This is a genomic window from Longimicrobium sp. (assembly GCF_036399255.1).
GTDB lineage: Bacteria > Gemmatimonadota > Gemmatimonadetes > Longimicrobiales > Longimicrobiaceae > Longimicrobium.
Genome location: NZ_DASWNM010000161.1, coordinates 1 through 56,928 on the forward strand (window position 1 = coordinate 1; position 56,928 = coordinate 56,928).

Annotated in this window: 49 protein-coding genes and 1 tRNA gene (1 of these 50 only partly in view); 26 read left to right on the forward strand and 24 right to left on the reverse strand. The window is 70.6% G+C overall.

Going from position 1 to position 56,928, the window contains the following annotated elements; genetic code table 11:
- From VGC13_RS30135 to VGC13_RS30145, 3 genes are all read left to right on the forward strand, one after another.
- On the forward strand, positions 1-568 hold a 568-nt coding region (locus VGC13_RS30135), incomplete at its 5' end, for a tail fiber domain-containing protein (RefSeq protein ID WP_331129053.1).
- A 29-nt stretch (positions 569-597) separates the two neighbouring features.
- On the forward strand, positions 598-1,737 hold the full coding sequence (locus VGC13_RS30140; protein WP_331129054.1) for a tail fiber domain-containing protein: 1,140 nt from the start codon (positions 598-600) through the stop codon (positions 1,735-1,737).
- Positions 1,738-1,858: 121 nt separating this feature from the next.
- Entirely contained in the window at positions 1,859-2,239 is a 381-nt protein-coding gene (locus VGC13_RS30145) for a hypothetical protein (RefSeq protein ID WP_331129055.1), read from the forward strand.
- Between the two features lie 297 nt (positions 2,240-2,536).
- Here the strand turns inward: VGC13_RS30145 and VGC13_RS30150 are convergent, their stop codons facing one another.
- The 12 genes from VGC13_RS30150 to VGC13_RS30205 all read right to left on the reverse strand — a co-directional run bounded on the left by VGC13_RS30150 (position 2,537) and on the right by VGC13_RS30205 (position 22,673).
- A complete protein-coding gene (locus VGC13_RS30150) occupies positions 2,537-7,489 on the reverse strand; it encodes a hypothetical protein (protein ID WP_331129056.1) in 4,953 nt (1,650 codons plus the stop codon).
- 400 nt (positions 7,490-7,889) lie between these two features.
- Positions 7,890-8,921 carry a sigma-54 dependent transcriptional regulator gene (locus VGC13_RS30155; protein WP_331129057.1) on the reverse strand — a complete coding sequence of 344 codons (1,032 nt, stop codon included), beginning with the start codon at positions 8,919-8,921 and terminating at the stop codon, positions 7,890-7,892.
- Between the two features lie 23 nt (positions 8,922-8,944).
- Positions 8,945-9,871, reverse strand: coding sequence for a general secretion pathway protein GspK (locus VGC13_RS30160; protein ID WP_331129058.1), 927 nt, complete (start codon positions 9,869-9,871; stop codon positions 8,945-8,947).
- Complete coding sequence (locus tag VGC13_RS30165; protein ID WP_331129059.1) at positions 9,858-10,559, reverse strand: prepilin-type N-terminal cleavage/methylation domain-containing protein; 702 nt, start codon at positions 10,557-10,559, stop codon at positions 9,858-9,860. The genes VGC13_RS30160 and VGC13_RS30165 overlap by 14 nt, the downstream gene beginning before the upstream one ends.
- Before the next feature lie 227 nt (positions 10,560-10,786).
- Entirely contained in the window at positions 10,787-11,188 is a 402-nt protein-coding gene (locus VGC13_RS30170; RefSeq protein WP_331129060.1) for a prepilin-type N-terminal cleavage/methylation domain-containing protein, read from the reverse strand.
- Entirely contained in the window at positions 11,172-13,796 is a 2,625-nt protein-coding gene (locus VGC13_RS30175) for a secretin N-terminal domain-containing protein (RefSeq protein ID WP_331129061.1), read from the reverse strand. Before VGC13_RS30175 ends, VGC13_RS30170 begins: the two co-directional genes overlap by 17 nt.
- Positions 13,793-14,326, reverse strand: a complete 534-nt coding sequence (locus VGC13_RS30180; RefSeq protein WP_331129062.1) for a hypothetical protein — start codon at positions 14,324-14,326, stop codon at positions 13,793-13,795. Before VGC13_RS30180 ends, VGC13_RS30175 begins: the two co-directional genes overlap by 4 nt.
- Positions 14,327-14,456: 130 nt before the next feature.
- The gene (locus VGC13_RS30185) at positions 14,457-15,191 is read right to left on the reverse strand and encodes a GspMb/PilO family protein (RefSeq protein WP_331129063.1); all 735 of its coding nucleotides are present in this window, start codon (positions 15,189-15,191) and stop codon (positions 14,457-14,459) included.
- 472 nt (positions 15,192-15,663) lie between these two features.
- Positions 15,664-17,109: a PilN domain-containing protein gene (locus VGC13_RS30190; RefSeq protein WP_331129064.1), complete on the reverse strand. Its 1,446-nt coding sequence runs from the start codon at positions 17,107-17,109 to the stop codon at positions 15,664-15,666.
- 64 nt (positions 17,110-17,173) lie between these two features.
- The gene (locus VGC13_RS30195) at positions 17,174-18,379 is read right to left on the reverse strand and encodes a type II secretion system F family protein (protein WP_331129065.1); all 1,206 of its coding nucleotides are present in this window, start codon (positions 18,377-18,379) and stop codon (positions 17,174-17,176) included.
- A gap of 786 nt (positions 18,380-19,165) precedes the next feature.
- The gene (locus VGC13_RS30200; protein WP_331129066.1) at positions 19,166-20,662 is read right to left on the reverse strand and encodes a GspE/PulE family protein; all 1,497 of its coding nucleotides are present in this window, start codon (positions 20,660-20,662) and stop codon (positions 19,166-19,168) included.
- A complete protein-coding gene (locus VGC13_RS30205; RefSeq protein WP_331129067.1) occupies positions 20,640-22,673 on the reverse strand; it encodes a YncE family protein in 2,034 nt (677 codons plus the stop codon). The genes VGC13_RS30200 and VGC13_RS30205 overlap by 23 nt, the downstream gene beginning before the upstream one ends.
- A 796-nt stretch (positions 22,674-23,469) precedes the next feature.
- Here VGC13_RS30205 and VGC13_RS30210 point away from each other — a divergent pair.
- The 5 genes from VGC13_RS30210 to VGC13_RS30230 all read left to right on the forward strand — a co-directional run bounded on the left by VGC13_RS30210 (position 23,470) and on the right by VGC13_RS30230 (position 27,992).
- Positions 23,470-24,606, forward strand: a complete 1,137-nt coding sequence (locus VGC13_RS30210; RefSeq protein WP_331129068.1) for a hypothetical protein — start codon at positions 23,470-23,472, stop codon at positions 24,604-24,606.
- Positions 24,607-24,623: 17 nt separating this feature from the next.
- The gene (locus tag VGC13_RS30215) at positions 24,624-24,914 is read left to right on the forward strand and encodes a PqqD family protein (RefSeq protein ID WP_331129069.1); all 291 of its coding nucleotides are present in this window, start codon (positions 24,624-24,626) and stop codon (positions 24,912-24,914) included.
- Positions 24,911-25,306: a lasso peptide biosynthesis B2 protein gene (locus tag VGC13_RS30220; RefSeq protein WP_331129070.1), complete on the forward strand. Its 396-nt coding sequence runs from the start codon at positions 24,911-24,913 to the stop codon at positions 25,304-25,306. Before VGC13_RS30215 ends, VGC13_RS30220 begins: the two co-directional genes overlap by 4 nt.
- An 18-nt stretch (positions 25,307-25,324) precedes the next feature.
- Complete coding sequence (locus VGC13_RS30225) at positions 25,325-26,263, forward strand: hypothetical protein (protein WP_331129071.1); 939 nt, start codon at positions 25,325-25,327, stop codon at positions 26,261-26,263.
- Between the two features lie 382 nt (positions 26,264-26,645).
- Entirely contained in the window at positions 26,646-27,992 is a 1,347-nt protein-coding gene (locus tag VGC13_RS30230; RefSeq protein WP_331129072.1) for a radical SAM protein, read from the forward strand.
- 229 nt (positions 27,993-28,221) lie between these two features.
- Here the strand turns inward: VGC13_RS30230 and VGC13_RS30235 are convergent, their stop codons facing one another.
- On the reverse strand, positions 28,222-28,524 hold the full coding sequence (locus VGC13_RS30235; RefSeq protein WP_331129073.1) for a hypothetical protein: 303 nt from the start codon (positions 28,522-28,524) through the stop codon (positions 28,222-28,224).
- 445 nt (positions 28,525-28,969) lie between these two features.
- Between VGC13_RS30235 and VGC13_RS30240 the strand changes: the two genes are divergently transcribed.
- The 3 genes from VGC13_RS30240 (at position 28,970) to VGC13_RS30250 (ending at position 33,850) form a co-directional block, all read left to right on the forward strand.
- The gene (locus VGC13_RS30240) at positions 28,970-29,824 is read left to right on the forward strand and encodes a hypothetical protein (protein WP_331129074.1); all 855 of its coding nucleotides are present in this window, start codon (positions 28,970-28,972) and stop codon (positions 29,822-29,824) included.
- A complete protein-coding gene (locus VGC13_RS30245) occupies positions 29,809-30,306 on the forward strand; it encodes a hypothetical protein (protein WP_331129075.1) in 498 nt (165 codons plus the stop codon). The genes VGC13_RS30240 and VGC13_RS30245 overlap by 16 nt, the downstream gene beginning before the upstream one ends.
- Positions 30,307-30,562: 256 nt before the next feature.
- Positions 30,563-33,850, forward strand: coding sequence for a PAS domain-containing protein (locus VGC13_RS30250; protein WP_331129076.1), 3,288 nt, complete (start codon positions 30,563-30,565; stop codon positions 33,848-33,850).
- 127 nt (positions 33,851-33,977) lie between these two features.
- On the opposite strand, the gene VGC13_RS30255 is transcribed toward VGC13_RS30250, so the two are convergent.
- From VGC13_RS30255 to VGC13_RS30270, 4 genes are all read right to left on the reverse strand, one after another.
- Positions 33,978-34,271, reverse strand: coding sequence for a hypothetical protein (locus tag VGC13_RS30255; RefSeq protein WP_331129077.1), 294 nt, complete (start codon positions 34,269-34,271; stop codon positions 33,978-33,980).
- 289 nt (positions 34,272-34,560) lie between these two features.
- Positions 34,561-34,633 (reverse strand) — tRNA-Ala (locus VGC13_RS30260).
- A gap of 504 nt (positions 34,634-35,137) precedes the next feature.
- Positions 35,138-35,533 carry a hypothetical protein gene (locus VGC13_RS30265; protein ID WP_331129078.1) on the reverse strand — a complete coding sequence of 132 codons (396 nt, stop codon included), beginning with the start codon at positions 35,531-35,533 and terminating at the stop codon, positions 35,138-35,140.
- Between the two features lie 249 nt (positions 35,534-35,782).
- Positions 35,783-36,178 carry a hypothetical protein gene (locus tag VGC13_RS30270; protein ID WP_331129079.1) on the reverse strand — a complete coding sequence of 132 codons (396 nt, stop codon included), beginning with the start codon at positions 36,176-36,178 and terminating at the stop codon, positions 35,783-35,785.
- Between the two features lie 309 nt (positions 36,179-36,487).
- Between VGC13_RS30270 and VGC13_RS30275 the strand changes: the two genes are divergently transcribed.
- From VGC13_RS30275 to VGC13_RS30335, 14 genes are all read left to right on the forward strand, one after another.
- Positions 36,488-36,715, forward strand: coding sequence for a hypothetical protein (locus VGC13_RS30275; RefSeq protein ID WP_331129080.1), 228 nt, complete (start codon positions 36,488-36,490; stop codon positions 36,713-36,715).
- 55 nt (positions 36,716-36,770) lie between these two features.
- Positions 36,771-37,001: a hypothetical protein gene (locus tag VGC13_RS30280; protein ID WP_331129081.1), complete on the forward strand. Its 231-nt coding sequence runs from the start codon at positions 36,771-36,773 to the stop codon at positions 36,999-37,001.
- Between the two features lie 1,053 nt (positions 37,002-38,054).
- The gene (locus tag VGC13_RS30285; protein WP_331129082.1) at positions 38,055-38,381 is read left to right on the forward strand and encodes a pinensin family lanthipeptide; all 327 of its coding nucleotides are present in this window, start codon (positions 38,055-38,057) and stop codon (positions 38,379-38,381) included.
- A gap of 120 nt (positions 38,382-38,501) precedes the next feature.
- Positions 38,502-38,783: a hypothetical protein gene (locus tag VGC13_RS30290; RefSeq protein WP_331129083.1), complete on the forward strand. Its 282-nt coding sequence runs from the start codon at positions 38,502-38,504 to the stop codon at positions 38,781-38,783.
- Between the two features lie 329 nt (positions 38,784-39,112).
- Positions 39,113-41,335: an aconitase family protein gene (locus VGC13_RS30295; RefSeq protein ID WP_331129084.1), complete on the forward strand. Its 2,223-nt coding sequence runs from the start codon at positions 39,113-39,115 to the stop codon at positions 41,333-41,335.
- Positions 41,336-41,505: 170 nt separating this feature from the next.
- Positions 41,506-41,700 carry a type II toxin-antitoxin system HicB family antitoxin gene (locus VGC13_RS33750; protein WP_414683023.1) on the forward strand — a complete coding sequence of 65 codons (195 nt, stop codon included), beginning with the start codon at positions 41,506-41,508 and terminating at the stop codon, positions 41,698-41,700.
- Positions 41,701-41,797: 97 nt separating this feature from the next.
- Entirely contained in the window at positions 41,798-42,268 is a 471-nt protein-coding gene (locus tag VGC13_RS30300) for a hypothetical protein (RefSeq protein WP_331129085.1), read from the forward strand.
- Between the two features lie 607 nt (positions 42,269-42,875).
- Positions 42,876-43,079, forward strand: a complete 204-nt coding sequence (locus VGC13_RS30305) for a type II toxin-antitoxin system HicB family antitoxin (RefSeq protein ID WP_331129086.1) — start codon at positions 42,876-42,878, stop codon at positions 43,077-43,079.
- Positions 43,076-43,471, forward strand: a complete 396-nt coding sequence (locus VGC13_RS30310) for a hypothetical protein (protein ID WP_331129087.1) — start codon at positions 43,076-43,078, stop codon at positions 43,469-43,471. The genes VGC13_RS30305 and VGC13_RS30310 overlap by 4 nt, the downstream gene beginning before the upstream one ends.
- Positions 43,468-43,692 carry a hypothetical protein gene (locus VGC13_RS30315; protein WP_331129088.1) on the forward strand — a complete coding sequence of 75 codons (225 nt, stop codon included), beginning with the start codon at positions 43,468-43,470 and terminating at the stop codon, positions 43,690-43,692. Before VGC13_RS30310 ends, VGC13_RS30315 begins: the two co-directional genes overlap by 4 nt.
- 473 nt (positions 43,693-44,165) lie before the next feature.
- Positions 44,166-44,567, forward strand: a complete 402-nt coding sequence (locus VGC13_RS30320) for a hypothetical protein (RefSeq protein ID WP_331129089.1) — start codon at positions 44,166-44,168, stop codon at positions 44,565-44,567.
- A 2-nt stretch (positions 44,568-44,569) separates the two neighbouring features.
- Positions 44,570-44,791 (forward strand): hypothetical protein, encoded by a 222-nt coding sequence (locus tag VGC13_RS30325; RefSeq protein ID WP_331129090.1) that lies wholly within the window; start codon positions 44,570-44,572, stop codon positions 44,789-44,791.
- Between the two features lie 284 nt (positions 44,792-45,075).
- Entirely contained in the window at positions 45,076-45,306 is a 231-nt protein-coding gene (locus VGC13_RS30330) for a hypothetical protein (protein ID WP_331129091.1), read from the forward strand.
- A gap of 155 nt (positions 45,307-45,461) precedes the next feature.
- Entirely contained in the window at positions 45,462-46,157 is a 696-nt protein-coding gene (locus tag VGC13_RS30335; RefSeq protein ID WP_331129092.1) for an AIM24 family protein, read from the forward strand.
- A gap of 179 nt (positions 46,158-46,336) precedes the next feature.
- Here the strand turns inward: VGC13_RS30335 and VGC13_RS30340 are convergent, their stop codons facing one another.
- Both VGC13_RS30340 and VGC13_RS30345 read right to left on the reverse strand, forming a co-directional pair.
- Positions 46,337-46,831, reverse strand: a complete 495-nt coding sequence (locus VGC13_RS30340) for a DinB family protein (protein WP_331129093.1) — start codon at positions 46,829-46,831, stop codon at positions 46,337-46,339.
- Positions 46,832-46,845: 14 nt separating this feature from the next.
- Positions 46,846-47,196 carry a histidine triad nucleotide-binding protein gene (locus tag VGC13_RS30345; RefSeq protein ID WP_331129094.1) on the reverse strand — a complete coding sequence of 117 codons (351 nt, stop codon included), beginning with the start codon at positions 47,194-47,196 and terminating at the stop codon, positions 46,846-46,848.
- A gap of 386 nt (positions 47,197-47,582) precedes the next feature.
- Here VGC13_RS30345 and VGC13_RS30350 point away from each other — a divergent pair, with 386 nt between their 5' ends.
- Positions 47,583-49,265 (forward strand): caspase family protein, encoded by a 1,683-nt coding sequence (locus VGC13_RS30350; protein WP_331129095.1) that lies wholly within the window; start codon positions 47,583-47,585, stop codon positions 49,263-49,265.
- A 922-nt stretch (positions 49,266-50,187) separates the two neighbouring features.
- Here the strand turns inward: VGC13_RS30350 and VGC13_RS30355 are convergent.
- The 5 genes from VGC13_RS30355 to dprA all read right to left on the reverse strand — a co-directional run.
- Positions 50,188-51,069, reverse strand: coding sequence for a 50S ribosomal protein L11 methyltransferase (locus VGC13_RS30355; RefSeq protein ID WP_331129096.1), 882 nt, complete (start codon positions 51,067-51,069; stop codon positions 50,188-50,190).
- On the reverse strand, positions 51,066-52,232 hold the full coding sequence (dnaJ, locus tag VGC13_RS30360; protein WP_331129097.1) for a molecular chaperone DnaJ: 1,167 nt from the start codon (positions 52,230-52,232) through the stop codon (positions 51,066-51,068). The genes VGC13_RS30355 and dnaJ overlap by 4 nt, the downstream gene beginning before the upstream one ends.
- Before the next feature lie 485 nt (positions 52,233-52,717).
- The gene (gene hrcA, locus VGC13_RS30365; protein ID WP_331129098.1) at positions 52,718-53,770 is read right to left on the reverse strand and encodes a heat-inducible transcriptional repressor HrcA; all 1,053 of its coding nucleotides are present in this window, start codon (positions 53,768-53,770) and stop codon (positions 52,718-52,720) included.
- Between the two features lie 216 nt (positions 53,771-53,986).
- Entirely contained in the window at positions 53,987-55,177 is a 1,191-nt protein-coding gene (hemW, locus tag VGC13_RS30370) for a radical SAM family heme chaperone HemW (RefSeq protein ID WP_331129099.1), read from the reverse strand.
- A 612-nt stretch (positions 55,178-55,789) separates the two neighbouring features.
- A protein-coding gene (gene dprA / locus VGC13_RS30375; protein WP_331129100.1) for a DNA-processing protein DprA crosses the window boundary here: on the reverse strand, positions 55,790-56,928 show its 3' portion. 7 nt of this gene lie beyond the right edge of the window; 1,139 of the gene's 1,146 nt are visible here — the last part of the coding sequence; the start codon falls outside the window, past its right edge; its stop codon occupies positions 55,790-55,792.

A 56,928-nucleotide genomic window follows, 5' to 3' on the forward strand; every position in this document is an offset into this window, starting at 1 on the left:
CAAGGTGTTCGGCGACGCGTCCACCACGGACAGCATCGAGGCGGTGGCCAACAACGAGTTCGCGGTGCGCGCGGCGGGCGGATTCCGCTTCCGCAGCAACGCCACGCTCACCAACGGCTGCAACATCGCGGCGGGCGGCGCGGCCATCACCTGCGCCAGCAGCAGGACGCTCAAGGAGAACTTCCTGGACGTGGACGGCGACGACGTGCTCTCGCGGATGCGCCGCATCCCCGTGAACACCTGGAACTACACGGACGAGGGGCGCCAGTCGCGCCACATGGGGCCGTTCGCCGAGGACTTCTGGCGCGAGTTCGGGCTGGGGACGGAGCCGCTGGCCATCGGCCACCTGGACATCGACGGGGTGAACTTCGCCGGCGTAAAGGCGCTGGACGAACGCACGCTGGAGATGCGGTCCACCATCGTCCAGCAGGCGTCGGCGCTGGCGCGGCAGGGAGCGCAGATCGAGGCGCTGCGCTCCGACAACGAGACCCTGCGGGCGGCCAACGCCGAGATGGAGGCCCGGATCGCCCGGCTGGAGGCACTGGTGGCGCCCACGCCGGCGCCCTGATCCAACACTGGAACCCTTGGAGGGTGCACATGCATCGCTACGCAACGAAGGCCTTTGCCGTGCTGGCGCTGGCGCTGGCCGCCGCCCCGGCGGCCGCGCAGTCCGACATCCTGCTGCAGCTTCGCTCCGGCTCGCCCGCGGGTGACCGCTTTCGCGTGGACTCCGCGGGCGGGGTCGTGGCGCTGGGGCAGATCGGCATCGGCATCATCCCCGCGAGCGGCGCGGGGTGGCGCATGATGTGGCACCCGCAGAAGGTGGCGTTCCGCGCCGGCTACGTGGACGCGGGCAACCAGTGGGACGAGAGCAACATCGGCTACTACTCGTGGGCCGGCGGCGCGCTGACGAAGGCGGCGGGGATCTACTCGTTCGCCATGGGCAACAGCAACACGGTGGAACAGGACGCCCAGGCCGGGATCGCCATGGGGAGCGGCAACAAGGTGTGGGGCTCGGGGACCGAGCTGGGCTACTTTGGCGTGGCGATGGGGCTGAACAACGACGTCAAGGACCACTCGGGCGTGGCCATCGGCAACAACAACACCAGCGACGGCGACGCGGCGGTGGCCCTGGGCTACAACAGCACGGCCGACGCGGACTACTCCATGGCCTTCGGCTACCGCGCCAGCACCAACGGCCACACCGGCGCCAAGGTGTTCGCCGACGCCTCCATCGCCGACAGCATCGAGGCGGTGGCCAACAACGAGTTCGCGGTGCGCGCGGCGGGCGGATTCCGCTTCCGCAGCAACGCCACGCTCACCAACGGCTGCAACATCGCGGCGGGCGGCGCCTCCATCACCTGCGCCAGCAGCAGGACGCTCAAGGAAAACTTCCTGGACGTGGACGGCGACGACGTGCTGGCCCGGATGCGCCGCATTCCGGTCAACACCTGGAACTACACGGACGAAGGGCGCCAGTCGCGGCACATGGGCCCGTTCGCGGAGGACTTCTGGCGCGAGTTCGGGCTGGGGACGGAGCCGCTGGCCATTGGCCACCTGGACATCGACGGGGTGAACTTCGCCGGCGTAAAGGCGCTGGACGCCCGCACCCTGGAACTGCAGTCCACGGTGGCGCGGCAGGCGGAGCAGATCGAGCAGCTGCGGAGCGACCGGGCGGCCCTGGAGGCGCGCATCCAGCGCCTGGAGGCCCTGCTTTCGGCCCCGGCCGCGCCCTGACGTTTCCGGCCGGGCGGGTCTTCCCGTCCGCCCCGCGCATTCGCAGATTCAGCAGGCCGGCGGCCGCGGTGCGGCCGTCCGGCCTGTTCGCCATCCCCCGACCGTTGCCCAGCGCAGACCCATGCCTTGCCTGAAGCTGCTGTTCCCTTCCCTGGCCCTGGCGGCCCTCGCGCTTTCCGCCTGCGACCGCGGCAGGGCCGGCGCGGACGAGGCCGCCGCCGCGGACTCCGCGGAGGCCGGGGAGGAAGCGTACGTGCCGCCGCAGCTTACCCCCGCCGAGTCGGCCGCCGCGGTGGCCGCGCAAAAGGCGCACGCCGACTCCATGACGCGCGTGATCATGGGGCCGGAGTACGAGCCGCCCAGGGAGGCGTACGTGGACACGCCGGAAAAGCAGCTGGCCAGCTGCCTGGCCCAGGCGAACTCCGTGGACGAGCCGGTGCGGAGCACCATCCTCAAGGCGTGCGAGCGCTTTCGCAATCCTCCGCCGCAGTCTCAGCCGTAGGCACAGAAAAACGAAAAGATGGGCCTCTGCGTGCCCGTTCTTTTTTCTTTTCTTTCCGCGTCTCCGCGTTCTCTGCGTGATACCGAATCAGGGAAAACAACACCTTCATGGGTACAGAGGAACAGAGTCAGACAGAGGAACCATGATGATGTTTCAGCTCGCTTTCTCTGTCTGACTCTGTTCCTCTGTACGATCATTCTTTTTCAGGATCTGCCATGAGGCAGAAAGAGCCGGCCCGCGGCAGGGTGCCACGGGCCGGCGGTGAAAGGGTTCAGGCGGACGCGTCCGCCGCGAAGGCTACTGCTGCGGGCAGCTGACGGCGCCCGTCTGCGGATCCACCACGCACCCAGCGGACGCCGGCTCCAGGACGGGACCGCCCACCGAGTACGTCGCCGACGGGAAGAGCGGGTCCGGCGCCCCCACCCGGAAGATCCCCCACATCCCGCCGTCGAAGTGGTGCGACGTCTGGTCGCGGTACAGGTAGTCGCCCTGGATCTTCGAGCGGCCGCCCGCGCTGGACAGCAGCACGTCGAAGTGGTTGGTGGGCCCGTGGCCGATCATGGTGCCCTTGTACTCCGAAAGCGGGTTGTTGCCCAGCACCCGCGACTGGTTGAGGTACGGCAGCTCCTGCCACACGTGCCCGTGCAGGTTGAACACCGAGTTGCGCGCGTGCCCGCCCGGCCCCACCACCCGGAAGCGCACCTGCGCGCCCGCCGGCGCCGTAAAGATGGGCGTCTGCGGCGCCCCGCCCACCTGGCCGTTGAGCAGCGAGTTGGTGAACACGAAGTCGCGCGTGGTCTCGAGCGACGTCACCGGCGCGTACCCCATCCGGAACCACAGCGGCTCCGTCCGGTAGTTGAACGCCTTGTTTCCCGAATCCTCCGGGTCCTCGAACCCCGCCATCCGCGGCAGCGCCTGCCCGGCGCTGTACGTGTGCGAGCTGGAGTCGCCCGGGAGCGTGGTGTTGCTGCCGAAGCGCAGGTTCACGTCCGTCTGAAAGAACAGCACGTGCTCGCGGAAGCGCCCCGCGGCATTGGCGGTGGTGATGTCGGTGGACGCACCCGCGTTGGCGGGCCAGCTGCTCCCCGCCGGCTCCACCACCAGCGCCCCGATGGCGCCCTTGGCGGCCTGCTTGATGGGGTCCGCCGGCATCAGGTTCACCACCCCGAACTCCACCGGCGTGGCCACGATGCTGTCGGCCACCAGGGTGAGCGTTCCCGCGTACCACTGGTACGTCTTGAAGCCGCCCGGCGCCGCCGTCTGCACCGGGTTGGTGCCCACGTTGGTGCCGTCGGACCGCGTCACGTCGTACGCCAGCAGCTGCGCGTGCAGCCCCACCTGGCTGCTGACCGTGATGTGGTTGTTGTTGAACTGGTCGATGATCATCGGCAGCGTGTTGAAGCCCGCCGAGTCGGGCATGCTGGACGGCAGCGCGTTGCGCAGGGTGACGTTGATGCAGTCGCCCGGCAGCGCCCGCAGCACCAGCGGCTCCACCGGCACGCCGGCGTTCAGCCGGCCCGTGGTGGTGTTGATGTCGGCCGTGCGCACGTACAGGATGGCCGTGGGGTCGTGCAGCGGCCCGCCGTTCACCGTGCGCGCGTTGTACACCAGCGTGCCGCCGGCGAACAGGTCGCGCGCCAGCTTGGCCGTGATGTCGAAGTTGCGCACCGGCGCCGTCTTCAGGCACACGCCGTCGAAGCGGCTGGCGTTGGTGACCGTGAAGTTGCCCCCCCGGTTGTTGGGCAGCTGCTTGAGATCCGCGTACCCCGCCCCGCGCTGCGACACCCGCAGCAGCCCCCAGACGCCGTTCCACAGGTCGTCCGTGGCGCTTCCGGCGCGGTACAGGTAGTCCATCTCGGGGCCGATGTTGTTCTTGGCCAGCGGCGGCAGCAGGAACTCGTAGTGCTCCGAGATCCCCATCATCTGGCTGTTGCGCCAGCCGGAGTTGGCGTCCGCGGGCTCCATGTTCCAGTGCTGCCCGTGGATGCTGAAGTTGTGCCCCTCCTCGTGGGCCCCCACCAGCACCCGCACCTGCACCCTGTCACCCTCGTACCCCCACATCAGCGGGGTGAAGGGGTCCTGGAACTTTACGCCGGGGCGCGCGCCGTACGGCCCCCACTGCATGGTGAACGAGTTGTTCAGGTTCGACATGAACGACCGCGCCAGGTCGAAGTTGCCGAAGGTGTTCCCCGCCTGCGCCCGCAGCGCGATGGGCTCGTTGCGGTAGTTCACCGTCATCGTCCCCACGTCGTCGGCCGAGAGCAGCTCGGGGCACGGGGCCGGGGTGCCGTTGGGGCAGGCGCCCGCGACCGGCGGCCGCAGCAGGTTGGGGAGCCCCACTTCGAACTTGCCCGCCGGGTTCACCGCCGCGGACGGGTTGGGGCCCAGCTGAAAGCGCGGCTGCGCGTTGGTGTACGCCAGGGTGAAGTCGGCCAGCTGCAGGTTGAACTCGCGGTAGCTCTGGCTGCTGTCGGCGGTGATGATGTCCGCCTTCCAGCTGGTGGGCCCGCCGTCCGACACCCGCGTGCCGAAGTAGGTGCCCGTGTGCATGTCCCTCCACTTCGACCCCTGCGGCTCCGTCACCAGGCCGGCGTAGAGCCCCGCCTGCTGGTGGGTGGACGGGCCGAAGTGGTCGTGCGTGAACACGGTCCGCAGTGTTCGGTCGCGCCCGGTGCCGTCCAGCACGTTGTCGACGTACCATCGCTGGATGGTTTCCTGCGCACCCACCCAGTCGCCCACCCCGTTGCCGTCCTCGTCGGGCCCGGCGCCAAAGAAGGGGTGCGCCTCGGCCACGGGGCACTGCTGGCTCACCGGCGAGCTGTTGGTGCAGCCGTTGTAGACGCGGATGGCCCTGATGCGCTCCTGCACCTCGCCCGGCGACAGCGATCCGTCCTCGTAGTTGAACCCGTTGGCCGCGCCGTCGGACGAGGTGACGTCGAACTTTACCAGGTGGATGTGCTGCCCCACGATGTCGGTGGGGGTGCGCACCTGGAAGTCGTCCATCTTGTACTCGTGCGGAATCAGGTTCACCAGGTGGTAGTTGATGCAGTCGTTGGTGTTGGCCCGGAAGAACAGCGGCTCCGGCGCCCGCGTTCCGTTGCGGAAGCTGGCCACGTCCTCCCACAGGGCGAACATGCGGTGCTGGGGAAAGTGCCACCCCGCCTTGTTGTACTGCACGTCCGTCTGGAACGCCGCGCCCCGGTAGCGCCGCGGGTTGCCCACCGAGTCGCCCATGTCGCTTACGCAGGGGTCGGCGAAGGGCGCGCCCGGCTTCCGCGGCCGGCCGTTGGTGATGAAGGTGCCGCTGGTGACGGCGTACGTCACCGGGTTCACCACGTACGTGGCGTGCGTGCGCTGCTCGTGGAACGCCATGGCGTTCACCTCGGCCGGCGTCCCCGTCTCCGGCAGCGACACCACCCCCAGCGACGTGCTCACCTTGCTGAAGTCGGTGGTGTTGAGCGCCGGGAAGGTGGCCGTCCCCGCCACCACCACGTGCCGGTGCAGCCCGCCGTCCTCCACCGCGTCCAGCGGCGGCGCGGGGGGCCGGCGGCCGGCCACGCCGGGGATGTAGAACGGAAAGCCCGGCATGGTGTTGCTGGGCACCGGCGCCAGCGCGTAGGTGGGAATGGGGACGATGGCGGGGATCGGCGTCCCCGCCAGGATCTCGCCGTCCGGCAGCGCGCGCGATCCCGACGCCGGCCTCCCGTTGGCGTCGAGCACCGTGCCCGCCTCGAAGGTGTCGTGCACGCGCCACAGCCCCCACATCCCCTGCGCGAAGTGGGGGTAGAAGTGGCAGTGGAAGATGGCGTCGCCCGGCGTCTTGTTGCGGTTGCTGCCGCCGTCGTAGGTGATCTCGTAGGTGAATCCCCCGCCCGGCCCGATCGCCTGTGAGTCCAGGTACGTCGACGAGTCGGAGTCGGGCGAGTGCAGCCACTGGTGGGCGTGCAGGTGGAAGATGTGGTGCTCCTTGGGGCCCGCGTGAAGGTTGCGGATCTTCACGTGGTCGTTCATGTAGCTGTGGTACACGTTGCTGGGATCGTCCGGATAGAACGCCCTGGTCGCCTTGCGTCCGGGATCCGGCTGCCCGTCGTTGTTCAGGTCCGCGTCGGCGGGAACGTCCACGATCATCGCCGGGTCGCCCACGGCCCACGAGCTCAGGAAGAAGTCCTCGTACTTGCACTCGTCGCAGTCGAACATGGGCCCCACGCCCAGGCGGTTGCCGATCACCTCGGACCCGATGCCGCCGGTGCCGTAGTTGATGGCGAACGCGTCGCGGCCGCTGTGCAGGGTGTGCTCGAACTGGTTGCTGCGGTACAGGCTGTCGAACGCCTGCACCAGCCCCGTCTCGTCGTGAAAGATGACGGTGTACTCACGAAACGGCCGCGTGCGGTCGCGGTTCACCACCACGTGCGGAAACAGGCTGTCGGGGAACGGCCCCCGGTTGGGCCCGGTGATGATGGCGTTCAGGTCGCCGTGGACGATCTGGTTGTTCACCGTCATCCGCAGGATGGGCCGCCCGGCCATGGGGTGGCCGGTGGGGTACACCGCGTCGTAGTCAATCACGGGGTGCCCGCCGGGGGTGTAGATGGGGTTCCCCAGGTTGTTCTTGCGGGTGGCCAGGGCCATGTCGGCGGCCGTCAGCTGGCTGCGGTACCACTCGCTTCCCCGCGGCTCCACGTTCACGGCGCCGAACAGCCCCTTGCTGATGGTGCCGCCGTCGCCGTCGCCGCCCGTGGTCTGGGCGGTGCTGTACATCAGGTAGGTGCCTTCCTTTTCGGCGTACACGTAGTAGACGGACTGTCCCACGCCGCTGCTGACGCCGACGTTGGTGCCGTCGTTCTGGATGTTGTCCTTTACCTGCATCCCCGTGATGTGGATGCTGGCGTCGCGGGTGCCCGGCTGGTTGCTCCCCGGCGTGGGCGACAGCCGGTTGGTGAAAAAGATGATCAGGCAGTCGCCCTCGCGCACGCGCAGCGTCAGGGGGCGGGGACGCTTGCCGGGCCGCAGCCGCCAGTTGCCGTTGTTGTCCTGGACGATGTCGTTGTCCAGGGCGTAGATCATTCCGCCGGGGTCGTGCGCGCCCAGGCGGTTGTACCAGATGGGCTGGTCGATGGCCGACACGTGGGCCACCCACCCCAGGCACGTCTGTGCCGCGGCCTGGGCGGCGGGGACGGTCGCCCCCAGCAGCGCCAGGGCCAGGGCCCACGTTCCGCGCCCGGTGCGCGTCCTCCACCTTCGTTTCTGCAGCATGGCGGGTCTCCTGAAAAGGGGGGGAGACTGCGTTGGATTCAGAGACCGCGGGGGCAATGCACGTTCCCCATCCGCCCCGCTTTTGCAACCGTTTGCGGCCTCCGTTCTTGCGCCTGAAACAGATGAACCGCGCACGCCGGGGGCATGCACACATGCTGTGCAGAACGGCGCGGGCACTGCACAGGATGTGTGGATGGAAACATCCGATTCTCTTCCGCGCCGCACGCAGACTGCTACACGCCTGCAACGGAACCGGCGCCTCACGCAGGGACGCGGAGGCGCAGAGGAAGAAAGGGGAAAAACTGAAAAAGATATTCTCACCCAGACGTCATAGAGGCCACAGAGGGAAACGAACTCTGTGGCCTCTGCGGCCTCTGGGTCAGACCAATCTTTTTTGTATCTACCGCCCGTCCAGCCGCAGCTTGCGCAGCTTCTGGCGCAGGGTGTTGCGGTGGATGCCCAGGATCTCGGCGGTGTGGCCCAGGTTGCCGTTGGTAAGGGCCAGCGCGCGGCGGATGTGGCGCTCCTCCACCTCGCGCAGCGACAGGAAGGGGCCGTCCGCGGGGTGCGAGGCGCTGCGGGGCGCCGGCGCCTCGCCGCGCACCTCGGGGGGCAGGTGCTCGGGAAGCAGTCCGTCGCCGTCCAGCACCAGCAGCGCGCGCTCCATCACGTTGCGCAGCTGGCGCACGTTCCCCGGCCAGGCGTACGCCCGCAGCAGTCCCAGCACCTCGTCGTCCAGCAGCGGCACCGGGCGCCCCAGGCCGCCCGCGAACTCGGCGGCAAAGTGGCGGGCCAGCAGCTCCACGTCGTTCCCCCGCTCGCGCAGGGCGGGCAGGTACACGACGACCACGGAGAGGCGGTAGAACAGGTCCTCGCGAAAGCGCCCGGCCGCCACCTCTTCCGCCAGGTCGCGGTTGGTGGCGGCCACCACACGCACGTCCACGTGCACCGGGGTGTCGCCGCCCACGCGCTCGATCTCGTGCTCCTGCAGGGCGCGCAGGATCTTGGCCTGCATGGCGGGGCTCATGTCGCCCACCTCGTCCAGGAACAGCGTGCCGCCGCTGGCCCGCTCGAAGCGCCCCACCCGGCGCGAGGTGGCGCCGGTGAACGCGCCGCGCTCGTGGCCAAACAGCTCGGTCTCCAGCAGCGTCTCGGTGATGGCGGCGCAGTTGACGGCCACGAAGGGGCCGCCGGCGCGGGCGGAGTGGTCGTGGATCATCCGCGCCAGCAGCTCCTTGCCGGTGCCGCTTTCGCCCTGCACCAGCACGCCCGCCAGGCTGGGCGCCACGCGCCGCGCCACCGAGAGCGCCGCCATCATGCCCACGCTGCTCCCCACCACGGGGGCGCGCGGAGGCACGTGGGCGCCCCGCGGCGACCGCACCAGGGTGGGGGCGCGTGAAAACGACTGGGTGCCGCCGAGCGGATTGAGCATAGGACCTGTCGGGTGTCTGCCGGCTACCGTTCCACCACGTTCACGATCACGTACTTCCCCGCCCCGCCCATCGCCGCCACGGCGCGGATGCGCGCCCGCACCGGCGAGCCCCGCGGCGCGGCGTCCGCCACCAGCTCCGCCTGCGCCGGGGCGAACGCCACCGCGGCAAGGAAGCCGGCCATCTCATCCCGCAGCCGCCCCCGCGCGTGGCGGGGGAGCGCATCGGCCACCTCGTACGGGCCCAGGAAGGGCGCCGCGCGCCGCCGCCGCACCACGGCCTCCGCGGCGGCGGGGCTCATTCCCGGCAGGGTGCGGAGCACGGGGACGGGCGCGGTGTTCAGGTTGATGCGCCCGTCGCTGGCGACCGTAAGGTACGGCGCCACCCGCAGGTACTCGCCGCCGCCGATCCCGGGCACCCGCCGCAGCCCCTCCACCGCCCCGAACGCCCCCCGCGGCGGCAGCGCCAGCACCTCGTCCGCCGCGTCCGTCCGCACCGCGGGGACGAAGGGCGGCGCGTTCGTCAGCCGCCAGCGGACGATCGCCGCCGCCATCCCCCGCGCCCGTTCCGCCGGAATTCCAGCGGCGGTGAACACCTCCCGCAGCGCCTCCGGACCCGCCAGGTTCAGCTGCACCCGGGAGCGCGCGTCCAGCACCCGCGCGCGGATCTCCACCTCGTCCAGCACGTAGTGGAGCGCCGGCACCAGCAGCGTGTCCGTCCCCGGCGGCGCGCCGGCGGCGGACTGCGCCGCCAGCTTTGCGCGGAGCGCGTCTTCGGCGCGGGCCAGGGCGCCGCGTGCCGCCCAGCGCGCCCGTGCCTCCGCCCGCGCGTTTGCCGCCGCGCGCTGGTCCGCCCGCACGCCGGCGTGGACCTCCAGCGCCAGCGCCGATCCCAGCACCAGGATCCACAGCACCGCCACCAGGGCGAACCCGCGGCGGTCAGGGCTCCGCACGGCCGCCCTCCGGCTGGGGCGGCGCGGGGCGCAGCGCCACCGTCAACGGCAGCCGCAGCACGTCCGGCAGTCCATCCCCCGCGGCATCGTCCGCCCTCCGCGGCGCGGGAAGCACCGTCACCTCCACCGCCTCCGGGAGCAGGCCGTCGGAATCCCACCCATCCAGCCACGCGTCCCGCATCCGCACCACCGTCCGGTAGCGGACGTTCAGCCCCGCGGCCGCCGGCGCGATGGAGAGCGTGTCCGTCCGCACCGCGCCGCCGCGATCCGCCGGGGCCACCTCCGCCAGCAGGCCGTGGCGCGGGCGGGTGGGGTCGCGCTCGATCCACAGCGTGATGCGCCGCCGGCCCGGATACAGCGCTCCGCCATCCTCTACCGTGAAGCTCAGCTCGTCCAGCGCCAGCGGACCCATCCGCCTGTCGCGCCCGCGAAAGGCGCCGGACCCATCCCACAGCGCCGCGCCGCGCAGCCACCCGTCCAGCGCCCCGCGCGCCGCCGGCCCCGGCAGCTTCGCCTCCCGCTCCCGCGCGATCGCCGCGCGCCCGTCCGCCGCCCCCGCCAGAACCCCGTATCCCGCCGCCGCGACGACGCTGCTGACGACCAGCGCCACCAGCACCTCGATCAGCGTGAACCCCGCGCGCCGTCGGATGCCCCCGTTGCGGACGCTCCGGTGCGTGAGACGCCGCACACCCCCCGGCCGCCGAGGCCGCGCAGGCGGACTTTGCGCCTTTCCAGCGGCGAATTCATTCGCTCTTGGAGGCGGACGTCGCGCATCGTCCATCTGCCCCTCCGCGCATAAACCCGAGAGGCCTGCGCGAGATGGTGGGCCGCCCCCCTCCCCGGCCCTCCCCCGCAAACTACGCGGGGGAGGGAGAATTCCATCCGTCGGGACGGGCTTGGGCGTGGCGTCTCGTCTCATCGCTTCACCGGCGCGTCGGGGAGCAGCTCCGGGCGGTGGAAGTACGTCTCCAGCGTGTACTCGCGTCCATCCCACTCCACAACCACCGCCGCCTGCACCACGGCGGGGGCGTCCATCCGGGGGCGGAGCAGCGCGCGCCAGCGGTAGTGCGCGAACGGCGCGGGAAAGGCGCCGGTGCGCGGCCGCAGGTAGGCGGCGATGGAGTCGGTCGGCAGCAGCTGCAGCTGGCCCATGCGCGCCTCCGCCAGCGCCACCGCCTCCACCGCGGCGCCCACATCGGCCTGCGCGCGGACGCCGCGGGACACGGAGCCCAGCAGGGGCACCAGCGCGGCGCCCACGATCACCAGCGCCACCAGCGCCTCGGCCAGCGTAAAGCCGGCGTCAGCGCGAGCGGACACGCGCGGCCCCGGTCCATGCATCGACGCCGATCTCCTGCGCGCCATCCCGGCCGCTCACCGCGATCCGGTCAGCGCGCGCGCGGCCGAGTGCATCGAACATCACCGCCGCGAACGCCCCGTCGCCGCCCGCCAGCCGCGTGTCGGGGAGGACAGGGAGCACGCCCGCATCCACGGTGTCGCTCTGCAGGTCGGCGGGATGGGCGACGGTCGTCCAGCGCGCGTTCGCCACGTCCACCTCCACCGTCACGGGGACCGCGCGGGTGACGGCGGCCAGGCGCGCCCTGCCGATCGCGGCGGCCAGCGCATCGGCGGATGCGGCGGCGCCTCGGTCCTCCGGGCGGCGCAGCGCGGGCACCACCACCATGGCGCCCACACCCATCATCGCCAGCACCACCAGCATCTCGATGAGGGTAAAGCCGACGGGTCCGCGCGAGCGGCGGGCGCCCCCACCGGGCGAGCACCACTCGCCCACCTCCCCCGAAACTGCCGGGGGAGGTTGATGTGGGGCCGGCGGCGGAGCGCTTCTACTACCTCCGAACTGCGCCCGCCGGCGCCCCCTCCCCCCGGCCCCCTCCCCCGCTGCGCGGGAGAGGGGGAGAATTCGATCACGCTCCGGACAGCCTGTCGGGCGCGTCACCCTCGCCCGCGCAGTTTGCGGGGGAGGGCCGGGGTGGGGGGCCGCCCACCATCCCGCGCCGAACCTGCCGGAGCACCGTGCATTCAGTCCCTCGCACCACCCCTCCCCCGCAGTTTGGGGGAGGGGTCGCCAGCCGTCGCGAGGAACGAGCGAAAGGCCTGGCGGGGGAGAGGGCCTGTCCGTAGCAGAGGGAGAGTCCGGCTCCACACCTCTGCCCGCTCTCCGCCCCGTCCTGCGTCGCCCGCGCTTGTCCCTGCCGCGCCGCGACAGACGCCTCGGCTCCACCCGAAGCGCGACGTCCGGCGACGGCGGGGGCGGCGGGTCCAGCGACGACGGTGCGGGCTGCACGCTCGGCCGCGGGGAGGTGGGCGCGGCCGGCGAGGCGGCGGGCGCGGAGAGGGTGTCTGGCAGCAGGTAGATGGTGTCGCCGGCGGGGCGCCAGAACAGCGGGATGCTGTCCGGCAGCACGCGGTCCAGCCGCCGGGCGCGCTCGCGCACCAGCTCCGTGGCCTGGTCCACCTCGTCGTCCGTCCGCAGCACGTGCGGAATCAAGAAGAGAAAGAGCTCGGTGACGTCCGTGCGCTCCGTGGTCGTTCCGAACAGCCGGCCGATCAGCGGGATCTCGCGCAGGTATGGGATGCCGCTGCTGCCGCGGCTGCGCTGCTGGTCCACCAGCCCCCCGATCACCACCGTGTGGCCGTCCTTTACCAGCAGCCGCGTCTCCGCCTCGCGAGTGCTGATGATGGGCGCGCCGAACTGCGTCTCGGGGGTGGCGCTGCTCACCTCCTGCAGCACCGCGAGCGTCACGTATCCATCGGGGTTGATGGTGGGGCGGATGGTGAGCTGCGTTCCCACCTCGCGGTACTGCACTACCTGGTCGCGGCTGGCGCCGTCCGTGGGCAGCGAGCGCGAGATCTGGATGAACGGCCGCTCCGTGCCCACCAGCAGCCGCGCCTCCTCGTTGTTCTGCGCCATCACCACCGGCCGCGAGAGCACCGTCACCGTGCCGGACGACGACAGCGCGCTCAGCACCACGTCCGCGCGCACGGCGCCCAGCTGCAGCACGCGGAGGACGATGTCGCCGGTGGACGGCCCGCCCAGCTCGCCACCGATGATGGCGCCGCTCTGGTTGTCGACCTGGTTGGGGACCCGCAGGCTTACGCCGGTGGACAGGTTGCGGTCGCGCCGCACCTCGGCCACCAGCACCTCGATGAGCACCTGCAGCGGCCGCGTGTCCAGCTGCATGATGGCGTCGCGCAGCGTGGAGTAGTCGCCCGGCGTGGCGCGGATGAGCAGCGAGTTGGTGCGCATGTCGGGGACGATCTGCACCGGCCCCTGCAGCGACGCGTTCAACCCCGTGCGGCGCGGATCGGCCACCGGGCTCTCCGCCGCCGGCGCGTCGTTGTAGCGCTGGCCGCGCAGCTCTTCGGTAAGCGAGGTGGGCCGCTCCATCCCGCCGCCCCCGCCCCCGTCGCCAATGCCGTACAGCGCGCCCAGCGAGCGGGCCAGGTCGTCCGCCGGCGCGTGGCGCAGGGGATGGACGAAGACGCGCACCGCGCCGCCGGGCAGCACCGGCCCCAGCGCCGCCACCTGCTGCACGTTCGCCGCGCCGCCCCCCGCCGCGCCGCTGCCGACCACGCGCAGCAGCCCGCCCTCTTCCTCCTCCAGCCGCAGGTCGTGCGCGCGCAGCAGGCTTTCCAGGTAGATGCGCAGCCGCTCCACGGGCACCGGCGCGCCGGTCCGCAGCGTCACGGGGCGGTTGGGCAGGTCCGCGTAGACCAGGTTGAGCCCCGCGGCCTCGGCCAGCGCGGCCACCACCACGCGCATGTCGGCGCCCTGGAAGTCGATCTGCACGCCGCCCGCGGTGCGCGCGATGCCGGCCGCGTCCTGCCCCTGTGCGGCACGGGGCGCGGCGGCGAGCGCCAGGGCGATGGTCATCCCCCCCAAACCGAGCTGCCGGATGAGCTTCACTGCGTGCCTCCCTCGGGGGTGCGCAAAACCAGCGTGGTGTCGGCGCCGCGCAGCGTAACCACGCCGGGGGCGATGCGGGTCACCCGGAACCCGTCGATGCTCTGCCCCACGCGCAGCACGCGGCCTTCGCCGCCGCCCTGCCCTGCGACGGCGGCCAGCCCGGTGCCGTCCGGCAGCACCACCGTCCCCAGGTTGCGGAACGTGTAGGTGGGCGGCGGCGGGGTGTACACGGGCGCGGCGACCGGCGCGACGGGCACGTCCTCGCCCGGGAGCCGGTAGCGGCCGGGCGGGCGGCGGCGGTCCGGGCGAAACGGGTCGCGCGCCACGGTCGAGAGCACCAGCACGCCGGACGGGTCGCCCGGTTTGGCGCGGACCTGGGGCATGGGCTCCATCGTTTCGGGCTCGGCGCGGGCGGGGAGCGGGTCCAGCCGCCGCGCCTCGGCCACCGCGCCGCCGCAGAGCGCCGCCGACAGCGCCGCCGCGCCCAGCGCCACGCGATTCGCCATCGTCCAGCCGGTGAGCAGGCTCATCCCGTTCTCCCCAACAGATTGGCCTCACACAGAGTCAGCAGAGTTAGCAGAGTGGATGAGAAAACAGACTCTGTTGACTCTGCTGACTCTGTGTGAGCCCAGGCAGTTTCTGACTCTGCCGGATGCGATATCATCCTTCGCCTCCGATCGATTCTTCCTCGGTGACGGTGGAATCAGGGGATGCGGATGCTTCCTCATCGACCGCTGGCTCCTCGGCCACGGTAGGGAGGTCGGTGCCTTCCGCGAGCGTGAAGCCGGTGATGCGCAGGCGGAAGCCGATGGTTTCGGGCACCGCGGCGTGCGCGGGCATCGCGCCGGAGAGAAAGCTGGCCTGCGCGGGATCGACGGGGGGGGCGGTGGACGGCTCGCCTGCGTCCAGCGTCATCCCGGTGACGTGCACCAGCTTGGGGCCCGTCTCCAGCAGGTGGAGCAGGGTCATGATGCCTTCGATGTCGCCCTCGCCGCTCACCTCCAGCGGCAGCGAGGTCACGCCGCCGCCCGCATCGGCGCTGGAGGAGGGCTCCACGCGCGAGAGCTGCACGCGCGCCGCCTGCGCCACGCCGCGGACGTAGCCCGCCAGCGCCGCGCTGGCCGCGCCGTCGTCCCCGCCGCCCACCAGCCGCGGCACCTCCGCCAGCAGCCAGTCCGCCCCCGCGCCGAACTCGGCGGGATAGCGCGACGAGCCCGCCAGCACCTGCAGCTCGCGCGTCAGCAGCCCGCGCTCCTGCCGCAGGTCCGCCTGCGCATCCCGCACGGCGCGCAGGTAGGGCAGAACGCCCTGGCTCCACGCCGTCGCCGGCAGCACCAGCAGCGCCCCCATCACCACCGCCCGCCGGTCGCGCGCGGAAAGGTTCGGCATCCTCATCCGCGCCTCCCGATCCGGCGGATACTGGAGATCAACGCCCCGCGCGAACCGGCTTCGGGTCGCAGTCCGCGAAGGCGGACTTCGCGTTTTCCCAGCGGCGAATTCATTCGCTCCTGGTAGCCCCCGCCGCGATTCCTCTGATGCGGACTCCGAATCCCGATGGTCCCGCGCGAGGGGCGGGCGCCCCCACCGGGCTCGCACCACTCGCCCACCTCCCCCGAAACTGCCGGGGGAGGTTGATGTGGGGCGGAGATCGGGACGCTTCGGCTGGATTTGATCTGCGTCCGCGGGGTGCCCCTCCCCCGGCCCCTCCCCGTTCGTTCCTCACGGAGAGGGGAGAATTCGATCCCGCTCCGGAGGCTCCCCGAGACACCCCTCCCCCGCAGTTTGGGGGAGGGGTCGCCAGCCGTCGCGAGGAACGAGCGAAAGGCCTGGCGGGGGAGAGGGCCCGCGGCGGCACGAATCCGAGTCGTCACGGCTTCACCTCCGGCGCGCGGGCGGGGGCCGCCTTCGGTGCGGCGGAGCGGGCGGACTGGAGCGACGCGGACACTTCGAAGCGTTCACCGGTGTCGCCCGCCTCCCAGCGGATGGGGGCGGCGAGGCCCACGTGGTCAAAGCGGGGCGACGCCTCCAGCGCGGGGATCACGGTGGATACGGAGCGCGCCACGCCGCTCATCCGCACCCCCGCCGAGTCCGCCGTCAGCGTGCGCAGCCAGGCGGAGTCCGGGAGCGCGCGGGCCAGCGCGGCCATCTGCGCCGTCCACGCGGGCGCCTGGGCCTCCAGCGCGGACAGGACGCGCAGCCGCTCGCGCAGCTCCGTCACCCCGGTACGCGAGTCCAGCGCCTTGCGCACCTGCGGCGCGATCTGCGCCCGCCGCGCGCGCACCGACTCCACCTCCGCCCGCACGCCCGAGAGGTGCGCCGCCGCCGCGATCAGCAGCAGCACCGAGGCAGCGGCGGCGAGGAAGACCGTCCGGCGCCGCGCCGCCCGCGCCCGCTCGCGCACCAGCGGCTCGGGAAGAAGCGAGGGGGCGGACTCGCGCGCCACCGCGGCGCCCAAGGCCAGCACCGCCTCCGCGGGGAGCCCGTCCAAGCCGCGGTCCATCAGCTGCGGCGGCGCGTCGCCCTCCGCGTCCAGGGCAAAGCGCACGGCGTCCGCGCCGTCGCCGGCGTCGCCCAGCACCAGCAGCGCATCCACCACCACGCCGCTCTCCGCCCCCTCGCGCACCGCCGCGGCAATGCTGCGCGCCAGCAGGACGGGATCGGCGCTGGCGGGAAGGGGCTGCACCAGCCGCACGGCGCCGTTCTCCAGCAGCACCAGCTCCGGCGCGCCGGGCACGCACGCCACCGCCGCGATGCGCCCCCGCCGCGCGCGCGGCACCCGGGCGCGCACCGCTTCCGCCAGCGCCACCGCCGCCGGCACCATCCGCCCGATGCCGAACCCCGCGCCCTCCGCCGCATCCGCGATCGCCTGGACCATGGCGGCCGGCGCGCACGCCGCCAGCGCGGGCGCCAGCGGGCCGTGGCGCGGGCCGGGCATCCGCAGCGCGTCGGCCACCAGCGGCTCGTCGCGCACGGCAAAGTGGCGGCGCGCGTTGCGGCGCAGCAGCGCGCCCAGCTCCGCGCGGCGCACCGGCGGCAGCGGCACCACCTTGGCGTGCGCCATCCGCCGCAGCAGCGCCACGTCCAGCACCCCGCCCCCCGCGCCCAGCTCCGCCGCCAGCCCGCGCAGCCCCTCCTCCAAGGCCGCCCCGTCCGCGGCGGCGAGCGGATAGCGCAGCACCTCCTCCACCCGCGTCCGGCCCAGCACGCCGCCACCCAGCCGCACCACCGTCAGCCGGTCCGGCCCCGCCGCCATCGCCAGCCGCGCGCGCCGGCCGCCGGAGGGCGTGGGGCGGCGCTCCTCGATGGGGATCACCAGCCGCGGGTCCGCACGCCGATCGGTTGTCGGCGGTTCGTGCAGGGCAGGGTGATGATGAGCGTCAGAATGCATCGGCGCGGATCCCGTAGATGGCCTGCAGCAGCGAGAGCGCGACGAATCCCACGATCCCTCCAAAGACCACGATCAGCAGCGGCTCCAGCAGGCGGAGCATGCGGTCCAGGCGGCGCTCCAGCTCGCCCTCCATGGCCGCCGCGCCGCGGTCCAGCATCTCCGGCAGGCGGCCGCTCTCCTCGCCCACGTCCACCATCTGCACGAAGACGAAGGGAAAGATCCCCGTGCGCCGCAGCGAGGGCGCCAGCCGGTCGCCCGCGCGCACCTCTTCGCGGACGCGCAGCACCTCCGCCGCCACCGCCGCGTCCGCCTGGCTCTCCGCCGCCACCTCCAGCGCGGGAAGGATCGGCAAGCCGCTGGAGAGCAGGGTGGAGAGCGAGCGCCCCAGCCGCGCCGCCGCCGCGCGCCGCTTCAATCCCCCGATCACCGGCACGCCCAGAAGGATGCGGTCCGTGGCCGCGCGCCCCTCGTCCGTCCCGCGCCACGCCGCCAATCCGCCGACCAGCGCCGCCAGGACGAGGACGATCGCCATCCACCAGTCCGAGACGAACCGGCCCGCCGCCAGCAGCGTCGCCGTCGACCTGGGCAGCGTGGAGCCGGTGTCTTCCAGCAGCGCCACGAAGCGCGGCAGCACGTAGACGAAGAGCACCGCCAGCGCCCCCGCCCCCACCGTCAGCATCACCGCGGGATAGACCATCGCCGAGGCCAGGCGCGAGCGCAGCGCCTGCTCGCGCTCCATCTGCCCCGCCAGCCGGTCCAGCGCCTGCGCCAGGTGTCCGCCGCGCTCGCCCGCGCGCACCATCCCCACCGCAAAGCGGGGAAAGACGCGAGGATGCGCCGCCATGGCCTGCTCCAGCCACGCGCCTCCGCGCACCCGCTCCCGCGCGTCCGCCACCGCCTGCGCCACGTCCTGCCGCGCCACCACGCGCGCCACGGCGCCCAGCGCGCGGTCCAGCGGAAAGCCGGCGTCAAGCAGCGTGGCCAGGTAGCGCACCGCCTCCACCACGTCCGCGCGGCGCCCGCGGAACCCCGCGCGCCGCGGCTCCGCGTCCGCGGCGCTGGCGGGGGCCACGTGCAGCGGATACAGCCCGCGCGCACCCAGCTGGCGCTCCAGCGCCGGGGCGGACTCGGCCTCTTCCACGCCGCGGACGGTGCGTCCGGACGCGCTGGCCGCGCGGTAGGCAAAGGCGGGCATGGCGGCTACTTCCAGCGGGTCATGCGGGTGTCCTTTGTTTTGGCTGATCGGCATTCATCGGGCGACTGCGTGCTTCGGACGGCCCGGCGCGCCCCCTCCGCTCGCTTAGGCTCGCACCTCCCCCAAAACTGCTGGGGGAGGTTGGGTAGCCGATGGATCGGGGCTCGACGAAACAGATCGAGCTGCGTCCGCCGGGGTGCCCCTCCCCCGGCCCCTCCCCGTTCGTTCCTCACGGAGAGGGGAGAATTCGATCCCGCTCCGGACGGATCCGAGTTGCAGCCGCTGGCGCCCCCTCCAGCTCGCTCAGGCTCGCCACCTCCCCCAAAACTGCTGGGGGAGGTTGGAGTCGCCGAGAGCCCGGGGGCACGGTGAAGCAGATCGAGCTGCGTCCGCTGGGGCCCCTCCCCGTTCGTTCCTCACGGAGAGGGGAGAATTCGATCGCGCTCCGGACGGATCCGAGTTGCATCCGCTGGCGCCCCCTCCGGCTCGCTTAGGCTCGCCACCTCCCCCAAAACTGCTGGGGGAGGTTGGAACTTCGATCCCGCTCCGGACACCTGTCGGCCGCGTCACCCTCCCCCGCGCAGTTGCGGGAGAGGGCCGGGGTGTCGGGCCACCCACCATCCCGCGCCCAAGCCTCCCGATCACCTCGGATCCTGCCCATCACCCAACCTCCCCCAGACTTGGGGGAGGTGCGAGCCTAAGCGAGCGGAGGGGCGCTCGCGGACGCAGCTCGAACCCCTCCACGAGGCCGCATTCACCCGTTCACCCGTTCACCCGTTCACCCCCTCATGCCACCCGCAGCACCTCACCCGGCGTCGTCACACCCGCGGCCACCTGCCGCCATCCGTCGGCGCGAAGCGTCCGCATCCCCCGCTGCACCGCCAGCGCGCGGAGCACGTCGCTCCCCGTCTGCTTCGGCACCTCCGCGCGCATCGCCTCGTCCACCTGCAGCAGCTCGAACAGGCCGGTGCGCCCGCGAAAGCCCGTTCCGCGGCACGCCGGGCACCCCACCGCGCGGGGGACGGACTCCGCCGCGTAGCCCGCGTCCGCCATCTCCCGCGCCACGACGAGGGGCGGCGCCTCGCGCCCCACGCACTGGCGGCAGACGCGGCGCACCAGCCGCTGCGCCAGTACCGCCTCCACCGTGCTCGCCACCAGGTATCCCGCGACGCCCAGGTCCAGCAGCCGCGTCAGTGCGCCCGGCGCGTCGTTGGTGTGCAGGGTGGAAAGCACCAGGTGGCCGGTGAGCGCCGCCTGGATGCAGATTTCCGCCGTCTCGGGGTCGCGCATCTCGCCGACGAGAAGGACGTCGGGATCCTGGCGCAGGATGGAGCGCAGCGCGCGGGCGAAGGTGAGCCCGGCACGCGCGTGCACCGGCACCTGCGCGACGCCGGGAAGCTCGTACTCCACCGGGTCCTCCACCGAGACGATCTTCTCGCGCCCGGTGCGGATGCGGTCCAGCAGCGCATACAGCGTCGTCGTCTTGCCACTCCCCGTCGGGCCGGTGGCGAGGAGGACGCCGTGGGGCTTCGATGCGAAGCGGAGGAGCGCCTGCAGCGTGTCGTCCGCCATCCCCATGGCGTCCAGGGCGATGCGCTGGCCCTCCATCTCCAGCAGCCGCAGGACGACGGACTCGCCGTGCAGCGTGGGAAGCGTGCTCACCCGCACGTCCAGCTCGCGCTCGCCCGTGCGCAACCGCACGCGGCCGTCCTGCGGCAGCCGGCGCTCGGCGATGTCCATCTCGGCCATGATCTTGAGCCGGCTCACCACGGCGTGGCGCAGGTGCGGCGGCGGCGAGGGCGCGGGCTGCAGCACGCCGTCCACCCGGTAGCGAACGCTGATGCCGCGGCTTTCCGCCTCCAGGTGCACGTCGCTGGCGCCCGCGTCCACCGCTTCGGCCAGCAGCAGGTTCACCAGGCGGACGACGGGCGCCTGGTTGGCCATCTGCTCCAGGTCGTGCGCCCCGCCCTCGCCGTCCGCGCCCCCGTCCGCCCCGGCGCCCAGGTCGGCGATGAGGCCGGCGGCCGTGGGCTCGGCGCGGCCGCTGGCGCGCTCGATGGCGTCGCGCAGCTCCGCCTCGTCCAGCGGGCGCAGCTCGGCCGGCGCGCCGAACAGCGCCTCCAGCTCCGCCACCGCCTGCGGGTCCGGCCGCCCGGCGTGCCCCAGCACCAGCCGCCCGGCGTCCCACGAAAGGGGCGCCAGGCGGTGCTCCTCCAGGTACTCCGGCGCGACGGCGCCGGAGAGCCCGGAGGCGGCGGCGTCAGCGCCCGCCGTCTGCCGCATGAAAGATCACCGCGCTGCGGTCGCCCAGGTGAATGCCGAACGAGGGCACCTCGAAGCTGGCGTAGTAGACGCCGGACGCCGGCAGCTCCACCGTGGCCTCGTACATCCCCCCGCCCGCCGGCTGCGCCTGCACCTTGCGCGCGAACCCGTCGGTGCTGGAGAACTGCACCGACACGTCGCGCACGGTCTCCAGGGGCGCGCCCGTCTGCAGGTCCGCCAAGCGAAAGCGGACGGTGTTGGCGCCGGGGCGCAGCCTGCGGTCGCCGGGGGTGATCTGCAGCCGGTCGGCCGAGCGCGCCGGGTCGGGGCGGATGGTGAACGAGTGGCACCCCAGCGCGTAGGGATCGGGGATGCGGACGATGAGGTCGTAGTCGCCGGCGCGCTCCAGCCGCACGGTGGCCGCGTACACGCCCGGCTCCGTCTCGCGCATCCGCCGGCTGACGGTGCGGATGGACCGGGGCTCGAAGCCGTACGTCGTCAGCCCGCCGTGGGGAACGGGCATTCCCTCCATGTAGTGGTAGCTGTAGACCATCCGCTCCGCCGGGTTCAGCACGTACACGGCGTCGTGCTGCCCGGGCTGGGGGATGACGATGTCGCCCAGCCCCTGCGCCGCGATGGAGCCCGGCTCCTTGCCGCCCGCGGGAAAGTAGTCGTGCGGCCCCACCGCGCCGGCCGTGGGATCGCCCAGCGGGATCATGGCCACCGCCGCCGTCCCCGCCGTCCGCACGTAGGCAAAGTTGGCCGAGAAGCCGATCTGGTCCGGCTCGGGCGCGCCGCTCAGCGTGCGTATGACCTGCCGCGACTGGGCGTCGTAGATCTGCAGCGTTCCCGCGCCCGGGTTCACCACGAAGGCCAGCCGCGCGGAATTGGCGGCGGAGGGCCCGCCGTGTCCCATGTGCCCGGGCTCCGCCGCCACCGGGTCCGGCGCAAAGCGGATGGCGCGGATGCCGGGGGCAAAGGGAATGCGCTCCGCCACCGTCCGCGTGGCGGGATCGATCACCGCCACCGTGCCGTCGCCCTCGTTGGCCACGAACAGGGCGCCGCGCACGCTGCTCCAGGCCACGTCCGCCGGCCCCTCCCCCGTGGCCACGGTGCCCAGGACGGCCAGCGACCGCGCGTCCACCACCGTCACCGCGCCCGCCGCCTTGCCGCTGACGAAGGCGAACCGCCCGTCGCTGGAGAATGCGAGCGCGTGCGGACCGGCGCCGACGGGGAGCACGGCGAGCTCCCGCAGCGTCTCCGCGTCGATCACCCGCACCGCGCTCGCCGCGCCGGCGTCGTCCGTCACCCACACGCGGCCGGCGCGGTCCATGGCCGTGCGCGTGGGCTTCGCTCCCGCCGCCAACGTCGTATCCACCCGCCAGCTGTGCGTGTTGACCACCGCCACCTTCCCGTTCGAGGGGATGGTGATGAAGATGCGGCGGTCGTCAGGCGTGGCGGCCCAGTCGGCGCCCACGCCGGGAAGCAGCACGGTGGTGTACAGCCGCGTGCGGCCAAAGCCCTTTACCGGGTCCAGCACCACCACCTGGGGCGAGCGGGCCAGCGCCAGCAGGTAGTGCCCGTTCAGGTCTTCCACGGGCTGGGCGATGTTCATCTGCCCGTGCTTCACGTGCATGGTGCCTTCCAGAAAGGCGCCCACCTTCTGGCGGCAGCTCTCGATGGCGGTGGAGGGCGCGCCGGCCCGGTAGTCCACCCACCCCATCGGCAGCAGGCCGCGCACGGGCTGGCCGGTCGCGGGGTCCGTCACGCGGATCCGAAGCTCCGCCTCGCCGCCGGCCTGCACCGCCGAGGCGCCGGCGAGCACCGGCCGCAGCGCAAAGCTGACGGCGGCGCGCGCCGGCTCTTCCGGCACCGCGGGCTGCGCGGCGGGGGACGCCGGTGCGGGCCGCGTAGCGGGCTGCGCCGGGGCGTGGTGCTCGTGCTGCGCGGCGAGTGGCGCGGCCAGGACGGCCGGGCCCGCGGCCAGGACCACGGCCGCACAGAACCGCCGTGCACAATGCGCTGAACGCATGGAACGACCTTCGGTGGAAGGGACGGAACGCCCGGCCGCGGGACACCGGGGACAGTGGACCAGAGCAAAAACAGGACGTTATATATTTGGCCCTATACAATCTCCTGCTTATCTGCGACACGGTTGAGGCGCAGATTCTTTCTGATACATGCGCGTGCATCAGAAAACAGATAAATCGTAAATCATGTAGATGTTGATCGGCACTGTTTCCAACCATAACCGCATTACTCCCGGCACGCCAGAGTTTTGTAGAGAATCGAGTTCTGCACGTATAAACGTAGATAAATCAACAGGAAAAACGCCTTCCCCGTGAACGGTGCGATACTTCTCATGTCATTGGACGGTGTTTGCAATCGTCACTTCCCACGCCCGGCCATCCGATCAAAATTACAATTTTTCCCCACCCTTTCCCGCACTCGCACCCGCGACAAACCAGTTTCGCCGCACTATCACTTTGTTTCCGGAAATGTTTAGATCGAGTTGATCATCGATTCAAAACGATGAAGATGATGAACTTCCTGCCGCTTCGGTGGAGCGCGGGATCGTCGGAGCTTCGGCACGCGGGACGGGGGGCGGAGGGGAGGGAGTGCGCATCGCGCGGGATCCTCAACCGAGGGCTGAAACGTCCGGGGAATCCGGAGGGCGGGTCCGCGAGGACCCGGTGCGGGGTCCGGCCACATCGTGGAAGCGCGGAGGTGTGCGGCGCGTCCGAAATCTCACGGTCCCACTGGTGCTCCTCGCCCGGAATGGCCATCTTTCCATCTCGGCTTTCCGGTCACCCATCCTCCGTGCTTTCATGCCCTTCCCCCATATCGCTCCCGTCCGCACCGCCTCGACCCTGCTTGCGGCCGTCCTGCTGGCCGCCTGCGGCGGCGGAGACGGCCCCACGGATCCGCCGCCGCCCCCGCCCACGCTGAGCGCGTCGGCCGCGGGACGGATGGAGCGCGGCAGCGAGCTGGTGCTCACCGCCACGGAGGACGGGCAGGCGCTGGCGGCGGGCCAGGTGGCGTGGAGCGTGATCCCGGCGGACGCGGGGTCGGTGACGGGCGACCGCCTGCGGCTGCTGCGCGCGGGCCAGGTGCAGGTGCGCGCCACGCACGGCGAGCGGACGAGCACGTTGACGCTGCAGGTGGCCGTACCTCCCAGCGTGGCGTTCGAGATGGCCGTGGGCGGCAACCGCGACGTCTACCGCGTGGCGCTGGACGGCGGCGACTTCGTCCGGCTCACCTCGCACGCCTCGTCCGACGCGGACGTGACGGCGGCGGCGGGGAGCATCGTGTTCGTAAGCTACCGCGCCGGGAACGCGGAGCTGTTCTCCATGCCCGCCGGCGGCGGCACCGAGACGCGCATCACCACCTCGGCGCAGAGCGAGACGGCCCCGTCGCTCTCGCCCGACGGGCAGCGGCTGGCCTACGCCACCGGCAGCGGCGCCACCAAGGTGTGGACCGCCCAGGCCAGCGGCGCGGGCGCCGCGCAGGCCGCCCCCGGCTTTGGCTTCGCGGGAAGCCCCGAGACCTCGCCGGCGTGGGCGCCCACCGGCAACCGGCTGGCCTTCGTGGGCGCGGCCCGCGGCGGGGCGGACCTCTACACCCTCACCCCCGGCGGGGCGCCGGTGCTGCTGGCCCCCCACGCGCGGCCCGACATCGACCCCGCGTGGAGCCCGGACGGCGCGCGGATCGCCTTCGCCAGCACGCGCGACGGCGACCTGGGGCTGTACCTGGTGAACGTGGCGGACGGCGCGGTCACCCGGCTGAGCACCCGCGCCGGCGACGAGGCCGAGCCCACCTGGACGGCGGACGGACGGCTGGTGTACGTGGAGTTCGAATCCACCGGCGCCACGCGCCTGGTGTGGATCGACCCCGCCTTTCCGAACAGCGTGTACCCCATTCCCGTGACGGGCGGCGCTCCGCGCGGCCCGGCGGCCCTGCAGTGAACCCCGACGAACGGACGATGAGCCCCGACGCACCCACCCACCGCGTACCCGACGACGTGCTGGCCGCCCACCTGGAAGGCGAGGCGGTGCTGCTGCACATGGACACCAAGAACTACTACCGGCTCAACGCCACCGCCGCCGCCGTCTACAAGGGGCTGGAGCGCGGGCTGGGGCGCGAGGCGCTGGTGGACGACCTGTGCGCGCACTTCGTGGTGGAGCGCGACGTGGCCGCCGCCGAGGTGGACCGGCTGATGGCGGAGCTGGCCGAGCGCGGGCTGGTGGCGCCCGCCGAGGGCGGCGCGGCGTGAAGGGGCTGGCGGACGCCGCGGTGACCGGCGCCTGGTCGGCGCTGCGCACGCCGCTGTGGCTGCGCGGCGACCGCTGGCGCGAGCTGCTGGTGCCGCCCGCGCAGGCGGGGCCGGCCGCGCAGCCGCCGCGCCGGGTGGTGGGCGCGGCGCTCACGCTGGTGCGCGTGCTTTCCGCCGTTCCCGGCTCGCCGTGGAAGAACACCTGCCTGTACCAGAGCGTGGCGCACTGCCTGGCGCTGCGCCGCTACGGCATTCCCGCCGTCATCCGCATCGGCGTGCGGGGCGGCGAGGGAAGCGAGACGCCGATCGTGGCGCACGCCTGGGTGGTGGCCGACCCCGCCGCCGAGCCGCCCCCGCCGGACCGCATGAATCCCTTCCCCCTGCGCGCCTGAGCCATCCCTGACGCGCACGTGATCGTCCGCTCCCTGCTGCACGACGGCCGGCTGCGCGTGGAGGTGCAGCCGCGGCTGCTGCCGTCCGTCGCCCGCTGGCTTCCCCTGGTCCCCCTCGACACCCCGGCGGACCCGTCCGGCGCCGTCATCCGCATCGCCGTGGATGACGCGGGGCCGGCATTCGCGCGTCCGGAAGGGGAGCGCACGCTGGCCATGGGAGAGGTGGACGCGTGGATGGAGCCCGACCGCGCGCTCCTGATCGGCGCCTCCGGCGTGCACGGCCTCATCGACCTGGCGAGTGGCGTGGCGGAGCTCCGCGCACCGGCGGAGGGCGATCGATCCGCGGTGGCGACGGACCTGTACTCCGCCTGCACGCTGAGTTGCGCACTGCTGCTGGGGCGGATGGGGCGCGCCCTGGCGCACGCGGCCGCCGTGGCGCCCGCGGGGGGCGCCGCGTGGCTGCTGGTGGGCGACAGCCGCGCGGGAAAGACCACCACGTGCGCCAACCTGGTGAGCGCCGGGTGGAGCTACCTGTCGGACGACCACGTGGTGCTGCACCGCGACGCGGAGGGGCGTGTGGCGGTGGAGGGGCTTCCCCGCCCTTTTCACCTGGACGAGGGGTGGGAGGCGGGCGGCATCGTGCAGCGCCGCGGCAACACCGACCCGCACCAGCGCTTTCCCGGCGCGTGGACGCGGACGGCGCCGCTGGCCGGCCTGCTCTTTCCCCGCGTACAGGCCGACGCGCCCACGGGGCTTGCCCCGCTGAACGCGGCGGACGCGCTGGCGGGGCTCCTTCGCCAGTCGCCCTGGCTGCTGGCGGACCGCGGCGCCGCGCCGCGCGTGCTCGCCCTGCTGCGCGAGGCCGCCCTGCTCCCGACGCACGCGCTGCGGCTGGGCCTGGACACCTACGCCGACCCGCCGCTGCTGGCGGAGCGCGTGGGGGCCGCCACGGGTTGAAGACACCGCGGGCTAAAGACACCGCGGGCTAAAGCCCGCGGCTGGAAAGGCCATAAGCCCCGTCTCGGCTCGCTGCGCTCGCCGAACGGGGCTTCAACCGCTCGCGTGGGCGGGCCACGCGTGTTGTGGCGATCGTCCGGCGTGAATTCGAGGAGCAAGCGGTGAAGCCCCACCTGGCGAGCATTGCGAGCCCTGGTGGGCTTCCGGCCGTTTCAGGCGCGTGCCTCGGCCACGGCGGCCACCGCACCTCACCCCGCGGACGCCGTCTTCCCGCTATTCCCTATTCCCTATTCCCTGTTCCCTGTTCCCTATTCCCTCCCGTTCCCCTAAATTCAACCGCTGCATTCACCTCTGGCGCGCCACGAAGGACGCTGAAGCATACATGGAGAACCGCACCGCGCTGGTCGAGGGCCTGATGGCCCGCTTTCCCCACATCCCCCGCGAAGCCGTCTTCAAGGAAGACCTGCTGCGCACGGGGATGTCGTTCGACGACTCCGCGCTTTCCGACAACCTCGAGGGCGAGGTCAAGCCCAAGTCGTACTTCATCTTCTCGTTCGACCAGAAGCCGCTTACGCAGCTGGGGAACGCGGCGAAGCGCAGGCCGCCCGAGGAGGTGGCCCTCACCGGCGGGCCGTACGGGCTGCGCCGCACCATCGTCTCGGTGCGCGTGAACCCCGACTCGCCGTACCGCGTAAGCCGCACGGCCGACGGCACGCTCACGCTGTCGATGGACGGCACGCCCATCGCCGACGTGGCGCTGCCGCCGATGCCCGAGTACTACCGGCACGCCCTCGGCAACGGCAAGCAGGTGATGGAGATCGCGCCCACCATCCAGTGGGGCTACCTCATCTACCTGACGGTCTTTCGCATGTGCCAGTACTTCGGCGCCAAGGAAGAGTGCCAGTACTGCGACATCAACCACAACTGGCGCCAGCAGAAGGCGGCGGGGCGGCCGTACACCGGCATCAAGCCCATCGACGAGGTGCTGGAGGCGCTGGCCATCATCGACCAGTTCGACACGGCCCGCACCAGCCACGCCTACACCCTTACGGGCGGCAGCGTGACCAGCAAGGTGGACGGGCTGGCCGAGGCCGACTTCTACGGCCGCTACGCCCAGGCCATCGAGGAGCGCTTTCCCGGCCGGTGGATCGGCAAGGTGGTGGCGCAGGCGCTGCCCCGCGAGGACGTGCAGCGCTTCAAGGACTACGGCATCCGCATCTACCACCCCAACTACGAGGTGTGGGACAAGCGGCTGTTCGAGATCATCTGCCCCGGCAAGGAGCGCTACGTGGGGCGCGAAGAGTGGCACCGCCGCATCTTCGACGCGGCCGAGGTGTTCGGCGCGCGGTACGTGATCCCCAACTTCGTGGCGGGCGTGGAGATGGCGCAGCCCTTCGGCTTCGCCACGGTCAACGAGGCCATCGCCTCCACGGCCGAGGGGCTGGACTACTTCATGAGCCGCGGCGTCACGCCGCGCTTCACCACCTGGTGCCCCGAGCCGGCCACGCCGCTGGGCAAGGACAACCCCGAGGGCGCGCCGCTGGAGTACCACATCCGCCTTCTCGAGGTGTACCGCGAGACGCTGGAGAAGCACGGCCTGCAGCCGCCTCCGGGCTACGGCCCGCCGGGCCCGGGGAACGCCGTGTTCTCCGTCAGCAGCTTCATGGACACGCTTGCCCCGACGGACGAGAACGCGGACGAGCTGATGGCCGCCGGCGCCGCGAGCTGACCCGCTTCTCAGGGCCCGCTCCCCGACAAAGACGAGTGCTCCCGGTCAACCAGGACCGGGAGCACTCGTTCTTTCGCGCAGGTCGGCGGCTGATCCCGAATCCAGGAAAAGAAAACCTTCATGGGTACAGAGGAACAGAGTCAGACAGAGGAACCACGGTGATCTCTCAGCTCGCGTTCTCTGTCTGACTCTGTTCCTCTGTACGATCATTCTTTTTCAGGATCTGGTGTCAGCGGGATGCCGCTTCGCGAAAAGCCCTGCCGATCTCGCTCTCGATGGGGATCTCTGCCGCGAACACCCTGCCGAACAAAGCGACGCTGACCGGCTCGTCCACCAGGCATCCCACGGAAAAGATCACGTAGCTGTCGTATCCCACCAGTTCCGAGGCGAACTTCGCCCCTCCGAACCAGCTGATGATGGGATTGTCCTGCTTGAACTTGTCAGCAAACGCGCGCTGGTGGTCGGCGTGCGAGGGATTGCTCCATGCCAGGGCACCGAGCAGGACCAGCAGGACGAGGGTGAAGCGTTTCATAACTTCAGCGGCGGATCGTGGACGAGGAGCAGAGGGATAACGACTGTCTGCATCCTCTGTCGGCCTCGACCGATGCTTTTCACGGGAAACGCCGGGCCGGATCCGTCGGATCGCACCCACCGAAAAAGACCCCCCGTCCGCGTTATGCCGGCGGGGGTTCTCCGTATCCATCTGGGGTTCTGCGGGGCGTCCAGCCGACGCTTGGCTCTGCGCTACTGAGCTACGCCAGTTCGGTACACACCGGAGGCTGGGCGTCCCGTCATCACGACCAGGCCTAGCGGCCGAATCGAGCGGCCGCTAAAATCGATCATCCGCTCTGTTCGTGTCGAAACGTTTCCCGGCCATCCCCAATCGAAAAAGAGGATAACAGGCTCGTCCGTCTGGTTCTGCGCTGCACCGCTGGTGGGAACCTCGCAGAAGTCAACCGTTTAACAAGGATCGTAAGATGCGCAAATTCGTGTTACGCCTTGCTGCGCTTGCGGGGGTGGTGCTCACGGTGGGAGCGTGTGCGGACAACCCCACGGCAGGAGATCATCAGCGCGCGCCGGATCTCGCGGCCTCTGCGCTGGACACACAGGTGGAGGGGTGCGTGACAGAAGGCACCTGCGCCCTCGAGCCGATCAGTGGAGGGGGCTGCGATGAATGGGACTACAGCTGTGACGATGGAGGTGGCGACTGCGCTGCCTCGTCGACGAGTCCCAGCAGCCCCGAGGGCACGACGGTGCAGGGGTGCGGCGATGGCGGCGGCGATGGTGGCGACTACGACGGCGGCGGCGGAGGTAGCAGCGGGGGTGGGGGCGACGGCGGCACAAAAGATGGTCCGACGTGCCCCGACGGTGACTGCAACCCACCTCCCGCCTGTGACCCGCGAACGGACCCAAGCTGCGAACAGCCGCTGACCGCCGGCGACTCGACGACCATTACGGCCGCGCTTGCTGGATACGTCCGCCCCGCGTCCGAGATTCCGGACACCACGGCTCGCCGTCAGTGCGCCGAGATGCTCGCCCAGTTCAACGCCTCCTATGCGGCAGGGGACGTATTCCGGGGCGGCTCCAACACGACCCATTACGGCGCGATGTACAACGACCGCATCCATTTCGACCCGCAGTACCTTGATGCGGCGGCTGGCGGCAACGCGGCTGCTCGGCGCGAGATCGCCAACACGGCGCTGCACGAAGCGGCGCACGTGCTCGGCTACGATCACCCGACCGCGCCGACATGGGTCGGAAACCAGGACTACTACTCGGATGTCCCCTTCAACCTGTTGAGCCCGGGCACAAACTCATGCATTCGATACTGACGCGGTGTGCCCAGCTGGCTGTTCTCGGACTCGTCACGGTGGTGACGGATGCGAATTGCCAATCCGCCACCCGGGAGATTGCCGCCGTCAACACGGTGCTTGACTTCCGGTTGAACTGGATGGGTGATGCAACGCCTTTCAACGCGTGCAGCGTCTTCACCGCGATCGGGGCGCCTGTGGACTTCCCCGCGGGGATTCAGTCGCCGCTGGTGCGGGGACTGGACCGAACCACCGCCCCATGCGAGGGCCGCGCCCCCGGCGTCCCCGGGGCATGGGCTCCCCAGGTTCTGGTGGACTCCATCGCTGTTCGTAGCGAGACGGCTACGGTGTACGTGACGGTTCGCAAGGGCGAACTCTCGTATTACGAGGAATACTCGCTGGTGAACCCGGGGCCGACGCGGTGGGGGATGCGCGAGGTTCGTACGTGGGGTGCGTTGCGGGAATATCCGGCGCGGCCCCCGGCGCCCGCTTCGCCAAAGTAGTGATCGGCACCCGGTAGCAAGGAATCCGGTTGGCTCTTCCGGAACATCGAGGAACTACAACGGTTTCTGACTTCCTTGCGGATCCCTGTGCCGGCTCCGTGTGAGGCCAATCTTTTTCCAGCCCAGCCGAACGGCACGGGCGTGGTCCTTGCTCGCACGTGCGGACGATGACGACGGACGTTTCGCGAGCGGGCACCCGGTGCGGCGTGCCCTCTCGCGTTTGCGGGGGTGAGGTGAATCCGATGGAGGACGTGGCGTGAGCACGCAGGACGGAGCGAACGGATCGGCGGACGCGGAGGCGCTGTTCGCGGGCGGCGGCGAGATGCGCGCGCGGTGCCGGGCGCTGGACTGGGCATCCACCCCGCTGGGCCCGGTGGAGGCGTGGCCCGCCGCGCTGCGGCTGGCCGTGCGCACCGCCATGGATTCGCCCTTTCCCATCAACCTGTGGTGCGGCCCGGAGCTGGTCCTGGTCTACAACGATGGATACGCCCCCGTGCTGGGGGCCAAGGATCCCGCCGCGCTGGGGCGGCCGGGGCGCGAGGTGTGGGGCGAGATCTGGGGCCAGGTCGCGCCCATGTTCAACCAGATCCGCGCCGGCGGCCCGCCCGTCTACGCCGAGGACGCCCCGTTCGTCATCGAGCGCGCCGGGGCCGGCGAGGCGGAGAGCGCTCCCGGCGAGCCCAACGCCTGGTTCACCTTCGCGCTCAGCCCCGTACGCGACGAGGACGGCACCATCGTCGCCTTTCTCAACGTGGTCTCCGAGACCACCGCGCGGCTGATGGCCGAGCGCGCCACCCGCGCCGCCCGCGCCGACGCCGAGCAGGCCGAGGCCCGGCTGCGCGAGGTGTTCCTGCAGGCGCCCGCCGCCATCCTGATCACCGAGGGCCCCGAGCACGTCCCCACGGTGGTCAACGCCCGCTACACCGGGATGGTGGGCCCGCGCCAGCTGCTGGGCCGGCCGCTGCGGGAAGGGTTCCCGGACCTGGAGGGCCAGCCCTTCTTCGCGCTGATGGACCGCGTGTACGCCAGCGGCGAGCCGTTCGTGGGGACCGAGATGCCCGTCCAGCTGGACCGCCGGGGGACGGGGGAGATGGAGGACGGGTGCTTCAACTTCGTCTACCAGCCGCTCACGGGCGCGGACGGGCAGGTGTTCGGCATCATGACCCACGCCGTCGAGGTCACCGCCCAGGTGCGCGCGCGGCGGGAGATCGAGGCCACCGCCGCCGAGCGCAGCGCCATCCTGCGCCAGATCGCCGACGGCGTGGTGATGGCCGACGCCGAGGGGCGCATCTCGTTCGTCAACGAGGCCGGCCAGCGCATCCTGGGAATGGCCGGGCTGGGGACGCAGGTGGACGACTACAGCGGCACCTTTCGCGTGCTGACGCCCGAGGGCGAGCCGTTCCCCAACGACGAGCTTCCCCTGGTGCGCGCCGTCAAGCGCGGCGAGACGGTGCTGGGGGTGGAGTGGGTCTCGGTGCACCCCGACGGCACCCGCGCGCTGGTGCAGGGGAGCGCCGCCCCCGTCCTTGCCACCGACGGGCAGACGCTGGGCGCCGTGGTCACCATGCGCGACGTCACGGAGGAGCGGCGGCTGCAGAAGCAGCTGGAGGCGGACCGCGGCCGGCTGGCGGCCATCTTCCAGAACGCGCCCGCCTTCATCGCCACCCTGCGCGGGCCCGAGCACGTTTTCGAGATCACCAACCCCCTGTACCAGCAGCTCATCGGCCACCGCGACGTGATCGGAAGGCGGGTGGTGGACGCCCTGCCCGAGGTGGTGGAGCAGGGGTTCATCGGCCTGCTGGACGGCGTGTACCGCACCGGCGAGCCGTTCGTGGGCGACGAGCTTCCCATCCTGCTGCAGACCGAGCCCGGAAGCCCGCCGCGCCAGCGGTTCCTGAACTTCGTCTACCAGCCCGTGCGCGAGGCGGACGGCGCCATTTCCGGCATCTTCGTCCACGGGGTCGACGTCACCGACCAGGTGCACGCGCGGCAGCACGTGGAGCGGCTGGAAGAGCGGCTGCGCCTGGCGCTGGAGTCCGCCGACATCGGCACCTGGGACTTCGACCCCGTCTCCGGGGCGCTCAGTTGGGACGAGCGGTGCAGGAGGATCTTCGGGATGCCGGCGGAGGGCGAGGTGCACTACGACGACTTCCTGCGGCACCTGCACCCCGACGACCTGGACCGCGCCAACGCCGCCGTGGCCCGCGCGCTGGACCCGGCCGGCGCCGGCGACTACGAGGCGGACTACACGGTGATCCCCGCCGGCGGCGAGGTGCGGTGGATCCGCGCCAGCGGGCGCGCCGCGTTCGGCCAGGTACAGGGCGAGCGGCGGGCGGTGCGCTTTACCGGCACCGTCATCGACGTCACCGACCGCGCCCGCGCCGAGGCCGAGCGCGAGCGCCTGCTGCGCGAGGCCGAGACGCAGCGGTCGCGGCTGGAGCAGATCTTTGCCGAGGCGCCGGCCGTGATGGCGCTGTACACCGGCCCCGAGCACACCGTCACGCTGGTGAACCCCAGCTGGGAGCAGACGGTGGGCAAGCCCGACGCCGTCGGCCGGACCTTCCGCGACGTGTTCCCCGAGTTCGAGGGGAGCGGCCTGTTCGAGCTGCTGGAGTGGGTGTACCACACCGGCGAGCCGTTCGTGGACCCCGAGGTCAACGTGCCGCTGGAGCGCTTTGGCAGCGGCGTGCTCGAGGACACGTACTGGCACCTGGTCTGGCGCCCGCTGGCCAGCGCCGACCCCGACCGGCGCGACATCCTCGTCCACGCCGTCGAGGTGACCACGCAGGTGCGCGCCCGGCGCGACGTGGAGCAGAAGGCCGAGGAGCTGGCGCGTCTGGCCCGCGCCCTGGAGGCCAGCAACCGCGAGCTGGACCAGTTCGCGTACGTGGCCTCGCACGACCTCAAGGCCCCGCTGCGGGGGATCAGCAACCTGTCGCAGTGGATCGAGGACGACCTGGCGGACCGCTTTACCGACGACGCGCGCGAGCAGATGCGCCTGCTGCGGGGGCGCGTGACGCGGATGGAGGGGCTGATCGACGGAATCCTGCAGTACTCCCGCGCCGGCCGCGTGCAGGAGCAGCCGGAGCGGGTGGACGTGGGTGCCCTGGCGCGGGACGTGGTGGACCTTCTCGCCCCGCCGGACGGGGTGACGGTCGAGGTCCAGCCGGGGATGCCCGTTCTCTTTACCGAGCGGCTGCCCATGCAGCAGGTGCTGATGAACCTGGTGGGCAACGCCATCAAGTACGGTCCCGAAGGCGGCACGCGCGTCACCGTCTCGGCGCGCGACGCGGACGGCGGCTGGGAGTTCGCCGTGGCCGACAACGGCCCCGGCGTCCCCGCCCAGTACCACGACCGCATCTTCGGGCTCTTTCAGACGCTGGAGTCGCGCGACAAGGTGGAGGGCACGGGCATCGGCCTTTCCATCGTCAAGAAGATGGTGGAAAGCCGCGGCGGCCGCGTGTGGGTGGAGTCTCCCCCCGGCGGCGGCGCCACCTTCCGCTTCACCTGGCCCGCCAGCCCGTCTACGGATGGCGAAGGCTGACGTCTCGCCTTGAAACTGACTTGGCCTCACACAGAGTCAACAGAGTCAGCAGAGTGCAAGTTCTCTGCTGACTCCGTTGATTCCGCGTAAAGCCAGAAGATTTTGCGGATCTACCCGCGCGTGCAGGCTACACGGCGCAGCAGCGCTCCGGGCCCGTGGCGTAGTTGCAGGTGGCCATGCACGTGTCGCAGGTGGGGTCCCAGCACGTCGCGCCACAGGTGATGTCGCAGCTGGCGCAGGTCACGTCGAGCGTGCCTCCGCCGCAGCCGCAGGTGCCCACGCAGGTGTCCTGCGTCGGAGCCGGGCAGCCGAACGTCTCGCGCCCCTGCTGCGCCTCTACCGTCCCCCGCCCTGCCGCCGCGGCCTGCGTGGTGAATGATTCTACCTGGACCGCCTCTACATCGAGCCTGAGCTTGCGCATGGGATCACACCACGGGTAAGAGAGGATGAAGCGCCGCTCGCCGCGCTGGACCGGCCACGCCGGAATCCGTTTGGATACGGGGTCACGCAGGAGATTCCCGCATTTTACCGGCGCCGGTCCGGCGAAGCAACACGGCACACCCTCCAAGATCTTTGATTCTGTACGGTCCCGTGCCGCGGTGTCCGTTCGGCCGCCACACGTAACCGATGCCGCGGACTGTCCGCACGGCAGACGAAAACGCGCCCGGACCAGCAAAGGGTCCGGGCGCGTCGTGCAATCACGTGATCGATGGAGCGTATCGGGTTCGAACCGATGACCTTCCGCTTGCAAAGCGGATGCTCTCCCAGCTGAGCTAACGCCCCGTAAGCCCGGCAATTTAGCGGATCAGCGGCCGGGATTCAACCCCGCGCTGATGCCTCCCGCGGAATCCGTAAAACGAAGGGCCTGACAGGGAATAGGGAATAGGGAATAGGGAATAGGGAACAGCCGGGAACGGCGGGTCGGGGTGCGGCTACGGCTGACCAAGTTTCGTGAGGAGGGTCTGCGCAGAAGGAGGGGGAACTCACACGGAGTCAACGGAGTCAGCGGAGTTTTCTCGTGCCGTTTCCTCTGCTTTGGTGAGCGGAGGCATGGCGCTCCGGCCGACGAGGCACGAGCCGGCGTGGGGTGTCGGGAACGCGAGGGAGATAGAATGCGGCAGGGAGCCATCCGCGTTTTTTCGAGGAGGATGCGGATCGCCCGATGGGCTCCGCGGCGCACCGGGACAGGCCGTCCGCACCACCTGATGCGCGATCTGGAGAGTCATCTACCCGCTCCACGATCGAGGTGAGCGGCAGGCCTCCGATGTGGGTCTTTCCGGATCAGGATCAGCCGGTCCCCTGCCCGAACTCGGCCGCCAGCTCCGCCAGCCAGGGCGGCGGCGGCATCCGGCTCTCGTGGAACTCGCGACCCATCCGGTCCACCAGGTTGCGCAGCACCCGGGGGCGGTCGGCTTCCGGATACAGCCCCGCGAGCACGATCAGCGCCGCGCGCGCATCCTCCATCCCCTCCGTGCGGCGGACGGCCGCGCGCCGCGCATACCACGCGTTGAACTTGCGCAGGGTGCGCTGCTGCGGCTGGTTGGCCGCCAGGATGAACGCACGCACGCTCATGGCCGAGATGCCGACCTCGTCCGCCACCACGCGCAGCGACGTGGCGGCGACGGCAGCCTCGGCCTCGCGCCTGACGACAGCGACGGAGATGGGCGGATCAGGCGAGGACATCAATCCCCCGCCCCATGCCGCCGGGCTCGGCGCTGTAAGATGCGTACGAAAGTGAATGGGTTACACTTGAGAGCTTATCCGCTTCCCCGCGAGCATGCAAGACCCCGCCCCAGCGGCGGGCCAATGGAGACGATCAGGACGGCCGGGCAGGCACGCCGGGTTCGCAGAAAAAGCGAAAGAGCAGCGGCGCGGGCGTGGCTCCCGCGGCGCTGCTCTTTCGTAAGTCGCCGCATTCGTGCGGGCGTGCGGTCATTCGCCGTCCGGCCGGAGCTCGGCGCGAAGCCGCGCGAGCCACGCAGGCGGGTGCATTCCGCTGTCGCGGAAATCCCGCTCCATGGAGTCGAGAAAGCCGTTCAGGACGCGGAAGCGCTCGGCTTGCGGATAGAACCCGGCGAGAATCGTGAGCGCCGCGCGCGCCTCGTCCTCGCCCTCCGGCGGGCGCGTGGCCATACGGCGAACGTACCACAGGTTGAGCTTGCGGACCGTGCGCGCCTGCGGCGTTCCCCTGTTCATCAGGAACGAGCGCAGGGCCATGGGTGCAATGTCCACCTCGCGCGCCACGGCGCGAAGCGAGGAGGCATCACGGGCCAGCTCGGCCTCCCGGCGGATGGCCGCCAGAGGGACGCGCAACTCAGGCGCAGGCATTTCGCCTCCGCCCCACACCGGCTCCCGGCCAGTGTAAAATCCGTAAGAAAAGTCTTTGGCTACACTGGATACCTTACCGCCGTGCGCGCCTCGTCGCAAGCCCGTCCGCTCCAACCCGTCCACCTCCCGCTTGCGAGCGGCAGGTCATTGCCGCGAACCGCGCGAAGATGAAGGCTGGCTGAGGGCGGCATTAGCGGATGATAAAGATGCGGAAAACCTGTCAGCATCCGCCCGCCCTGGCGCGTTCACCCCATGACCGGGATGCGGACGGGCCGCCCCGGCCATCGACCCTGGACCGACGGTACTCCCATGAAGAAGCTTGCCCTGAACGTCGACGATCTGGACGTGCAGTCCTTCGACACCACCTCCGCCATCTACCATCTCCGCTGCACGGTGCGCGGCTACCGGGACGACGACAACGGCGGAGACGGTGGCGGCGATTACACGGACGTGTGCTCGGCCATCTACAGCTGCGCCACGTGCGACGCCGCCTGCGACGTGGAGGAGCAGCGCCGCATCATCCTCTACGGCAGCTGATTCCCGGTTCCGGCCGCGGCACCTCCATCACATCCTCCGACACGAGAAAACTCCCATGAAGAAGCTGGCCCTGAACGTCGATGACCTGGACGTGCAGTCGTTCGATACCACGCCGGCCCTGCACGAGCGCTGCACCGTGCTGGCCCACCAGGAGAACGGCACGTACGAGGTGGGATGTACGGACGCCTGCTCGCTCTACACCTGTGCCAGCTGCGAGCCCTGCGACCAGACCCTGGGCGACCCCGCGGACACGGTGGATCCGGGGCGGCGCATCATCCTGTACTGAGAGAATTGCCAAACCTCCCAGCGTGATGACTTCCTGAGAGGGTGTTGCCAAACCTCCCAGCGCGATTGACTTCCTGAGGGAGGCGCCGCCCCCTAACTCGCTTGTACACTGCACCTTCGCGCCGACCGAAGGACCTCGCTGGCGCAAACCGAGGGGCTGGTCGCGCGGCATGAAGCCGGCCCCGCCTCGCCGCAGAGCAGGTCCTTCGGTCGCGCGCAGGCGGTTGTGTGGAATCGGGTTGCACGTGGTGCGCTCCCTCAGGAAGTCACTGCTCCGTGATGGATGTGAGGTTCAGCAACGCCTCTGAGAGCGTATTTAAGAATCCGACGCTGCGCATCCGGGCAGATCTACCAGCGCTGTCATTCCGAGGCCCGGCCACGCCGCAGCCTGCTTTCACACCAGAGGTTGCAGGGCCGAGGAATCTACCGTCGGACTGCTGGAGGGCAGACGCGGTAGCCGTGCCTGCTTCGCGGCTACGACACGGGCGGACAGGGCCAGTGCCGAGCGGTGCAGCGGGGCACCAGCAGCAGACAGTAGATTTCTCAGTCGGCGCGCCGGATTTCGGGCGAGCTGACAGTGCGGTGTGGCGCCTCCTTCGAAATGACAGACCGGCGCAAGCGCGGGGATTCTTGAACACCCCTCTGAAGCTGAGGGAGCACAGGGCGGCGACGAAGCGAGGCTGGCCCGGTTTTCCGGGCCGGCCTCCTTCGGCGTTCACCAGTCCACGACCGCAGAATGCAGAAATCGCGGAGCAAAGATGAGAGTACGCGAAAACCGATGGGCGATCCTCCCCCGTGCTCTCGCTTCGCCTGCGTGAACCCTGCGTTGAACTGCCCTGCCCAGACTGCAGGCGGCATCCAGAAAAGACGAAATCCCCGGGGCTGACGCCGTCCACGGGCCCGCTCCAGCTTGCACACCGCGCGCACGGAACACGCCGTCGGGCGCGCGGGTAGAGCCGGGGACGACCCTCTCGTACCCTCTCCCCCCTCGAAACAACCTGCCTGGACGGAGGTCCCGCGCCAGGCGTTTCACCCCCATACCGGGAAACCTGCCATGAAAAAGCTGAACCTGTCCCTGGAAGACCTGGCGGTGGAGTCGTTCGAAACCACCGCGGCCGACGCCGACCGGCGCGGCACCGTGCACGGCGCCCAGGTAAGCGACACCACCTGCCAGCAGATCAACTGCGACTGCCCCACCAACGGCCGTGAGTGCGTCTCCAATCCCTGCGGCACCGACGACTGTACCGTGGCAATTACCTGCGGCGCTTCGTGTTCGTTCTACTGTTCGCACAGCTGCCCCATGAACACCTGCGCGTACAGCTGCGAGGGTACGTGCGGCTGCCCCACCTGGTATCCCAACGAGACCTGCGGGATCTGCTGATCCCCGCCGGCCGGCCGGCACCGCCCGGCCGGCCGTTCATCAGCGGTGTCCCGGGGATGCACCCCGCGGATCGAAGGCAGCCGCTGCACCTCTCCATCCTTTCCACCGGAAAGCCACACCATGAAGAAGATCGCACTCAGCCTGGACGCCCTGGCCGTGGAGTCGTTCCAAACCACCGAGCGCGCCGCCGGCCACCGCGGCACCGTACGCGCCGCCGGCGCCAGCGAGGACACCGGCTGCGACTCGCTGGGAGATACCTACTGCGGGTCGTGCGGGCCCACGGACTGCCTGGGCCCCAGCTGCGGCACGTGCGAGCCCACGTTCGCATACAGCTGCTGGGGCTCGTGCGTGGGCGAGACGTGCGAAGACCGGTGTCCGCCCCCGCTGACCCTGGACTGCTGATCTCGATCAGAAACGGATCGGCCTCACGCCGGGGGAGCAGGGGAACGGCTCTGCTTCCTCCGCTTCCTCGGCGTGATGGTTTCTTTTGCCGGTATCCGGTGCGCGTCGGCGGACCGCGGAGGACGGACGAGACAGGCCGGGGCAGCCCGGCAGGCCTCGACGGCTCCCGCCCGGCCCTCCCTTCCGGATCATCCGCACTCCCGCCCTCCCATCCGCAAGCGGGCGCACGGGTTGCCGCCAGCGCCGCGCGGTGCCATTTTTCCCCGTTGCGAAATCGATAGAGCCAGAACCCCGCGAGGCCCCGCCGGCCTCCCTTACCGTACGCGCCGATGATCCCGTCCCTGCTCACGCGCCCCATCGAAAAGCTGCCCCCCGAGGTGCGCCTTCACGGGCGCGTCCTCTTTCTGCTGGACGACCCCGAGCTGGTGCGCCGCCAGCTGGAGGGCGAGGACGTAGAGCTCACCGGCGAGGTGCGCGCCCTGCTGCGCGACAACATCTCCACGGACGAGATCACGCCCGCGTACATCTGCTACTACTTCGACGAGACGCTGGGCGAGTTCCCGTACCTGGGGCTCAAGGCAGGCAGCGAGTTCCCCATCCGCCAGGGAAGCGTCAGGAAGGGCAACTTCGTCGCCTCGGTCAGCGGGCGGCGGCGCGGCAAGGGCAGCTCGCGCGAGCAGAGCCCGTACGCCGAGATGATGGCCGGCATCAAGGTGGTCATCGCCGAGAACATCGAGCGCATCTACCGCGAGAACTGCCAGAACCTGGGCGTGCTCACGTCCACCAACTTCGAGCTCATCGACCGCATTCGCCGCGGCGAGACCATTCCGCTCAGCGAGTTCACCGACGGCGCCGACGAGATCACCCGCGGCATCATCGAGCACGGCGGGCTGTTCAACTACAACGTGGCGCGCCTGCAGGGCACCGTGCAGACGCCGCCCATCAGCTGCCACCACGACCAGCCGGGCACCGTGAGCCCCGCCGCCGACGACGTGGCGGCGCTGCGCGGCAGCGGCGCGGGCAACGAGCCGGGCCCCGGCCCCGACACCGGCGTGGACTACGCGGCGGCCCAGTTCGTCGCCACGTCGACGTCCAACGTCGACACCGACTCGCAGGGCGCCCCGGACGGCACGCGCCACGGCCGGAAGGCGCGGCCCATGACCATCGCCGAGAAGATCTTCGCGCGGCACTGGGTCACCGACCTGTCGCGCGGCGACATCGGCGTGCCCTGGGTGCAGCCAGGCGACAGCGGCTTCGTGCAGACGGACATCCGCTTCTCGCACGAGTACGTGACGCCCATGTCGGCCATCTTCTTCGAGCACTACGTGGGGCCCGACGAAAAGGTGGTGGACCCGGAGAGCATCCTGTTCTTCCGCGACCACCTGACGTTCCTCAAGGACGCCATGCCGGCGGAGCGCGTGCAGCTGGGGCTGCTGGACGTGGCCAACCAGCTCGAGGTGAAGCAGCGCCAGTTCGCCGAAAAGCAGGGCGTGCGGCTGTACGGCGAGCTGGGGCACGGCAAGCACGGCTCCGAGGCCATCTGCCACAGCAAGATCCTGGAGCAGTACGCGCTTCCCGGCCACGTCATCATCGGCTCCGACAGCCACACCCCGCACGCGGGCGCCGTGGGCTGCATCGCGTTCGGCGTGGGGACCACGGCCATCTTCAACTCGTGGATCACCAAGGACGTGCGCGTGGAAGTCCCGCGGTCGTTCAAGGTCATCGTGAGCGGCCAGAAGCCCGAGAACGTGTCGGCCAAGGACTTCATGCTCGAGATCCTGCGCCATCCGTACATCAAGGACGGCCACGCCATCGGGCAGATCATCGAGTACGCCGGCCCCGCCGTGGAGTCGCTGTCGGTGGACGAGCGCGCCACCATGACCAACATGGCCGCCGAGGTGGGCGCCTTTACCGGCGTGGTGGCCCCCGACGCCAAGACGGTGGAGTACCTGGTGGAGCAGCGCGGGATGGACCGCGCCGAAGCGGAGCGCCTGATCGACGGCCTGTACAGCGACGAGGGCGCCGAGTACGTAAAGGTGATCGAGATCGACGCCAGCACGCTGCAGCCCATGATCGCGCTTCCCGGCGACCCGGGGAACGGGCTGTACGTCGACGAGCTGGAGGACGAGGTGCGCATCGACATCGCGTACGCGGGCAGCTGCACGGCGGGGAAGAAGGAGGACATGGACATGTACGCCCGCGTCCTTCGCGAGTACCACGAGCGTGGCGTGCGCAAGCCTGAGCACGTGCAGCTGTACATCCAGTGCGGCTCGCAGGAGGTGTACGCCTACTGCCAGGAGCAGGGGTACGACCGCGTGTTCGAGGAGGTGGGCGCCACCTTCATCGAGCCCAGCTGCGGCGCCTGCATCAACGCCGGCCCCGGCGTGAGCCGCAAGCCCACGGACGTCACCATCAGCGCCATCAATCGCAACTTCCCCGGCCGCTCCGGCCCCGGGCAGCTGTACCTGGCGTCCCCCTACACCGTGGCCGCCAGCGCCATGGAGGGCCGCATCGTCGTCTGGGAGCCGCAGGGCGAGCCCGCCGGCGTGTAAGCGGCCGACGGTGGTTCGATGCGCGCGGGGCGCCGGGAGAAATCCCGGCGCCCCGCTGCTTTTTGCACGCCTCTGGCTCGTTCGGGACGGGGGCTTGACCCGTGTACTCCGTTTGCTTTACTTGATCGCGAGCGGAGGAACGCGACGGTCCGAACGGAGAGGTGGGGATGATGAGCCGAGGCTACGACGTGGTGGTGGAGCGGGACGAGGACGGATGGTTCGTGGCGTCGGTCCCCGCATTACGCGGGTGTCACACACAAGCCGGTTCGCTGGAGCAGTTGATGGAGCGGGTGGATGAGGCAATCGAATTGTGCTCGGAGTATTCCTCGCGTCGAAGTGCGTTCGTGAAGTGCGATCGGAGTTGAAGCAGAAGCCGACGCCAGCGATCCGCCATCTTCCAAGCGCATTGTCCTCGTGGACAACTCGCCTCGCCTGGAGCGTCAGCTTCTCCGGGTTGAACGCGTGATTTCTACGCTCTCCGTAGAACACGGATTTGCGTTCACACCGGCAGGAAAACTCCTGTTCCACCAGACGAACAGCTTGCCGGACACCATTGTCCTGAGCGCTGACCAGGAAGAGCTGCTTGGAAACGCGGTATTCACCCACAACCATCCAGATTCGCGATCCATCTCCAGAAGAGACGTGGAACTCGCGATGCACTACGAACTGCGGCAGATTCGGGCAGTGACACCGTGGGCGCGATACTCCATCGAGCCGCCTTCGCCCGGATGGCGCTTGTACCGGCAGCGTATTCGCCGAGTGATGGAAGAAGAGCGCGCGCTGGTACTCGGAGGGCTTCACCGCGATATTGAACTTGGTGTACTGACCCATGAAGACGCCGACCGGATGTACGAACACCTCCTTTGGCGCAGGCTCGCGGCTCGCGGTCTGCTGCGCTACCGATTTGAATTCTGGCATGCGAGAATCGGCTGATGGCGTACTTGCTGATTGATCCACCCGTGTCGCCCCTCTCAACCCCTGCTAGAATCCGGGCATGGATCGAGGAACTCGCCGCCCGGGCGACGGATCCGCTGTATTCGGACCCGATGGTCCAGAAGCAGTTGCAGCATGCGATCACGGAGGCGCGGGATTGGCTTGGCGCGGCGCACTCCCTACCCGCGCCTCCGGACTCTGTACTCGCGCGTCAACCCGTCGATCAATAGGTAGAAAAAGGCCGCCGGATGCGCTCCGGCGGCCTTTCGTCATCCATTGGTCGCGATCAGCCGAAGCTCTTCTTGAGCAGCGCGATCTGGCCGGCTTGGTAGGCGTGGTGCTGGGCGATGCCGTGCAGCATCACCTCATGCTCACGCCCGCGCCCAGCGGCCGGTCGCGCTCGTCGCCTACCGTCCGGTCCAGTTCGGTGGCGGGAATGGCGGCGAGTGAGTCCAGCAACTCCGCGGGGCGCCGGGAGAAATCCCGGCGCCCCGCTGCTTTTTGCACGCCTCTGGCTCGTTCGGGACGGGGACTTGACCCGTATACTCCGTTTGCTTTACTTGATCGCGAGCGGAGGAACGCGACGGTCCGAACAGGGGAGGTGGGGATGAGCCGAGCCTACGACGTGGTGGTGGAGCGGGACGAGGACGGATGCTTCGTGGCGTCGGTCCCCGCATTACGCGGGTGTCACACGCAAGCCGGTTCGCTGGAGCAGTTGATGGAGCGAGTTGGCGAAGCGATCAAGCTCTGCCTAGAGGTGCCGTCCACCACCGGGGCCGGGTTCATCCACCGCGCGGCGGTGCACGCATGACGTCGCGCGCCGAGAAGCTCGTGCGCTGGTTCATGTTCAGCGTGCTGGTCTCGCTGGTGCCCTTGGCCCTGACGTACTTCAGCCATCGGCTGGACCGGCGCGTGGTGCACCTGGAGATGCTGGTCGCACGTGGTGAGCTGCTGCTGATCTGCACGACGCTGGGAGCCGCCGCGCTGGGAGAGCTCTTTCCAAGCGGTCGCGACAACGTGATCCCAAAGCTGCTCGCGGCGGGGACTTCGCTCCTTGGTGTGCTGGTGTGCTCGTTCTACTTCGCCGCGATCCAGTCGCGTGCCGCCCCCAACGCCATCGTGAACGCATCCGTATCACTCTTTGCGGGCATGCTTGTCGCAAGCGGAAGCTGCCTGTACTACGCGCATCAGGAGGCAAGATGAGCTTCGAGACACCCGCAATCGTCACGAGCATCGTCATGATAAGCGTGTCCATTCTCACTTTCGTGTTGAATGGCCGCTCTACCCGGCCGGGGAAGAGCCGGACGCTCACGATCACGATCGAAGACTCGGCAGGCGGTCGCGCACGTACGGTGACACGGTCCGACCGACGCGCGGACGACGTGAAGCGGGACGTTGAGCGGCTGGTAGGCCAGACGTCCTGAGTTCTCATGGACGGTGGAACAGCGAAGGCCGCCGGATGCGCTCCGGCGGCCTTTTGTCGTCCATTGGTCGCGATCAGCCGAAAGCTCTTCTTGAGCAGCGCGATCTGGCCGGCTTGGTAGGCGTGGTGCTGGGCGATGCCGTGCAGCATCACCTCATGCTCACGCCCGCGCCCAGCGGCCGGTCGCGCTCGTCGCCCACCGTCTGGTCCAACTCGGCGGCAGGGGGAGGCGGCGAGCGAGTCCAGCAGCTCGCGGGGGCGCCGGGAGAAATCCTGGCGCCCCGCTGCCTTTGCACGCCTCTGGCGCGTTCGGGACGGGGGCTTGACGCGTGTACTCTGTTTGCTTTTACTTGGTCGTGAGCGGAGGAAGGCGACGGTCCGAACGGGGGAGGTGGGGATGAGGACAGGAAGCGCTACGATGATGGTGCACCGCGTTCAGGAGACCTTTTCACCTCGGTCTGTGAAGGTGGCTCGATGAACGCGCGGACGGAAAAGCTCGTGCGCTGGTTCATGTTCAGCGTGCTGGTCTCGCTGGTGCCGCTCGTGTTGACCTACCTCAACCTCTGGCTGGATCATCGGGAGGCGCGCTTGGAGATGCTGGCTGCACGGGGCGAGTTGCTCCTGATCTGTACGACACTTGGAGCCGCGGCAGTCGGAGAGCTCTTTCCTGGAAATCGGGACAATCCGGTGGCGAAGCTGCTGGTCGCGGGCGCCTTGATTCTGCTGATCCTGATGTCGTCCGTCTGCTTTGCGGCAATCCAGTCGCGGTCCACTACTGATCCACGCTCGGTCTTTGCGGTTTCACTGCTGCTCTTCGCGGGCACACTTCCCGTCGCGGCAGGCTGCCTGTACTACTCGAACCAGGAGATACGATGACAATGGAGATGCTGGCAATGGCGACCAGCGCCGTCGCGATCTGCATGTGCGCACTCGCGTTCATCCTGGATCCGCCGGCACGCAGTCGGCCCCGGCGTGATCAGACGATCACCATCACGATCGAGGACTCCAGCGGCGCACGGGCGCGGATGGTCACACGGTCCAACCGCCGGGTGGACGATGTAAGGCGGGACGTCGAACGCCTTGTATGCCAAATGTCCTGAATCCGCGCCATGGAACAACAAAGGCCGCCGGATGCGCTCTGGCGGCCTACAAGTTGGGAGCGACGTTGCCCGATGGCTTACTTGCTGATCGACCCACCCGTCTCACCGCTGTCTCCACCCTCGAAGATCCAGGCATGGGTGGATAGGCTCGCCGCGTGGGCTGAAGACCCACAGAACTCGGACCCTCTGGTCCGGAAGCAGATCCAGAGCGCGATCGATGAAGCACGCGGATGGCTGACGGACACCGCCGGCTGCTCTATCTACTTCGCGCACCAGGAGGGAGCATGACAATCGAAACCCTGGTTACCACGGTGAGCGTTCTCGCCGGTCTGGTTTCTCTTTCTGCCGTCGCGTACGATCTGCGCTCAACAAGGCCGAGCGCCGAGCGGGGCCGAAAAATCACGATCACCATTGAAGACTCCAGCGGTGCGCGTGCACGGATGGTGACCAAGTCCAACCGACGCGTCGACGACGTGAAGCGAGACGTGGAGCGGCTGGTCGGGCAGGCGTACTGATCCTCGACGAGGAGGAAAACGGCAAAGCCGCCGGATGAGTTCCGGCGGCCGTTTGCGTGTCGTGACCCAGCCATGAAACCGGGGCGACGGCGGCGCGTACGATGCCGCCAAACACCGGCATCACCCTGGCGACCCACACCCGCACCCCGGTTCTCATGTCCCGCTACACCATTGCCCAGTTCGTCGCCGCCACCGCGCAGAAGGACGAGGCGCGCGGCACGTTCGAGCTGGAAAATCCGTACACCCTCGAGGTGAACCTGGACGGCCGCGTGTGGTGCAAGGCCGGCGCGATGATCGGCTACGTGGGCGGCATCCGCTTTACGCGCCAGGGGCTGATGGAGCAGGGGCTGGGCAACATGCTCAAGAGCATGGTGAGCAGCGAAGGCGTCACGCTGATGAAGATGGAAGGCACCGGCCGCGTGTACCTGGCCGACGCCGGAAAGCGGGTGCAGATCCTGGAGCTGGGCGCCGGCGAGCAGATCTACGTGAACGGCAACGACCTGCTGGCGCTGGAAGACGGGATGAAGTACGAGATCAAGATGATGCGCCGCGTGGCGGGGATGGCTTCGGGCGGGCTGTTCAACGTGCGGGTCACCGGCCCCGGCGTGCTGGCGATGACCACCCACTACAACCCCATCACCCTTCGCGTCACGGCCGCCGAGCCGGTGTTCACCGACCCCAACGCCACCGTGGCCTGGTCGGGCTCGCTCTCGCCCGAGATCCACACGGACATCAGCTTCAAGACGCTGCTGGGCCGCGGCAGCGGCGAAACCTTTCAGCTGCGATTCCAGGGCGAAGGCTGGGTGGTCCTGCAGCCCTACGAGGAAGTCTACATGCAGCGGACCCGCTAGCTCGCCCATACCAGACCCGCAAACCGAACCCGGATCATTTCATCCGGGAAAAGCGGGGGTACAGAGGGACAGACAAAAGCCAGAGGAACAGAGGAAGATCGGTTGTCCTCTGCTCCTCTGGCGGTTCTCTGCCCCTCTGTACCCTTCGATGTTGTTTTTACGGACGCGGCATCACCATGTCAGCCGAAGCTCTTCTTGAGCAGGGCGATCTGGCCGGCGTGGTAGGCGTGATGCTGCGCCAAGCCGTGCAGCATCACCGCGTAGCTCACGCCCGCGCCCAGCGGCCGGTCGCGCTCGTCGCCCACCGTCCGGTCCAGCTCGTCGGCGGGAAAGGCGGCGACCGCGTCCAGCAGTTCCGCGTGGGCGCTGGCCAGCCCCTGCAGCGCGGCGTTCCACTCCCCTTCCCCCGTTCCCGGCGCGGGCCAGTCGCCGTCCTCGGGCTCGCGCGCCACGCGGTCGCGCAGGCGGCGCGTGACCTCGCGCGTCCACGAGGTCATGTGCAGCACGATCTGCCACACGCCGTGCGCGCCGGGAAGAGGGCGGGCGGCGGCCTGCCCGGCCGTGATCCCCTGCAGCACCCGGCGCACCGGGTCGCCATGCCACGGATCGCCGTCCCAGGCGCGGCGCAGCTCGTCCAGCAGCCGCTCGCGCTCGGTCGCGGAAGCGTCCTCCATCGCCGCCTCCGCGCTCAGGCGGTGCCGTGGCCGGTCAGCTGCCGGCCGCCCATCACGTGCACGTGCAGGTGCGGCACCGTCTGTCCGCCCTCGTCGCCCACGTTGATGACCACGCGGTAGCCGCGCTCCGCCAGCCCCTCCTGCTGGGCCACCTTCTTCACCACCATCAGCAGGTGCCCGGCGAGGGCGTGGTCCTCGGGCTCCAGGTGGGCGATGGAGGGGATGGGCTTGCGCGGGATCACCATCACGTGCACCGGCGCCGCGGGCTGAATGTCGCGGATGGCCACGCAGTGCTCGTCCTGGTACACGAAGGTGCCGGGGATCTCACCGTCGATGATCCTGCTGAAGATCGTCTTGTCGGCCATGGCGAAGCGGGGAAAGAGGCGTGAGCGGATAGGCCTGCGAGAGCCGCGCAATCTACACGTCCACCGGCCCGCACGCACGTTCTGCGGGGGAAGCGGGGCGGGCGTGGAAACCAGGACCAATCCGCGTCCGTATCCACCACCGCCTGCTACATGGAACTGCGGCAGAACGCCGGTGGTACCATGCGCCCGTTCGGACCGGCGGGCGTAAGGTCCGGGCGGGGCGCGGGACGCGAGAGGGCGTCGGGTCCACCGCCTGTTTCCAGATGCAGGTGCAGTTCTCTTGATCCACGGGTCCCGGATGCCCATATTCCGGAGCGCGCCGTTGTCGGCGCCGTCTCCGAAGGCCCCCGCGGTCCCCGCCTTCACTCACCTGGATCCCCCAAGCCATGACCCGCACCGTCCGTTCCTTCCGGCGGCAGGCGGCCCTGTTCGCCGTCCTGCTCTCCACCGCCCTCCCCTGCACCCTGCTGGCCCAGGCCGAGCGCCGCGTGGCGCTGGTGGTGGGCAACGGGGCGTACCAGAACGCCGGCACGCTGCGCAACCCGGTGAACGACGCCCGCGCCGTGGCGGCGTCGCTGCAGCGGCTGGGCTTTACCGTGATGCTGCGCGAAGACCGCAGCCAGCGCGAGATGGCCCAGGACATCCGCGAGTTCGGCCGGCAGCTGGATCAGAACACCGTGGCGCTGTACTACTACTCCGGCCACGGCATCCAGGTAAAGGGCGAGAACTACGTGGTGCCCGTGGACGCCGCGCTGGAGAACGAGGAAGAGGTGGAGTACGCCACGGTGAACGTGGGGCTGGTGATGGCGCAGATGGACGCGGCCAAGAGCCGGGTGAACATCGTGTTCCTGGACGCCTGCCGGAACAACCCGTTCGCCCGCAGCTTCCGCTCGTCCAGCAACGGCCTGGCCATGATGAACGCCCCCGCGGGCACCTTTATCGCCTACGCCACCGCGCCGGGCGACGTGGCCAGCGACGGCACGGCCGCCGCCGGCAACGGGCTGTACACGCAGCAGCTGCTGCGCTTTCTGAACCAGCCCGGGCTGCCCATCGAGCAGATGCACAAGCAGGTGCGCATCGCCGTGACGGCGGCCAGCAACGGCGACCAGGTGCCCTGGGAGTCTTCGTCCATCATGGGCGACTTCTTCTTCGCCGGCAACAACGGCCAGCCGGGCACCATCCAGACCGCGGCGGCGACGGTGCCCAGCCCCAGCGCGCGCCCGCAGTCCATCGCCGACGACCGCAGCGAGGCGGTGGCGCTCACCCCCGGCCAGCGCCGCAACGGCCAGCTGCAGCGCGGCGACCCGGTGATGGACGACGGCTCGCTGTTCGACATCTACACCTACCAGGCCCGCGCCGGCGAGCGCCTGTCGCTCACCATGCGCTCGGACGCGTTCGACACCTTCCTGACCGTGGCGCGCATGGAAGGCGGCGAGATGGAGCTCATCGTGCGCGACGACGACAGCGGCGGCGGCACCAACTCGCGCGCCGAGTTCACCGTGGACCGCGACGGCCCCATCTTCGTGGCCGCCAACGCGCTGAGCGAGGGGATGACGGGCGCCTACACGCTGGAGCTTGCGGCGGCCGGCGGCGCCGAGCGCATCACGGCGGGGCAGACCCGCCAGGGGGCGCTGGCGCGCACGGACCCGCAGCTGGCCGACAGCTCGTTCTACGACACCTACACCTACCAGGCCCGCCAGGGCGAGCGCCTGACGGTGTCGCTCACCTCCAGCGCCTTCGACACCTACCTGTCCGTGGGCCAGGTGGTGGACGGCCGCTACCGCGAGGTCGCGTCCAACGACGACGCCAACGGGGCCACCAATTCCGAGGTGGAGGTCACGTTCCCCGCGGCCGGCACCTACCAGATCCGCGCGAACTCGTTCCTCAAGGGGCAGACCGGCGCGTACACGCTGGCCCTCCGCCCCGGCGGCAGCCCGCAGCCCCAGAACCAGCCGCGCCCCAGCGGCGGCGGCGGCACCATCCGCCCGCGGCCGCAGGGTGGGCAGCCCAGCCAGCCGCAGCCCGGCAGCGGTGGCGGCGGCACCATCCGCCCGCGCCCCCGCCCCTGAGGCGGAGCGGGTTCATCGGATGACGAGCGGCCCCGGCGTGATGCACGCCGGGGCCGCTTTCGTCTGTCTCCACTCCCACAACGAGAAACATGACTTCCCGAGGGAGCGCACCACGCACAACCAGATGCCACACAACAGGTTGCGCGACCGAAGGACCTGCTCTCCGGCTGCAAGGAGCACGATCATCGGCAATGATCCAGCCCTCACGGTTCCACCGGCGAGATCCTTCAGCCGGCGCCAAAGTATCTCGCGTGCGGAAAACGTCGAGCGGCGCCTCCCTGCACGGAAACCCCCTGGCGACCTCGATCTGTCATTCCGAGGGAGCGCACACCCGGCACCTGGCCTGCCCACAGAACCCGGTGCGCGACCGAGGAATCTACTTTCCGTTTCCTCGTGGCAGGCCCCGACGCCCCACACGGGCCCTGTCTGGCTGTTTCGCCGCCGCGGTCATGGCGCGGGCTGCCGCGTCCGGCCTCGCGCGAGCGGACAGTAGATTCCTCGGCCCTGCAACCTGCAGCGTGATCGTCCGAGTGCGGCGTGGCCGGGCCTCGGAATGACAGCCCTGTTTTCATCCGCAGGGTGCGCGAGCGGCGTCTCCCTCAGAGGGTGTTGCCAAACCCCCAGAATCACAAAGAAGCGCTGACTTCCTGAGGGAGCGCACCACGTGTAACCTGATTCCACACAACCGCCTGCGCGCGACCGAAGGACCTGCTCTCCGGCGAGGCGGGGCCGGCTTCATGCCGCGGGACCAGCCCCGTCGTTCTGCTGGCGAGGTCCTTCGGTCGGCGCGAAGGTGCAGTGTACAAACGAGGTACGGGGTGGCGCCTCCCTCAGGAAGTCAATCACGCTGGGAGGTTTGGCAACACCCTCTCAGGAAGACACCGCTCGTGGATCGATCATCGAGCCGTCGATGAAGCGCGGATCACTCTGCCGGCTGCAGGAGCGCGCTCCACCACTCTTCTTCCTCGTCGATGCGGACGATGCGGAAGCCGGCGGCCTCCGCGTCGTGCATCACCAGCGGCGCCTCGGTGCGCAGGATGCCGCTCACGATCAGCCGCCCCTGCGGCAGACCGCCCAGCGCGTCGCGGAACGACGGCAGCAGCGGGCGGATGACGCCGCTGAGGATGTTGGCCAGCAGCAGGTCGAAGCGTCCCAGCTCCTGCAGCAGCGCCGGGTCCGCCATCGCCTCGATGATGCGGACGCGGTCCTCCACCCCGTTGCGCTCCAGGTTTTCGCGGGCGTTCAGGTTGGCGTCGGGGTCGTACTCCACCGCGACCGCCTCCGGCGCGCCCAGCATGGCCGCCGTGATCGCCAGGATGGCGCTTCCCGAGCCCACGTCCAGCACCCGGTCGCCCGGGCGCAGCGCGTCGTCCAGCAGGCGCAGGCACCCGCGCGTGGTGGCGTGCTCCCCCGTGCCGAACGCCATCTGCGGGTCGATGTCCACCACCACCTGCCCCGGACGCGCCTCCCACTCCGTCCAGGTGGGCTTCACCACGATGCGCTCCGTCACCTGCCGCGGCCCCAGCCCCTCGCGCCACTTGGCGGCCCAGTCCTCGTTGGCCTGCCAGCGCCACACCACCTCCGGCGCGGCGGAGTCCGGCAGCTCCTCGATCAGCGCCGCGCACAGCTCCGCCACGTACGCCTCCGGGTCCGCCGGCGCGGGCAGGTAGGTCACCACGCCGCCGTCCGTTTCTTCCACCGCCCAGCTTCCCTGCCCCACCAGCACCTCCGCCGCCAGCGGAAGCAGCTCGGGGTCCGCCGTCCTCACCGTAAGGACCAGCCAGCGCTCCGGCTGCGCGCTCACGCGGCGAACGCGTCGCGCACGCGGCTCCAGAAGCCCTTGCCGCGCCGCGAGCCCGCCTGCGGCACCGGGCCCTCCAGCTCCGCCAGCTGCCGGAAGAGCGCCTCCTGCTCCGGCGTAAGGTCGCCGGGCGTCCACACGTGCACCCGCACCTGCTGGTCGCCGCGCCCGCCGCCGCCCAGGTGCGGCAAGCCCTTGCCGCGCAGGGTAAAGGTCTCGCCGCTCTGCACCCCGGCGGGAATGCGCACCGCCTCTTCGCCGTACACCGTGGGCACCTGCACCTCCTGCCCCAGCGCCGCCTGGCTGAACGAAACGGGAAGGTCGTAGATCAGGTCGCTCCCCTCGCGCACGAACCGCGGGTCCTCCTCCACCTCGATCACCACGATCACGTCGCCGCGGGGGCCGCCGCGCGGGCCCACGTTGCCCACGCCGCGCATGGTGAGGTAGTTGTCGCTGCTCACCCCCGCCGGGATGTCGACCTCCACCGTCTGCTCCCCGCGCTGGCGGCCGTCGCCGTGGCAGGTCTTGCACGGGTTCTTGATGACCTTGCCCTCGCCGCGGCAGGTGGGGCACACCGACGCGCTGACGAACTGGCCAAAGGGGCTGCGCTGCACCGTGCGCACCTGGCCCGCGCCCTGGCAGGTGGTGCAGACCGGTGGCTCGCCTTGGTCCATGCTCCCCGTGCCGCTGCAGGTGGCGCACGGGTCCAGGCCGCGCACCAGCACGCGCTTGCGCACCCCCGTCGCCACCTCTTCCAGCGTCAGGGGCAGGCGCACCTGCAGGTCCTTGCCCTTCTGCACGCCCCCGCGGCCGCGGCGCCCGCCGCCGAACACGTCGTCGAACCCCGAGAACCCGCCGAAGTCGCGCATGAAGATGTTGATGGCGTCCTCGAACCCAAAGCCGCCGAACCCGCCTCCGCCGCCCCCCGCCCCGCCGCGCTTGACGCCCGCGTGGCCGTAGCGGTCGTACGCCGCGCGCTTGTCCGCGTCGCGCAGCACCTCGTACGCCTCGGTGGCCTCCTTGAACTTCTCCTCGGCCTCCTTGTCGCCGCCGCTGCGGTCGGGGTGGTACTGCAGGGCGAGCTTGCGGTACGCCTTCTTTATCGTGTCGCCGTCGGCGGCCTTTTCGACCCCGAGGACCTCGTAGTAGTCTCGCACGGTGCTCATCATGGCGCTTTCCGCATGTGTACGATCTTCGTCTTCCGCGACTGCAACTGCTTGAACTACGGGCTTGGGCGTGTCCCTCCGCTGCGCTCCGGGCCGGGCTGCGCGCGCCGTAGGCAACGATACAACTGTTGCCAACGGCGCCGAGCCCCCGGCGCGCACCGGCATCCCCGCGCTCCGTCCTGCCTTCGTGCATGCGCGCCGGGTTCTCGGCCCTGCGGGCGCGCATCCCTCACGCAAGTTCCGCGAGCGGTCCGCCGGCCCCGTCCCGGGCGGTCGAAACCGCGGCTGCAACGGCACGAAGTCCGCCTGCGCGGACTGGGCCAGTGGGTGTGCGGCATCCCACGCACCCGCGCGTCCGCACCCATCTTCTCGCTCCCCACTCCCCCGGCGCAGCTCGCCGGGCCGACTTCGCGCCGCCCGGTGCCTGCGCACGCACCAACCTGCAGGCTATTCCCTATTCCCTGTTCCCTATTCCCTGCAGTTCCCTACACCAGCAGCTCCGACACCATCGCCGAAGCCCCTTCCACCATCGCGATCACGCGCTCGTACGGCATGCGCGTGGGGCCGATCACGCCGACGACGCCCTTCAGCTCGCCCAGGCGGTACTCCGAAGTGACGAGCGTAAAGCCGGAGAGGGCCGGGTCCGCGTGCTCGCCGCCGATGGTGATGCGCAGGCCGTCGGCCGCGCCGCGGTTGGCCACCGCGTTCTTCAGCAGGTCGCGCTGCTCCGTCAGCGAGATCAGCGAGCGCAGCCGCTCGCCCGAGCTGAACTCGGGCTGTTCGGCCAGCACCGCCGCGCTCCCCAGCAGCACCTCGTCCTGCCCCGCCGTCACCGGCGCGAACCAGTCTTCGCCGGACTGCAGAAAGACGTTCAGCAGCCCCGCGCCGGGGTCGTCCGACGGAACGCCGTCGCGCAGCCGCGCGGGGAGCGTCGCGCGGATCTCGCGCAGCGTGTGCCCCGCCAGCCGCTCGTTCAGCAGCGCGGCCACCGCCGTCAGCGCCGTCGCGGGGATGGCGGCGGGGACGTCCACGTAGATGGTGCGCACCCCGGCCGCGCGCAGCGACATCACCAGCAGCACCCGCGACTCGTGGATGGGGATCAGGTCCAGGCGCTCCAGCATGGCCTCTTCCATCCGCGGCGCCACCGCGATCCCCAGTTCCTGCGTCAGCAGCCCCAGCACCTGCGCGGCGCGCCGCAGCAGCCGCTCGATGGCCGCGCCCTCGCCGCCCTGCACCAGCTCCGTGCGCAGGTTGGCGCGCTCGGCGCTGGTCAGCGACTGGCGGTCCATCAGCGCGTCCACGTACAGGCGGTACGCCAGGTCCGTGGGCACGCGCCCCGCCGAGGTGTGGGGGTGGTACAGGTACCCCTTTTCCTCCAGGTCGCTCATGGTGTTGCGCACCGTCGCCGGAGAAATGCCCAGCGGAAACCGGCGCGCCACGTTGCGGCTGCCGGCCGGCTCGGCGGTCTCCACGTAGGTGCGGATCACCGCTTCCAGGATCTGGTGCTCGCGCTCGGAAAGAGGTTCGCCCGTGGTCATGGTCCGGAGTGGGAAATCGGCCGCAAAACCCGATGAATCTGCCCCCGGGCGGCGGCGGGGTCAATCCCGCGCACCGCCCGCGGCTTCACGGGAGCATCCGCTCCGCACGCGGGAGCCCTTCCCCGCGGCGGTTCCATCGCAAGAACGGGTGCGCGCCGCGTGCGCCGATCCGGCCGGATCAGTGCCCTCCTCGGCCGCTCCCGCGTCAAAAACCTGTCAAAGCTGCAGCGCCGGCACCCGCTCGCGGTCCGCCTCGGCGGCGGAGGCCATCTGCACCGCCAGCGTATCCAGCAGCAGCCACCCCTCCGCCGTCAGCCGCAGCCGCCCGTCCCGCTCCGCCGCCCAGCCGCGCCCCGCCCACTCCCCCGCGATCCGGCGGACCGCCTCGCCCGCGTCCCCCATCGGCCACCCCTGGTCCGTGCGCAGGACCAGCCAGGCGCGCTCCAGCCCGCCCGTGTCCTCGTCCACCGTCTCCTCCCCGTCCGTGGGCGGGCGCCCGGCGGCCACGTGGTCGCGGTAGTCGTCCCAGCCGCGCACGTTCCAGCGGCGCAGGGGAGGATAGAAGGCGTGCGATCCCGGCCCCAGCGCCGCGTACGGCTCGCCCGTCCAGTAGACGAAGTTGTGGCGCGAGCGGCGGCCGGGGAGCCCAAAGTTGCTCACCTCGTAGTGCTGGAACCCCGCGCCGGTCAGCGTGTGGTGCGCCAGCAGGTACTCGTCGGCGTAGCGGTCCTCGTCCGCCAGCGTCTCGCGCCCCTCGCCCACCCAGCGCCCCAGCGGCGCCGCCGCCTCCGCCGTCAGCCCATAGAGCGAGACGTGCTCCGGCTCCAGCAGCAGCGCGCGGAACAGGTCCGCCCCCCAGTCGCGCTCCAGCCGCTCCGGCACGCCGAAGATCAGGTCGATGCTGACGTTGCCGATCCCCGCCTCCCGCGCCGCCGCGAACGCGCGCGCGGGGCCGTCGGGCCCGTGCAGCCGCCCCATCCACTTCAGCGTGGGCTCGTGAAAGGTCTGCGCGCCCAGCGAGATGCGGTTCACCCCCGCCGCGCGCCACCCCCGCGCCACCTCCGCCGAAAAGCTTTCCGGGTTGGCCTCGCTGGTCCACTCCGCCTGCTCGTCCCACTCCGCCCAGGGCCGCAGCCGCTCGCGCAGCGCCGCCATGGCGTCCGCCCCCAGCAGCGACGGCGTGCCGCCGCCGACGTAGACCGTGTCCAGCCGCAGCGGCGTGGCCCACCCGCGCTCGTCCGCCAGCATCCGCATCTCGCCCGCGACCGCGTCCAGCCACTCGGCCGTGGGCGCCTCGCGCGTGGCCTGCACCGCGAAGTCGCAGTACGAGCACCGCCGCGTGCAGAACGGCACGTGCACGTACAGCGAGCGCGGCCGATCGCCCGCCGGCCGGATGTCGATGCTCAACGGATTGTGCTGCATGGGGATAAACGACACCGAAGCCCGCTCCGCGTTCCGCTTGAAGTCCTGTCTGTGAACCGGGGGGTTCCGTGCGCTCGCCTCTGGAGCGAATGAATTCGCCGCTGGAAAAGCGCAAAGTCCGCCTGCGCGGACTCGGCGGCCCGGCCGTGTACGGCATTCCACACACCTGCGCGTCCGCAACCGAGAACCTTGAGTAGCGGCACCCGTCCGCCGCACCTCGGAGCCTGGGCGCGCACAGCACCTGCCCCCCGCCCCACACCGTACAGTCCGCGAACGCGGCCTTCGTGTGTTCGTTGCTGCGAATTCATTCGCCGTCGCCGGGCTCGACGGATCGAAGCCGCTGGTCCGGAGCTCGGCGACTTGCACGGACCTGGCGCCCGAGAGGCCCCCCTCTCCCCCGCGGCGTGGGAGAAAGGGGAGAATTCGATCCCGCCCCGCACGGTCCGCGAAGGCCGCTTCTCCTCAGCCAACCACGTGGCAGACACTCAGCCCCACCGAAGAGCCGCCTGTCCGCGAAGGCGGCCTTCGTGTGGTTGTTGCAGCAAATTCATTCGCCCTTGCAGGCCGGCTCAGCCATTGCGGCCCACCCTACCCGGCTCACCGCAGCCGGAACTGCTTCCCCGGCAGCGACTCGGCCAGCTCCCGCAGTTCCAGCCCGAGCAGCGCGCCGAGCGCCACGCTGGTGGTGATCCCCGCCGCCGCCGCCAGGTCGTCCACGTGCCGCGGATCGTCCCCCAGCAGGCCGAACACGCGCGCCTCGTCCGGCGCCAGGTCCGCGGGCGGCTGCCGGGACGCGGGCGCGGCGGGCTCCACCGGCGCGGGCGCACCCAGCGCCGCCGGAACCCGGCCAACGCCGTGCAGCTCCTCCAGGATGTCCTGTGCGGAGGTGACCAGCCGCGCGCCTTCCTTCAGCAGCTGGTTGGTCCCCGCGCTCGCCGCCGAGCCGATCTGCCCCGGCACCGCGAACACCTCCTTCCCCAGTTCCAGCGCGAACTCCACCGTGTGGCGCGCGCCGCTCTTTTCCCCCATCTCCACCACCAGCACGCCCTCGCTCAGCGCCGCGATCAGCCGGTTGCGGCGCGGAAAGTTGCCCGCCAGCGGCTCATCGCCCGGCGCCATCTCCGAGATCAGCAGCCCCCGCTCGCGCACGCGGTGAAACAGCCGCTGGTTCTCCGGCGGATACACCTTGTCGATGCCGTGCCCCAACACGCCCACCGTGGCCCCGCCCGCGTCCAGCGCCGCCGCCTGCGCCACCGCGTCGATCCCCTTCGCCATCCCGCTGGCAATGCCGTACCCCGCCCGCGCCAGCTCGTACGCCAGCCGCGACGCCACCCTGCGCCCGTAGTCCGTCGGGTCGCGCGTCCCCACGATGCCGATGGCCGGCTCCGACATCAGGTGCACGTCGCCCAGCGCGTACAGGACGAACGGTGGATCGGCCAGTGCGCGGAACGCCTGCGGATACTCCGCGTCCGCCTGCGTCACCACGCGCGCGCCCACCCGCGCCAGCACGTCGAGCGCCGCCCGCGCCCGGTCCCGCCCCTGCGCCGTCCCCGCCATGGCCACGCGCCGCGCGTACTCGCGCCCGAATCCCGGCACCTCGGCGATCTGCGCCGCGGACGCGCCCAGCACGCGCTCCACCGACCCGAAGCGGGCCAGCAGCATCGCCGTCCTCGCCGGCCCCATCCCCGGGACGATGGCCAGGCGCAGCAGGGTTTCGAGGGTATCAGGAGCCGTCG

What these genes read in the sequence shown, in the direction of transcription:
- VGC13_RS30140 (WP_331129054.1), top strand. Translation starts at nt 598, where the DNA reads ATGCATCGCTACGCAACGAAGGCCTTTGCCGTGCTGGCGCTGGCGCTG.
- VGC13_RS30145 (WP_331129055.1), top strand. Translation starts at nt 1,859, where the DNA reads ATGCCTTGCCTGAAGCTGCTGTTCCCTTCCCTGGCCCTGGCGGCCCTC.
- VGC13_RS30150 (WP_331129056.1), bottom strand. Translation starts at nt 7,489, where the DNA reads ATGCTGCAGAAACGAAGGTGGAGGACGCGCACCGGGCGCGGAACGTGG.
- VGC13_RS30155 (WP_331129057.1), bottom strand. Translation starts at nt 8,921, where the DNA reads ATGCTCAATCCGCTCGGCGGCACCCAGTCGTTTTCACGCGCCCCCACC.
- VGC13_RS30180 (WP_331129062.1), bottom strand. Translation starts at nt 14,326, where the DNA reads ATGAGCCTGCTCACCGGCTGGACGATGGCGAATCGCGTGGCGCTGGGC.
- VGC13_RS30185 (WP_331129063.1), bottom strand. Translation starts at nt 15,191, where the DNA reads ATGAGGATGCCGAACCTTTCCGCGCGCGACCGGCGGGCGGTGGTGATG.
- VGC13_RS30195 (WP_331129065.1), bottom strand. Translation starts at nt 18,379, where the DNA reads ATGCCCGCCTTTGCCTACCGCGCGGCCAGCGCGTCCGGACGCACCGTC.
- VGC13_RS30200 (WP_331129066.1), bottom strand. Translation starts at nt 20,662, where the DNA reads ATGCGGCAGACGGCGGGCGCTGACGCCGCCGCCTCCGGGCTCTCCGGC.
- VGC13_RS30205 (WP_331129067.1), bottom strand. Translation starts at nt 22,673, where the DNA reads ATGCGTTCAGCGCATTGTGCACGGCGGTTCTGTGCGGCCGTGGTCCTG.
- VGC13_RS30210 (WP_331129068.1), top strand. Translation starts at nt 23,470, where the DNA reads ATGCCCTTCCCCCATATCGCTCCCGTCCGCACCGCCTCGACCCTGCTT.
- VGC13_RS30215 (WP_331129069.1), top strand. Translation starts at nt 24,624, where the DNA reads ATGAGCCCCGACGCACCCACCCACCGCGTACCCGACGACGTGCTGGCC.
- VGC13_RS30230 (WP_331129072.1), top strand. Translation starts at nt 26,646, where the DNA reads ATGGAGAACCGCACCGCGCTGGTCGAGGGCCTGATGGCCCGCTTTCCC.
- VGC13_RS30235 (WP_331129073.1), bottom strand. Translation starts at nt 28,524, where the DNA reads ATGAAACGCTTCACCCTCGTCCTGCTGGTCCTGCTCGGTGCCCTGGCA.
- VGC13_RS30240 (WP_331129074.1), top strand. Translation starts at nt 28,970, where the DNA reads ATGCGCAAATTCGTGTTACGCCTTGCTGCGCTTGCGGGGGTGGTGCTC.
- VGC13_RS30245 (WP_331129075.1), top strand. Translation starts at nt 29,809, where the DNA reads ATGCATTCGATACTGACGCGGTGTGCCCAGCTGGCTGTTCTCGGACTC.
- VGC13_RS30255 (WP_331129077.1), bottom strand. Translation starts at nt 34,271, where the DNA reads ATGCGCAAGCTCAGGCTCGATGTAGAGGCGGTCCAGGTAGAATCATTC.
- VGC13_RS30265 (WP_331129078.1), bottom strand. Translation starts at nt 35,533, where the DNA reads ATGTCCTCGCCTGATCCGCCCATCTCCGTCGCTGTCGTCAGGCGCGAG.
- VGC13_RS30270 (WP_331129079.1), bottom strand. Translation starts at nt 36,178, where the DNA reads ATGCCTGCGCCTGAGTTGCGCGTCCCTCTGGCGGCCATCCGCCGGGAG.
- VGC13_RS30275 (WP_331129080.1), top strand. Translation starts at nt 36,488, where the DNA reads ATGAAGAAGCTTGCCCTGAACGTCGACGATCTGGACGTGCAGTCCTTC.
- VGC13_RS30280 (WP_331129081.1), top strand. Translation starts at nt 36,771, where the DNA reads ATGAAGAAGCTGGCCCTGAACGTCGATGACCTGGACGTGCAGTCGTTC.
- VGC13_RS30285 (WP_331129082.1), top strand. Translation starts at nt 38,055, where the DNA reads ATGAAAAAGCTGAACCTGTCCCTGGAAGACCTGGCGGTGGAGTCGTTC.
- VGC13_RS30290 (WP_331129083.1), top strand. Translation starts at nt 38,502, where the DNA reads ATGAAGAAGATCGCACTCAGCCTGGACGCCCTGGCCGTGGAGTCGTTC.
- VGC13_RS30295 (WP_331129084.1), top strand. Translation starts at nt 39,113, where the DNA reads ATGATCCCGTCCCTGCTCACGCGCCCCATCGAAAAGCTGCCCCCCGAG.
- VGC13_RS33750 (WP_414683023.1), top strand. Translation starts at nt 41,506, where the DNA reads ATGAGCCGAGGCTACGACGTGGTGGTGGAGCGGGACGAGGACGGATGG.
- VGC13_RS30305 (WP_331129086.1), top strand. Translation starts at nt 42,876, where the DNA reads ATGAGCCGAGCCTACGACGTGGTGGTGGAGCGGGACGAGGACGGATGC.
- VGC13_RS30310 (WP_331129087.1), top strand. Translation starts at nt 43,076, where the DNA reads ATGACGTCGCGCGCCGAGAAGCTCGTGCGCTGGTTCATGTTCAGCGTG.
- VGC13_RS30315 (WP_331129088.1), top strand. Translation starts at nt 43,468, where the DNA reads ATGAGCTTCGAGACACCCGCAATCGTCACGAGCATCGTCATGATAAGC.
- VGC13_RS30320 (WP_331129089.1), top strand. Translation starts at nt 44,166, where the DNA reads ATGAACGCGCGGACGGAAAAGCTCGTGCGCTGGTTCATGTTCAGCGTG.
- VGC13_RS30325 (WP_331129090.1), top strand. Translation starts at nt 44,570, where the DNA reads ATGGAGATGCTGGCAATGGCGACCAGCGCCGTCGCGATCTGCATGTGC.
- VGC13_RS30330 (WP_331129091.1), top strand. Translation starts at nt 45,076, where the DNA reads ATGACAATCGAAACCCTGGTTACCACGGTGAGCGTTCTCGCCGGTCTG.
- VGC13_RS30335 (WP_331129092.1), top strand. Translation starts at nt 45,462, where the DNA reads ATGTCCCGCTACACCATTGCCCAGTTCGTCGCCGCCACCGCGCAGAAG.
- VGC13_RS30340 (WP_331129093.1), bottom strand. Translation starts at nt 46,831, where the DNA reads ATGGAGGACGCTTCCGCGACCGAGCGCGAGCGGCTGCTGGACGAGCTG.
- VGC13_RS30345 (WP_331129094.1), bottom strand. Translation starts at nt 47,196, where the DNA reads ATGGCCGACAAGACGATCTTCAGCAGGATCATCGACGGTGAGATCCCC.
- VGC13_RS30350 (WP_331129095.1), top strand. Translation starts at nt 47,583, where the DNA reads ATGACCCGCACCGTCCGTTCCTTCCGGCGGCAGGCGGCCCTGTTCGCC.
- dnaJ (WP_331129097.1), bottom strand. Translation starts at nt 52,232, where the DNA reads ATGAGCACCGTGCGAGACTACTACGAGGTCCTCGGGGTCGAAAAGGCC.
- hrcA (WP_331129098.1), bottom strand. Translation starts at nt 53,770, where the DNA reads ATGACCACGGGCGAACCTCTTTCCGAGCGCGAGCACCAGATCCTGGAA.